The organism is Bradyrhizobium sp. WYCCWR15520 (assembly GCF_056174665.1).
The window spans coordinates 110,622-168,292 of the sequence record NZ_JBWBWM010000012.1; the positions used below are offsets into that span (position 1 = coordinate 110,622).

The following is a 57,671-nucleotide window of genomic DNA, read 5'->3' on the forward strand; positions in this document are numbered from 1 at the left end:
TGCGCCTTCTCGGTGGTGCCTGCGATGAGGTCTTGCATCAGCACTTCGCTGGTGAATGCATCGCTGGCCGCAAGATCGCGCAGCGCGCCTTCGAAATCGTCCGCGCTGTGCACGAACCAGATGCCGCGGCTCGCGGTGCCGACGGAAGTTTTCACGACGGCCGGAAAGCGGATCGCGTCACGGACAGCCTGAGCCGATGTGACGATCCGCGTCAGCGGCTGCGGCACCTCCAGCCGATCGAGCACGCGGCTGAATCCGGCCTTGCTATGCGCTTGCCGATAGTTCTCAAAATCCGGCAGCGCGATCCCGGCGCGGCCCGCGATGCGGTGCGCGACCCGCGCAAATAAAAATCCCTGCTCATGCGTCGGCAGCAGAACATCGAATTTTCCATCGGCCAGAAGCTGTTCGATAAGGGCCAGATAACCGGCCGGGTCATTCCGCAGCCCGGGACAGCGGTGAAATTTCCGAACGAAGCGAGAAAACCGCGAAAGACACCAGGGCGAGGGATCGCAGACCTCGACGTGATGGCCCGACAGCCCCAGAATAGTCACCGCCTCCCGGGACGAGGTACTGGAACCTTCGGAGACGAGCACCCGGAGCGGCTTAGCGGGATCAGGCATATCGGATCATTGCCGCGCCAAGCCGCCTTTGTCTTCCGATTTCCTGAGCCATTCGCACGCCCCTGCCCTCCGCCGGGGCAGCCATGCAGCTGCATTCATGGACAAATAACGGCCTGCCTATATTTTCAGCCCGCCCAGCCGGGCCGCAAGTCACACAGGATTTTGAGCTGACATGGTCGATATTCTGGCCGCACCGCAACAGGCCAAGGCGGACACATCGCTGCGCACGCTCGCGGCGATCTCGGTCGCCCATTGGGTCAGCCATTTCCATCTGTTCGTGCTGCCGATGCTGTTTCCGTTCCTGAAAGAACAGCTTGGCGTCGGCTATATCGAGCTGGGTTTTGCGCTGACCGTCTTCGGCGTCGTCTCCGGCCTGACGCAGGCTCCGATCGGCTATCTCGCCGACCATATCGGCGCGCGAAAGGTTTTGCTGATCGGTCTCACCGTCGGCGGCCTGGCGCTGATCATGCTCGGCCTGCATCTGAGCTACGCCTCGCTGATCGCCTGCGCCGTCCTGCTCGGCCTCGCCAACAGCGTCTATCACCCCTGTGACTATGCGATCCTGTCGACACATATGGATACACGGCGGATGGGCCGCGCGTTTTCGGTCCATACCTTTGCCGGCTTCCTTGGCGGCGCGGTGGCGCCCGCGATCATGGCTGCGCTGGTGGCCGCCGTCGGCGGACTCGGCGCGCTGATCGTGGCCGGTGCGGTTGGGCCAGTGGTGGCGCTGCTGTTGATTGCCGTGAAAATTCCCGATGCGAGTTCTGCCGATCGCAAGGTCGACGGCGCAGCGGCGCCGCAGCAGCAGAGCATCGTGACGCCGGCGCTCATCGTGCTGACGATCTTCTTCATGCTGCTCGGCCTTTCCAACGCCGGCATCAGCAATTTCGGCGTGGTCGCGCTGATGAGCGGCTATGGCGTGACATTCCACGCCGCCAATATCGCGCTTACCGCCTTTCTCGGCGCCAGCGCAGCCGGCGTGCTGGCCGGCGGCTATCTCGCCGACCGCACCAAGCGTCACGGCAATGTCGCTGCCGCCTGCTTTGCGATCAACGCCATCATCATCACGATTATTGCGGCGACCAACCTGCCGCCGGTCGTGCTGACCGCCGCGATGGGGCTGGCCGGATTCCTCGGCGGCGTCATCGCACCCTCGCGCGACATGCTGGTTCGTAACGCTGCTCCCGCGGGGGCCGCAGGCCGCGCCTTCGGCATTGTCTCTACCGGCTTCAATTTCAGTGGTATTCTTTCGCCGCTTTTGTTCGGCTGGATCATGGACCAGCACCTGCCGCATTGGGTTTTCGGCGCGTCCGTCGCCTTCATGGTGCTGACGGTCCTGCTGGCGCTGGTGACCGACCGCAAGCCGGCGGAACCCGTCAAGGCATAACGCGGTCTCTATTTTACGCGTTTTCTTCACGCGAACCGGTACCCATCCCCGGATCAATTCCGAGGGCATGCTTCGCGCGAAAACGCTTCCGATGCATTCCTGAACCCCATCCCCGGCGGTTGACTGTGCCTTGTGACGCCGGATGATGCAGCAACAAGAACAGCACCGGGATGGAAGCCATGACCTCGACCCCCGACCTCGTGATCCGCGGCGGCACCATTGCCGATGGCAAGGGTGGTGAATTGTTCGAAGCGGACGTTGCGATTGCAGGTGGCCGCATCGCCGAAGTCGGCAAGGTTGCCGCGAAGGGCAAGGAAGAGATCGACGCCAGGGGCAGACTGGTCACGCCGGGCTTTGTCGACGTCCACACCCATTATGACGGACAGGTCACCTGGAGCCAGGACATCACGCCCTCGTCACAGAACGGCGTCACCACGGCGATCATGGGCAATTGCGGCGTCGGTTTTGCGCCGTGTCGTCCGGCTGACCATGTCAGGCTGATCCAACTGATGGAAGGCGTCGAGGATATCCCCGAGCCGGTACTGAGCGCCGGCATTCCCTGGGCGTGGGAGAGCTTCCCGGACTACATGGACTGGCTGTCCAAACGAAACTTCGACATGGACATCGGCGCGCAACTGCCGCACGCGGCGCTGCGCGTCTATGTGATGGGCGAGCGCGGCGCGCGCCGCGATCCCGCAACGCCGGAGGACAACAGGGCGATGGCGGCGCTCGCCGGGGACGCCGTGCGATCAGGCGCATTGGGATTCTCGACATCGCGCACTCTCAACCACCGCACCTCGACGGGCGACTACACGCCGACGCTGAAAGCGGGCGAAGATGAATTGACCGCGATCGCCGGCGCGATGCATGGCGTCGGCCGCAGCGTGCTGCAATTCGTGCTCGACCAGAGCACCGTACACGAAGACCTGCCGATGATGCTGCGGGTCGCTGAAAAGACCAGGTGCCCGATCTCATTTTCCGTCGCCCAGGCCGACAAGGCGCCGCGGCGCTGGCGGCAGACGATGGACACCATCAACGAAGCCGCCGCCCGCGGCCTCTCGATCACGACCCAGATTGCCGCGCGGCCCGTCGGGTTGCTGCTTGGCCTGGAATTGTCGCGCAATCCGTTCCAGACCCATCCGAGCTACCGCGCCATCGCCAACCTTCCGCTGGCGGAGCGGCTCACGCATTTGCGCCGGCCCGAGGTGCGCGCGGCCATCCTGAACGAGACGGCGACGGCAACCGACGACCCGCTGTTCTTCCGGCCGAACTACGACAAGATGTACCTGCTGGGTGATCCCCCTGATTACGAGCAGCCGCCGGAAAATGCGCTCGGCCCGCAGGCCCGCCGTCAGGGCCGACAGCCGGAAGAACTCGCCTATGAAGCGATGCTGACGGACGAGGGCCGCGGCATGCTCTATGTGCCGTTCCTCAATTATGCCGACGGCAATCTCGATGCCGTGCATGAGATGCTTCGCGAACCCAGCGCCGTGCCCGGCCTTTCCGACGGTGGTGCGCATTGCGGCATCATCTGCGACGCCAGTTTCCCGACCTATCTTTTGACACACTGGACACGCGACCGCAGCCGCGGCGAAAAGCTGTCGATTCCGTTCGTAGTCGCCGCGCAGTCGCGCAAGACCGCGCTCTCGGTCGGCCTCTACGATCGTGGCGTGATCGCGCCCGGCTTCAAGGCCGACGTCAACGTGATCGACTACGACCGCCTGCATCTGCATCCGCCGAAGGTGCATTACGACCTCCCCGTCGGCGGCCGCCGCCTGATGCAGCAGGTCGACGGTTATGATGCCACCATCGTCTCCGGCGTGGTGACACAGCGCGGCGGCAAGGCCACCGGCGCCCGCCCGGGCAAACTGGTGCGCGGTGCGCAGGGTTCAAAACCGCAGTTCGACGCGGCGGCGAGTTAGCTGGGGCATCGCCTCATACGCGGTGTCGTCCCTGCCGGCAGTAAGCCGTAGCCCGGGTGAAGCGAAGCGCAACCCGGGATTCTCACAGGCGGATGGGCTTGCCCCGGATTTCGCTTCGCTCCATCCGGGCTACGAACCTCACGCGAATTTCGGCTGCGCGGCGGCCTGCGCCATCAGCCTTGCGCGTTCCGTGTTCGGCCAGAGCAACAGCAGGCCAAGCAGGCCCGATGCCGCCATGATCACGGCATTGATGGTGAAGCCGGTCATGTAGCCGTCGAGCGGCACCGCCGCGTTCTGGATCACCGCGCCCATCACGAAAGGAGCGATCATCCCGGCCAGCGTATAGATCGCGCCATAGATCGCGATGACGGCGCCGCGCTGCTGCACCGGCGTGAATTCGCCGAGCATCGGCGGGCAGACCACATAAATCGAGCCACAGAGCCCGGAACCGATCACGAGAAAGGCGATCTGCCATCCGGCACCGTTGACGTATGGCAGCACCGCAAGGATCAGCCCGCCAATGATCAAGGGTACCGAACCGAGCACGCCACGGGCGCCGCGCGTGGTGTAACCGCGCGTCAGCATCACCTGCGAGATCCACCCCGTCAGCAGCACGATGACCGCGCCGAATACCCAGGGCAAAACCGAAATCCAGCCCGCATCCTTTTGCGAGAAGCCGAGCCCCTTGACGATGAATGGCGTGAACCAGGTCAAGCCGAGCGACAGCGCCCAATAGGCGCCGAAGGTGGCAGCGACGCAGCCGATGAAGGTCCGCGACGTCAGAAGCTGCACATAGGGAACGCGCGGATCGGCTGATGCCGTCGTAACGGTCTGAACCAGCGGTCCTTCCTTGCCCATCACCAGCCACGCCGCCACCCACAGCAAGCCGACCACGCCAAGCGCGCCGAACGCATAGTGCCAGCTATGATTGACGATGATCCAGTTCAGCGCGGGCACCGCGAGAATCACACCGAACGCCGAGCCCTGCGAGAGGATGGCGGTTGGTAGCGTCCGCTTCTCGTCGGGAAACCATTTGTAGATCGCATGCGCAGCCACAGCGAATGCCGGACCCTCGCCGGCGCCGAGGATGATGCGGCAGATGACGAGCGTCGTGAACCCGACGGTGCCGACCATGGGGAATTGCGATATCGACCAGATGATGGCCATCACAAGCAGCACCCAGCGGGTGTCGACGCGGTTGACGATGAAACCGACGACGATGGCCGAGATTGAAAACAGGAAGAAGAACGAGGAGCCAAGGAAACCGAATTGCTCCGGCGACAGTTTCAACTCGTCCATGATCGGCGCGCCAGCCAGGCCAACCACGATCTTGTCGGCGAAGTTCACCAGCATGAACAGAAACAGCAGGAAGGTGATCTTCCAGGCGCCCTTGGGCGTCGCTTGCGCGGTCATGGCAGGTTTCCCCGTTTTGTCTTTGCTGGCTCTGTGGGATTGGCCGGTTCCAATGCTACAAGGGGGTTCCCGCGCAAGGCAACCCGGATTTTCACACAAGGCGCCCGCGCCGCAAACTGCTAGCTGAAAGGGCAGGCGCAGGCCACAACTGGATCACGATCACGCGGTAGCGCGATTGAGGCCGTGATCCGGTGCAACAGCGCTGATATGTTGCAATGCCATCACGTCAGGGGGAGCTTACATGGTCAAATCGGTCCATCTTCGCGCATGACCAACGGCAGTCCCATCGTGCCCAACGTGACCGGTCATGTTCTTCACGTGACCGGCCTGACCAAGAGCTACCGCGCCGCCGGCGAAGAGGTCGCGGTGTTGCGCGGGGTGAACCTTATGGTCGCTGCCGGCGAGAGCGTAGCGCTGACAGGGGAATCCGGCAGCGGCAAGAGCACGCTCCTGCACTTGATCGCCGGCCTCGATGCCGCCGATGGCGGCGAGATCAGGCTGGCCGATGCGTCGGTTTCCGAGCTCAGCGATGCCGGCCGGGCGGAATTGCGCCGCGACCGGCTCGGCCTGGTGTTTCAGCAATACAACCTGATTCCGAGTCTCACGGTGGAAGACAACCTGGTTTTCCAGTCGCGCATCGCCGGCCGTCATGATGCGGCCTGGCACCACGAACTGGTCGAGCGGCTCGGGCTCGGCCGTTTCCTGAAACGCTATCCCGAACAATTGTCCGGCGGCCAGCAGCAGCGTGTCGCGATCGGCCGCGCGCTGGCAACAAAGCCGCTGCTACTGCTCGCGGACGAGCCGACCGGCAATCTCGACGAGGACACCGCGGACGAAGTGCTGGCACTGGCGCGCGATCTGGTGACGCGCAGCGGCTGCGGGTTTCTGATGGTGACGCACAGCGCACGGCTCGCCGCAACGCTCGACCGGCAGGTCAATCTCCATGCCGGAGTGATCGCGTGAAACGCGCGCTGTGGACGCTGGCCGTGCTGCTGAGCCATTGGCGGCGGCATCCGATGCAACTCGCGACCCTGCTGATCGGGTTGATCTCGGCGACCGCGCTGTGGAGCGGCGTGCAGGCGCTCAACCAGCAGGCACGCACCTCCTATGACCGTGCCGCCGCCATGTTCGGCGGCACGCGCACCGCCATGCTGGTCGCCCGCAGCGGCGCAACCCTTCCGCAACAACTCTTCGTCGATCTGCGCCGCGCCGGCTGGCCGGTTTCGCCGGTGCTGGAGGGCCGCATCCAGATCGAGGGACGGTCGTTCCGTCTGTTGGGCATCGAGCCGGTGACGCTACCCGCCGAAGTCGGGAACGCGCCGACAATCGGCAAGGCCGGCCTGCAATCCTTCATGACACCGCCGGGCGAAATGCTGGTCGCGCCGGAAACGCTTGCCGATCTCAAGCTCGCCGAGGGCGCGCGCCCACAAGCCAATGGCGGCGCATCACTGCCGCCGCTTCGCGTGCAGCCGAACCTGGTGCCCGGCGTGCTGGTCGTCGACATCGGCATCGCGCAGAGCATCCTGAAAATGCCGGACCAACTTTCGCGCCTTCTGATCGGCAAGACGACAAGCAGGCACGCGCCGCTCGAAAGCGTTGCCGGCGACAAGCTTCGCCTGATTAAGCCCGATGCCGAGACCGACCTCGAGCGCCTCACCGACAGTTTCCACCTGAACCTGACTGCTTTCGGATTGCTGTCGTTCTTTGTCGGCCTGTTCATCGTCAATTCGGCGATCGGTCTCGCCTTCGAGCAGCGCCTTCCGACCTTGCGCACCCTGCGCGCCTGCGGCGTCTCCGCGCGGATGATGAACGTCGTGCTGGTGATCGAACTGGTGTCGCTGGCGCTGGCTGCGGGGCTGATCGGCCTCGTTTGCGGCTACTTCATCGCCGGGGCGCTGCTGCCCGATGTCGCCGCATCGCTGCGCGGGCTCTACGGCGCGCAGATTCCTGGACATCTGACGCTCAAGCCGCAATGGTGGATCGCGGGCGTCGCCATCAGTATTCTCGGCGCGCTCGCTGCGGCCGCCGCCAGCCTGACCAAGGCGCTGCGACTGCCGCTACTCGCCACCGCCCAGCCTTTCGCCTGGCAACAGGCGCAGCGGCGCTGGCTGACCTACCAGAGCGCGCTGGCGCTCGCGGCGTTCGCTGCAGCCGGTTGCTTTCTCTGGTTTGGCGATTCCCTGATTGCGGGCTTTGCCGTGCTCGCCGCACTGATGCTCGGCGCCGCGCTGATCCTGCCGATGCTTCTGGAGATCGTGCTGTCGCTTGGCCAGCGCTACGCGCGGGCCCCGCTCGGCATCTGGTTCTGGGCCGACAGCCGCCAGCAGCTGTCCGGTTTGTCGCTCGCCCTGATGGCGCTATTGCTGGCGCTGTCAGTCAATGTCGGCGTCTCCACCATGGTCGAGAGCTTTTCCCGCACCTTCCTGGTCTGGCTCGACGGGCGGCTGGCGGCGGATGTCTATGTCAACGCCGCCAACGACGAGCAGGCACACGAGATCAGGGCGTGGCTGCGCGAGCGTCGCGAGGTCGAGGCGGTGCTGCCCGGCGGCCGCGCCGATACGCAATTGGCCGGCGCGCCGCTCGAAGTGCTGGGTCTGCCCGATCACGCCACCTATCGCGACCACTGGCCGCTCTTACAATCGGCAGACGATGCCTGGATCAAGCTTCGCCCCGGCGACGCCGCGCTCGTCAGCGAACAACTGGCGCGGCGGCTTCATCTTTCCGTCGGCGACCGCATCGAGGTGCCCGCGTCAGGCGGCAACTGGACGCTCAACGTGGTCGGCATCTATGCCGACTACGGCAATCCCAAGGGCCAGATCGCGGTAAACTTCGCTGCGCTGACGCGGCGCTTTCCGGAAATCCCGCTGACGCGGATGGGATTGCGGGTTGCGCCGGCGAAAATCCCGGCGCTGATCTCGGCGCTGCAGGAAAAATTCGCCCTCGACAACCGCAACGTTGCCGATCAGGCAACGATGAAGGCGGAATCGACACGAATCTTCAACCGCACCTTTGCGGTGACGGCCGCATTGAACGCCTTCACGCTCGGCGTTGCCGGCGTTGCGCTATTGACGAGCCTGCTGACGCTGGCCAATTCCCGCCTGCCGCAACTGGCGCCATTATGGGCCATCGGCGTCACGCGTCGGCGGCTCGCGGCGATCGAGCTCCTGAAGACGATGTCGATGGCGCTGATCACCACACTCTTCGCGCTTCCTTTGGGTCTGCTGGTCGCGTGGTGCCTGCTCGCGATCGTCAACGTCAAGGCGTTCGGCTGGCGGTTGCCATTCCATGTCTTTCCGATGCAACTGTTGTGGCTCACCGGCGTTGCGATGGTGGCGGCGCTTGCGGCTTCCGCGCTTCCCGTCATCAGGCTGGCGCGCATGCAGCCGGCCAGCCTGATCAGGATTTTTGCCAATGAACGGTAGCGGCCCGATCACCCGCCGCGGCTTCCTCGGCGGCGCGCTCCTTGCCGGGCTGGGCGGCAGCGCGTTCGCACAGGGCTTTGCGGGTTTGAGCGAAAGCGCGGATGGATTTGCGCCTGTTGTCCCCGACAGGACATTCGCATTTCCCGCCGACCACGGACCGCATCCACAATTCCGCATCGAGTGGTGGTATGTGACGGCCAATCTCACGGATGCGCGCGGAACGGCTTACGGCGCACAGTGGACGCTATTTCGCCAGGCGATCGCAGCGGGCGGCCCGCAGGAAGGCTGGGCCAACCAGCAGATCTGGATGGGTCATGCCGCCGTCACGCGCGACGATACCCATCGCTTCAGCCAGACGTTTGCGCGCGGCGGCGTCGGCCAGGCTGGCGTCGAGGCGGCGCCGTTTCACGCCTGGATCGACGCCTGGGAGATGCGCGCCCTCGATTCCGTCAACGACGACAATATCGCACCGTGTGCCCTGAAAGCATCGGGCGCCGATTTCAGCTACGCGCTGCGCCTCGATGCGGAGCGGCCGCTGACGCTGCAGGGCGACGGCGGCTACAGCCGCAAATCACTGCGCGAACAGGCGTCTTACTATTACAGCCAGCCGCATTATGCGGCGGCGGGCATTCTCACCATTGACGACAAGCCCATCGACGTCACCGGCATGGCCTGGCTCGATCGCGAATGGAGCAGTCAGCCGCTGGCCGCGGACCAGAGCGGATGGGACTGGCTCTCGCTGCATTTCAATTCGGGCGACAAATTGATGCTGTACCGGATGCGCCAGAACGACGGCCAGCATTACGGCTCCGGCAAGTGGATCGCGCCCGACAACACGGTCGAGACCCTGGGCTCCGACGACATCGTCATGACGCCGCTGACCGTCACCAAGATCGAAGGACGAAAGATCCCGACTGCCTGGCGCATTGCGGTCGCAAAAATGGCACTGGCGATCGAATGCCGGCCGCTCAATCCCAGGAGCTGGATGGGCACAAGCTTTCCCTATTGGGAAGGCCCGATCCGCTTTGAAGGCAGCCACACGGGAGTGGGCTATCTGGAAATGACGGGCTATTAAGCCCGCGCACGAAACAGGAGGAAACTTGGCGATGTATCATCTCACCGCGCTCGTCACCTTGCTGGCGATCCTGGTCTATTTCTACTCGTCAGTTCTGGTGTCGCGGGCGCGCGGCACGTTCGGCGTCAAGCTGCCGGCAATTTCGGGCAATCCGGATTTCGAGCGCGTGTTTCGCGCGCAGATGAATACGCTGGAATGGCTGCCGATCTTCCTGCCGTCGCTGTGGCTGTTCGCGATCTATGTCAGCGACGGCATTGCCGCCGCGATCGGGCTGGTGTGGGTGATCGGCCGCATTCTCTACGTGCTCGGCTACGCCAGGGCGGTCAAGGACCGCAGCCTGGGTTTTGCAATCCAGGCGCTGGCGACGATTGCGCTGTGGGTGGGCGCGCTCGGCGCCATCGTGTGGCGGATTGTTCAGCAAGCCTTGTAGGGTGGGCAGAGGAGCGAAGCGACGTGCCCACCATCCATCAGCGAACGAGCTGCGAGATGGTGGGCACGCTTCGCTTTGCCCACCCTACGGCTTTTACTTCACCAGCGGGCAGCCCGAATCCTTGGCCGCGGGAAACGCCTTGTCGCCGGGCACGACGGCGAGCTGCTTGTAGTAATCCCACGGCTTCTTCGACTCCGACGGCTTCTTGACCTCGAACAGATAGAGGTCGTGCACCATGCGGCCGTTTTCCAGCACCTTGCCGCCTTGCGCGAAGTCGTCGTCCACCGGAAGCTCCTTCAGCTTCTTGGCGACCGCCTCGGTGTCCTTGGTGCCGGCGGCCTTCACCGCCTTCAGATATTGCAGCGTCGCCGAATAGGTGCCGGCCTGGATCATGTTCGGCATCCGGCCGGTGCGCTTGAAGAAGCGTTCGGCGAGGTTGCGGCTCTTGGGATCGCGGTCCCAGTAATAGCCTTCCGTCAGCACCAGACCTTGCGCGGCGTTGAGTCCGAGGCCGTGCACTTCGGCCAGGGTGAGCAACAGGCCGGCCAGCTTCTGGCCGCTCTTGACGATGCCGAATTCGGCGGCCTGCTTGATCGAATTTGTCGTGTCGAGGCCGGCATTAGCGAGGCCGATGATCTTGGCCTTCGAGCTCTGCGCCTGCAGCAGGAACGAGGAGAAATCCGACGAGTTCAGGGGAATGCGGACCGCGCCGAGCACCTTGCCGCCCTTCGCCTTGACGAAATCGCCGGTGTCCTTTTCCAGCGCATGGCCGAAGGCGTAGTCGGCGGTCATGAAGAACCAGCTATCGCCGCCGGATTCCACAAGCGCGCCGCCGGTGCCATAGGCGAGCGCGTGGGTATCGTAGGCCCAGTGAAAGCCGTAGGGCTGGCAGGCATCGCCGGTGAGGCGCGAGGTCGCTGCGCCCACGACGATGTCGATCTTCTTCATCTGCTTGGAAAGCTCGTGAATCGCGAGCGCGACCGAGGAGGTCGTCAGCTCCGTGATCATGTCGACGCCTTCGACCTCATACCAGCGCCGCGCGATCGCGGTGGCGAGATCCGCTTTGTTCTGGTGATCGGCGGAGATGATTTCGATCTTGTGCCCGAGAACCTCGCCACCAAAATCCTCGACCGCCATCTTGGCGGCCTCGAACGACCACTTGCCGCCATAATCGGCGTAGACGCCGGATTGGTCATTAAGAATACCGATCTTGACGCCCTGCGCCGATGCCGGCGCGGCGAGCAAGAGACCACCCAGCGCAACGGCGGCCAACAATCCCGACTTCATTTTTTTCTCCCGGAATTTTTGGTCAGAGGAACCTGGCGACATTATTCAATAACCCCGCAAGTGCCCATCCATTTCGGATAGGCCAAAAGTATTGGGGAACTCGGGAATGCGAGGCGCGCCAACGCCTCATCCGTCATTCCGGGGCGCGCGAAGCGCGAACGCGGAATCCATGTCGCGACGAGTTATGCGGCCCGATGGATTCCGGGTTCGCGACTTCGTCGCGCCCCGGAATGACAGCGCTGAAAGAACCTGCACCTAGGCCGCAACCGGCTTCTTGCCCTTCCCGTCCGCGAGATTGCGCACGATGACGTAGAAGATCGGCGTGAAGATCAGGCCGAACAGCGTCACGCCGAGCATGCCGAAGAAAACCGCGACGCCCACCGCCTGACGCATCTCGGAGCCGGAGCCCGACGAGATCACCAGCGGCAGCACGCCGAGAATGAAGGCGAACGACGTCATCAGGATCGGCCGCAAGCGCAGCCGGCAGGCTTCGATGACTGCCTCCAACCGCGCCTTGCCCTCGAGCTCGATATCGCGCGCGAACTCGACGATCAGAATAGCATTCTTGGCCGCCAACCCCACCAACACCACGAATCCGATCTGGGTCAGGATGTTGACGTCCTGTCCCATGATCCGCACGCCAATGGTAGCGGCAAGCAGGCACATCGGCACGATCAGGATGACCGCGAACGGCAGGCTCCAGCTGCCATATTGCGCCGCCAGCACCAGATAGACGAACAGCACGCAGATCGGAAACACGAGGAGGCCAGCTTGACCGCCGGTCACCTGCTGATAGGACAAATCCGTCCATTCAAAGCCGAAGCCGGTCGGCAGCGTCTCCTCGGCAAGCTTCTTCATGGTGGCGATGGCAGTCGCCGAGCTGGTGCCCGGCAGCGTGTCGCCCTGCAGCTCGGAAGCTGGATAGAGATTGTAGCGTGCGACGCGGTCGGGGCCGGAGATATCCTTGAAGTCCACGAGGCTGCCGAGCATCACCATGTCGCCGGCAGCGTTGCGGGTGCGCAGGCGCGAGAGATCAGCGCTCTCCTTCCGGAACGGCAGATCGGCCTGTGCCGTGACGCGATAGGTGCGCCCGAACAGGTTGAAGTCGTTGACATAAGTCGATCCGAAATAGGTCTGGATCGCCTCATTGATGTTCGCGATTGGCACGCCGAGCTTCTGCGCCTTCACGCGGTCGATATCGACGAACAATTGCGGCGTGTTGGCGGTAAACGGCGAGAACACCTGGGTCAGCCCCTGTGCCTTGCGGGCAGCGCCGACCAGTTCGTCGGTCGCAGCCGCCAGCAGTTCAGGGCCGCGCACCTGGCGATCCTGGATACGCATGGCGAAGCCGCCGCCGGTACCGATGCCGGGCACCGCCGGCGGCGGAATGACGACGATGAACGCGCCCTGGATGCTCGCAAGCCGCTTGCGCAGCTCACCGGCAATTGCGTCGGCGGACAGTCCCTTCTTGTGGCGAACCTCCGGATCTTCGAACACGGGGAATAGCGCCGCGGCGTTGCTCGCTTGCGTGCGGGTTGCGCCCGAGAAGCCCGCAAACGCCGCGACCCGGATGATGCCGGGCGTATCGAGCGCTCTTTTCTCGATCTCCCTGACGACCTCGGTCGTCCGCGCCAAAGAGGCCGCGCCCGGAAGCTGCACGGAGACGATGACGTAGCCGCGATCCTGCGGCGGAATGAAACCCTGCGGTGTGGTGACGAGCAACCATCCGGCGCCGCCGATCAGCGCCACATAGACCAATAGCATCACCACCGAATGCCGGATCACGAAATCGGCGGCGCGGGCGTAGCCATGCGAGAGCCGGTCGAAGCCGCGATTGAACGCGCCGGCAAACGCGTTCCAGCCGCGGGCGATGAAATTCCAGCGCGCCGGCGGCCGCTTGTCCGCATGCGGCTTCAGGATCTGCGAGGCCAACGCGGGCGACAGCGTCAACGAACAGAAACATGAAATCGCGGTCGCCACCGCAATGGTGACGGCGAATTGCTGGAAGAATTGCCCTGATATGCCGCCGAGAAACGCCGTCGGCACGAACACCGCGCACAGCACCAGCGCGATCGAAACCAGCGCGCTGCCGACCTCTTCCATGGTACGGAGCGCCGCATCGCGGCGGCTCATGCCGTGCTCGAGATGGCGCTCGACGTTTTCGACTACCACGATCGCGTCATCGACCACGATGCCGACCGCAAGCACCAAACCGAACAGGGTCAAATTGTTGATCGAGAAGCCCAGCGCAGCCATCACCGCAAAGGTGCCGACCAGCGATACCGGAATCGCGATGATAGGAATGATGGCCGGTCGCCAGCCCTGTAGGAACACGAGCACCACGAGCACGACCAGCGCCATCGCTTCGTAGATCGTCTTGATCAGCTCGCTGACGGACTGCGCAATGAATTCGGTCGGGTTGTAACCGATATTGTAGTCGAGCCCCTGTGGAAAGCTGGCTTTCAGCTTTTCCATCGTGTCCGAAATGCCCTTGGCGGTTGCCAGCGCGTTGGAGCCCGGCCGCTGGGTCACCAGCATGGCGACGGCGGATTTCCGCAGCATGAAGCTGTTGGTCGCATAGGCGAGCGCACCGAGCTCGATCCGCGCGACATCGCGCAGCCGCACGATACGCCCGTCGGCACCGGCCTTGACCACGATCTCCTCGAACTGTTTGGGATCCTTCAATCGGCCGGTGAAGGTAAGATTCGGCGAAAAGGCGCGGTCGGCAATCGGCGGTTCGGCGATCTGGCCGCCCGCGATCTGCACGTTCTGCGACCGGATCGCCGCAACTATTTCGCCCGCTGTCAGGCCCAGCGTGGAGACCTTGTCGGGATCGAGCCACAGCCGCATCGAATAGTCGCGCGCGCCGAAGATCTGGATGTCGCCGACGCCGTCGAGCCGGTCCAGCTGGTCGCGGACCCGCAGCAGCGCGTAGTTACTGATGTAGAGCTGGTCGAACGTGTCGTCCGGCGACAGCATGAACACGACCATCAGGATGTCGGGGCTGTTCTTGCGGGTGACCACGCCGCCGCGCTGCACTTCTTCGGGCAGCCGCGGCTGCGCAATCGCGACGCGGTTCTGCACCAGCACCTGCGCCTTGTCGAGATCGGTCCCGAGCTTGAACGTAACTGTTATCGTCAACTGTCCGTTCGAGGTCGCCTGGCTGTAGAGATACAGCATGTCCTCGACGCCGTTGATCTCCTGCTCGATCGGGGCGGCGACGGTGTCAGACACGGTTTGCGCCGAGGCGCCGGGATATTGCGTGGTAACCGTCACCGTCGGCGGAACCACTTGCGGATATTCCGCGACCGGCAGCGTGGTGTAGGCGATCGCGCCAACGATCATCAGCACGATCGACAGCACCATCGCAAGAATGGGCTGGTTGATGGAAAGCCGGCCAAGATTCATGTCTTGCCACCGGCCGGCTTGACCTCGGCGGTCTGCGGGGTGACTTTCGCACCCACGCGCGCCCGCTGCAGGCCGTCGACGATGACGCGGTCTTCAGCTTTTATCCCTTCGCGGATCACGCGCAGGCCTTCATCCAGCGGCCCAAGCGTCACCGGCTTCGCCTCGACCGTATTGTCGTCCTTGACGACAAAAACGATCTTGCGCGACTGGTCGGTCGCAATCGCGGTATCAGGCAGCAACAACGCCTCATAAGGCGCACTGCCGATGATCCGAACGCGGCCGAACTGGCCGGGGAGGATCGAAAGATCCTTGTTGGGGATGACCGCGCGGCTGCGCAGCGTCCCGGTCGAGACGTCCAGGCGGTTGTCCAGGAAATCCATCTTGCCGTCGTGCGATGGTTTGGTCTCGCCCGTGAGCGTTACCTGGACCGGGTTCGGCGTATCACGCGAGCTCGGCCGTTTGCCTTCAAACCAGAGCCGGCTGTTCCTCTGGTAAGTCGCTTCATCGACGTCGAAATAGATGTAGATCGGATCGAGCGAGACGATCGAGGTCAGCAGCGTGGATCCGCCATCGCTGCCCTGCACGAGGTTGCCGGGCGTGACGAGATGCCGGCTGACGCGGCCGGTGATCGGCGCCATCACATGGGTGAATTCGATGTTGAGCTTGGCGGCCTTGAGCAATCCTTCGGCCTGCATTTCCGCGGCGCGCGCCGCCTGCAGGGTCTGGCGCCGCTGGTCGACGATGGAATCCGACACGGCCTGGGTCTGGTTCAACGTCAATGCGCGATCGAGTTCGCGCCTGGCAAGCTCGGCCCTCGCCCGCGCGTCGGACAATTGGCCGTCGGCCTGCTCGGCGACCGCCTCGAACGGACGGGCGTCGATCACATAAAGCAGATCGCCCGCACGCACGATGCTACCGTCGCGGAATTCGACACTGGTCACGAAACCGCCGACGCGGGCGCGAACCTGGACTTCCTGAACCGCCTCGAACCGTCCGGTGAATTCATCCCAATCCGTAACCGTGCGTTTCACCGGTTGCGACACGGTGACCGTTGGCGGCGCCGCCGCCGGCTGTTGCGCCGCCTTGTCGCCGCAGGCGGACAGCGCCAGCGCGAGCAGCGGGGCCAGCCAACCGAGGCGACGAAGTGCGGGGTTATCGATGTTTGCCGGTGCAGCCGGACTTTCCAATTGCTCGGTCGTGCTCAATCCCATCTCTCCTGCACTCACAATCCTGATCGATGGAAGCGGCTGCCATGGAACCTTGAAGGGCGGAGGCCACAGATGTGATCAGTTCCCAGTCTCGTCAAGAACCCGGCCGGATCAAGCACAATCGTTATGCATCCACATAGCCACCCCTGCGCCATACGGATTTCAGGCTTTCCGCACTGCGATGAGAGCGGGATCCGCCGCGACGAGGGCCCAGCTAATCGCCGCCTGATGACGAAAACGTGACGCCGCACGAAGGTGTCTTCCGCGCTGCCGCCCTCTCCTCATTCCGAGGGCGCGGGCTTCGGAATGGCGGGGGATGCTCAATCGTAGGATGGTGGAGCGAAGCGATATCCATCGCCATGGGTACCGGTGTTGATGGGTATCGCTGCGCTCCACCCATCCTGCGCGACCTTCCCCAGCATCATCTTCGGGCATGACGCCGCGAATTTCCTCCGCTAACCTTGTGGCAAGGCCCGCGACAAGGGCCAGAAAATGTCCGGGGAGGACAAGAGTGCACAGAGGGCGTGTCGTGTTCGGCGCCATGGACGAGGTCGTGTTCGGGCGGCCGGCGTCCGAGGCGCTCGTCGAGCAGTTGAACCGGCTCGGCGCTACACGCACCTTTCTGATGGTCAGCGGCACCCTCAACCGCCAAACCGATGTGGTCGAGAACATCCGCCGCGCGCTGGGACCGCGCTGCACCGGCACCTTCGACGCGATGCCGCCGCATACGCCCCGCTCGGCCGTCATTGCCGCCACCGAACAGGCCCGCGCCGCGAATGCCGATCTCATCGTCACCATCGGCGGCGGCTCCATCACCGACGGCGCCAAGGCGGTGCAGCTTTGCCTCGCCAACGATGTCCGCAAGCCTGAAGACATCGACCGGATCAAGGCGGGGCGCGGCGGTTCGCCGCAACTGGCAGCGCCGACCGTGCGCCAGATCAGCGTGCCGACGACGATTGCCGGCGGCGAGTTCTCCGCTACCGCCGGCGTCACCAATGAGAAGACCAGGGTCAAGGAAGGGCTGCGTCATCCGCTGATCATGCCGCGCGCGGTGATCCTCGATCCCCGGCTCGGCCTGCACACGCCGGAATGGCTGTGGCTCTCGACCGGTATCCGCGCCGTCGACCATTGCGTCGAAGGCATCTGTTCGCGCGAGGCGCATCCTTACGGCGACGCGCAGGCGCTGAAGGGTCTGTCGATGCTGGCGCAGGCGCTGCCGCGGGTAAAGGCCGATGCCAAAGACCTCGATGCACGAATGGATTGCCAGATCGGCACCTGGCTTTCGACCGGACCGCTGGCCTCCGGCGTGCCGATGGGCGCCAGCCACGGCATCGGCTACGTCCTCGGCGCCGAGTTCGGCGTACCGCACGGCTACACTTCCTGCGTGATGCTGCCGGCGGTGATGCGCTGGAACAAGACGGTCAATGCCGAGCGCCAGGCGCTGGTCGCTGGCGCCATGGGGCACCCGAACGAGGACGCCGGCGGTGTGCTCGACCGCTTCATTCGCAGCCTCAGCATGCCGCGCAGCCTGCGCGAGGTCAAAGTCGGCTCCGAGCATTTCGACCGGATCGCGCAGGCCGCGATGGCGACGCCCTGGGTGCCGCGCAACCCGCGCAAGATCGAGGGACCGGCGCAGGTGCGCGAGATCCTGGACATGGCCGCGTAAGGAGACCAAAGCCCAACATGTACACCGGCAAGCACGTTCATCTTCGTCCGCTTCAGCCCGCCTTCATCATGGCGTCTTCGGGCGAAACCGTCACTTATCGCGAACTGGAGGCCCGCTCCAACCGGCTGGCGCATCTGTTTCGCAAGTATGGTCTGAAGCGGCTCGATCACTATTCGATCTTCATGGAGAACAACAGCCGCTATCTCGAAGCCTGCGGCGCCGGCGAGCGCTCGGGCCTCTATTATACCTGCGTAAATTCCTACCTGACAGCGAGCGAGCTCGCCTACATCCTGACCAACAGCCAATCGCGCATTCTCATCACGTCGAAGGAAAAACTCGATGTGGCGCGCGAGGCGTTGAAGGAATGCTCCCAGGTCGACCTCTGCATCGTCGCCGATGGCGCGGGCGAAAGCGATCGCATCGTCGGCCTGCAAGAAGTAACGGCTGACATGCCGCACACACCGATCGCCGACGAGTGTATCGGCACCGCGATGCTTTATTCCTCCGGCACCACCGGCCGCCCGAAGGGGATTCTACGTCCGCTGCCGGAACTGCCGGCCGATCAGCAATTGCCGCTGTTCGATTTCCTGGTGAAGATCTGGCAGTACCGCGAGGGCATGATCTATCTGTCGCCCGCGCCGCTCTACCACTCAGCGCCGCAGGCCGCCGTCAACCTCACGATCAAGATGGGCGGCACCGCCATCATCATGGAACGGTTCGATCCCGAACATTATCTCGAACTGGTTCCGAAATGGGGCGTCACGCATACCCAGCTTGTGCCGACGATGTTCTCGCGCATGCTGAAACTGCCGGAGGAGGTGCGGACGCGCTACGACCTCTCATCCCTTGAAATCGCGATCCATGCCGCGGCGCCTTGCCCTGCGGCGGTGAAGGACGACATCATCAAATGGTGGGGACCGATCATCCATGAATATTACGGCGCCACCGAGGGTCTCGGCTTCACCTCCTGCGACAGCGAGCAATGGCTGGCCCATCGCGGTACCGTCGGCAAGGTGCTGCTCGGCGAGCTGCATATTCTGGACGAGAACATGCAGCCCTGCCCGGTCGGCACACCAGGCACGGTGTGGTTCAAGACCGCCACGCCCTTCGAATATTTCAACGATCCTGCCAGGACCCAGGAGGCCCGCTCGGCCGACGGCAGCATGAGCACAGTCGGCGACGTCGGTTATGTCGATGATGACGGCTATCTCTATCTGACCGACCGCGCGACCTTCATGATCATCTCCGGCGGCGTGAATATCTATCCGCAGGAATGCGAGAACCTCCTGATCACCCATCCCAAGATCGCCGATGCCGCGGTGTTCGGCGTGCCCAATCCGGATCTCGGCGAGGAGGTGAAGGCCGTGGTGCAGCCGATGCCGGGCGTTTCGCCGGGGCAGGAACTGGCCGACGAGTTGATCGCCTTCTGCAGGCAGTCGCTGTCGCGCCAGAAGGTGCCGCGCTCGATCGACTTCGAGGCGGAATTGCCCCGGCTTCCGACCGGCAAGCTCTACAAGAGGCTGTTGCGCGACCGCTATTGGGGCAACAAGACCTCTCGGATCGTCTGAAGTTGCGACGATGTGAGATGGTGAAGCCGAACACGACGTCGCAATGCCCGGTGGGTGCGGTGCATCATCGGGTGAGGCATTTTGGCGCGAGCCGCGAGCGGCTGCACCGCAACGAACTTGCCGGTTTCGCAGAAAATGGGCCGGGCGGCGCACGCGTTCCGCCACACGGATTTCGATTACGTCGAATTACCAACTTCAGCACGGACTTGCCCGGTTGCCCGGACGGATCGTCATGCTATCGTCCCATGCAATCGGCCAGTCGAGACCGAATGATGTGGAGGGGAATCATGCGGAGCGTTCATGCGCTTGCCGCCGCGGCGTTGTTATTGCTGCCGGCTTACGACCTTGCCTCGGCGGAGCCGAAACAGGGCGGCATCCTCCGGGTCTATCACCGCGACAGCCCGGGCAGCGCCTCGATCCATGAAGGCGCGACCTACTCGATCAACGTTCCCTTCATGCCGGTCTTCAACAACCTCGTCATGTTCAAGCAGGACGTGGCGCAGAACAGCGTGGAGTCGATCGTTCCCGATCTCGCCGAGAGCTGGGCCTGGAGCAGCGACAACAAGAAACTGACCTTCAAGCTGAAACAGGGCGTCAAATGGCACGACGGAAAGCCGTTCACGTCGGCCGACGTCAAATGCACCTTCGATATGCTGATGGGCAAATCGCAGCAGAAGTTCCGCCAGAACCCGCGAAAGTCCTGGTACGACCAGGTCAACGAGGTGACCGTCAACGGTGATTTCGAGGCGTCGTTCGAACTGAAGCGGCCGCAGCCGGCACTGATCTCGCTGCTCGCGTCCGGCTACACGCCGGTCTATCCCTGCCACGTCTCGCCCGCCGATATGCGCACCAAGCCGGTTGGCACCGGCCCGTTCAAGTTCGTCGAGTTCAAGGCCAACGAGTCGATCAAGCTCACCAAGAATCCGGACTATTTCAAGAAGGGCCTGCCGCATCTCGACGGCATGGAATTCACCATCATCCCGAACCGCTCGACGGCGATTCTCGGATTCGTTTCCGGCAAATTCGACATGACCTTCCCGACCGAAGTGTCGATACCGCTGCTCAAGGAGGTCAAGGCGCAGGCGCCGAACGCGGTCTGCGTGGTCGAGCCGATCAACGTCTCCACCAACATCATCGTCAACTCCTCCTCCCCGCCATTCGACAATCTCGACATCAGGCGCGCGCTGGCGCTGGCGCTGGATCGCAAGGCGTTCATCCAGATCATGTTCGAGGGGCAGGCCGATATCGGCGGCACCATGTTGCCGGCGCCGGGCGGCCTGTGGGCGATGCCGAAGGACATGATGGAATCGATTCCCGGCTACGGCCCCGACATCAACGCCAACCGCGAAGAGGCGCGCAAGCTGATGCAGAAGGCCGGCTACGGCCCGGACAAGCGCCTCGCCGTCAAGGTCGCCACCCGCAACATTCCGATCTACCGCGACCCTGCCGTCATCCTGATCGACCAGATGAAGAACATCTATATCGATGGCGAGCTTGACGTCGTCGACACCGCGCAATGGTTCCCGAAAGTCGCACGCAAGGATTACTCGCTCGGCCTCAACCTCACCGGCAACGCGGTCGACGATCCCGACCAGTCGTTCTACGAGAACTATTCTTGCGGCTCCGAGCGCAACTACACCAACTACTGCAACAAGGAGATCGAGAAGCTGTTCGACCAGCAGTCGGCCGAGACCGACAAGGAGAAGCGGAAGAAGCTGGTCTGGGAGATCGACAAGAAGTTGCAGGAGGACGTGGCGCGGCCGATCATCTTCCACGGCCGTACCGGGACGTGCTGGAATCCCTACGTCAAGGGCATCACCGTGATGGTGAACAGCTCCTATAACGGCTATCGTTACGAAGACGTCTGGATGGACAAGTAATGTCCAGCCGCGATAGCGTTTTCGAGCGAAAGCCTGCCCCGGACGTGATCCGGGGCGCATCCCAGTTCACGTGAAAAAAAACATCAAAGCAAGAAGCGAGAGCCCGGTTCTGATTCTTCAGAACCGAAGGGGCTCCAGCCGATGGGTCAGGGAGAGTAGCCGGGTGTTTGCTTACATCGTGCGACGCCTCGCCTTGATGCTCGTGACCCTGGTCGGGATCTCGATCATCATCTTCGTCCTGCTGCGCGTCGTTCCCGGCAACATCGTCGACATCCTGTTCGATGCCGCCGGCTTCGTCGATCCGACCGACAAGGCCAACCTGGAAAAGGAACTCGGCCTCAACCTGCCGATCTACCAGCAATATCTGAACTGGATCGGCGGGTTGCTGCACGGCGATCTCGGCTATTCCTATGTGTCGGAAAAACCGGCGCTGCAGGAAATCCTGCCGCGCATTCCGATCACCGCACGGCTGGCGGCGCTGGCGCTGTTGTTCTCGGCTTCAATCGGCATTCCGTTGGGCGTGTTGAGCGCCGTCCATCAGGGTTCAAAACTTGATTATACGCTCCGCGTCGTCAGCCTGAGCGGCCTGTCGTTGCCCTCGTTCTGGCTTGGCCTGTTGATCCTGATGGCGTCGGTCTCGCTGTTCGGCAGCATGCCGATCTACAATCCGAATCCGAAAACCTGGACGGAAGCATTCGCGATCTACGCCGTCCCGGCGATGGCGGTCGGCTTTCGCAGCGCCGCACTGACCATGCGCATCACGCGCTCTTCGATGCTGGAAATCTTGCGGCAGGATTACATCCGCACCGCGCGCGCCAAGGGCGCTTCCGAGACATCCGTCAATTATCGCCACGCGCTGAAGAACGCCATTTTGCCCGTCATCACCGTGATCGGAATCGAGGCCGCGTTCCTGATCGGCGGGCTGATCGTCACCGAAACCGTGTTCAATATCCCCGGCGTCGCCCGCTTCCTGGTCGAGGCGCTGCGCTGGCGCGATTATCCGATCGTCCAGAACCTCGTGATGCTGATCGCCGTGGTCGTGGTGGTCGCAAACTTCACCGTCGACATGCTTTACGCCGCGATCGACCCGCGCATCCGGTATGGGGACTAGCCGCGTGACCACGATCAATTTCGACAACGAACTGAGGCGAGCCGGCGCGCATTCCACGCATGGCTGGCGCCGGCTATTGTTCCTGGCGCAGCGCTATATGCTCGGCACAATCGGCCTCGTCATCATGGTGCTGTTCGTCTGGATGGCGATATCGGCCGACCTGATCTGCCGCTTCAGCCCGCTCAGCGTCGATTCCGCGCACCGGCTGGCGCCGCCCGACGCCGTGCATTGGATGGGCACCGATTCATTCGGCCGCGACGTCTGGAGCCGGATCGTGCACGGCGCGCGCATCTCGCTCGCCGTCGGCATCGGCGCTACCGCGCTGGGATCCTCGATCGGCGTCATCGTCGGCCTCGCATCGGGCTACCTGTCGGGCTGGGTCGATCTGCTGTTCCAGCGCGTCACCGACATTTTGCAGGCTCTGCCGCTTCTGGTGCTGGCGCTGGTGATGACGGCGGCGCTCGGGCCGTCGCTGCCGAACGTGATTATCGCCATTGCAATCCCGCTGATCCCGACGGTCGCCCGCGTGATCCGCGCCAATACACTGGCGCTTCGCGAACTGCCGTTCGTCGAAGCCGCCAAGTCGATCGGCATGAGCGAGACGCGCATCGCGCTGCGCCACGTGCTGCCAAACACGCTGGCCCCCTTGATCGTGCTGGCGACCGCGCAGCTCGGCTCCACCATTCTCACCGAAGCCTCGCTGTCGTTCCTCGGCCTCGGCATTCCCGAGCCCTATCCGTCCTGGGGGCGCATGCTGTCGGAATCGGCCGCCGAATATGTTCGCACCGCGCCGTGGCTGGTGATCTTTCCGGGGGTAGCCATCTCCCTTGCCGTGTTCGGCACCAATCTGTTCGGCGATGCGCTGCGCGACATCCTCGACCCGAGGCAACGCGGCTGATGAACGAGGCGCGTAAGGACGACACCATTCTCGATGTGAAGAACCTGCAGACGGTGTTCTTCACCAATTCCGGCCTGTTCCGGGCGGTCGACGACGTCTCGTTCAACGTCCGCCGCGGCGAGACGCTGGCGATCGTCGGCGAATCCGGCTGCGGCAAGAGCGTGACCGCGCTCTCGGTGATGCGGCTGGTGCCGGATCCGCCCGGCCGCGTGGTCGGCGGCAAGGTCACGTTGGAGGGCACCGATCTCCTCAGCCTTGATGAAGCCGAGATGCGCAAGATCCGCGGTAACCGGATCTCGATGATCTTTCAGGAGCCGATGACCTCGCTCAATCCGGTGATGCGGATCGGCGACCAGATCACCGAAGTGCTGCGCCTGCACCAGGAGATGACGTCGAAGGCTGCCTGGGCCAAGGCGGTTGAGATGCTTCGTCTCGTCCGCATTCCCGAGCCGGAGCGGCGCGCGCAGGAATACCCGCATCAGCTCTCCGGCGGCATGCGCCAGCGCGCGATGATCGCGATGGCGCTGGCATGCCGACCGGCGCTGCTGATCGCGGACGAGCCGACCACCGCGCTCGACGTGACGATCCAGGCGCAGATCCTGGCACTGATCGTTGATCTGCAGAAGACGCTCGGCACCGGGCTGATCCTGATCACGCACGACCTCGGCGTGGTGGCGCAGACCGCGCAGCGCGTCATCGTGATGTATGCCGGCAAGAAGGTCGAGGAAGCGACGGTAGAGGATCTGTTCGAGAATCCCAAACACCCTTACACGCGCGGCCTGATGGCCTCGATGCCGGCGGTGATTTCCTTCGGCGCCAAGACCGACGCGCGGCTGAACGAGATTCCCGGCATGGTGCCGTCGTTGACCAATCTGCCGCCGGGTTGCGCTTTTGCCCCGCGCTGCAGCCTCGCCATGGACCGCTGCCGCGCTGAATATCCGCCGCTGCAGGAAGTCGATGGCGACCACTTCGCCGCTTGTTGGCGCGCGGCCGAATTGGTGGGTGCGCCATGACCGACCAACGTCCCCTCCTCGAGGTGACCGACCTCGTCAAGCACTACGCGGTGCGCGGCGGTGTGCTGCGTCGGCGCGTAGGCACCGTGCATGCGGTTGACGGCGTCAGTTTTTCCGTCGGCAGGGGCGAGACGCTCGGCCTCGTCGGCGAATCCGGCTGCGGCAAATCGACGGTCGCGCGCAGCGTGTTGCGGCTGGTGGAGCCGTCGAGCGGCGCCATCAAACTGAACGGCACCGATATCACCGGCCTCAGCAAGACCGAGATGCGGCCGCATCGCCGCTCGATGCAGATCGTGTTCCAGGACCCGTTCGCCTCGCTCAACCCACGCATGACCGCGGGCGATATCGTCGGCGAACCGCTCGGCGTGCACGGACTGGCCACCGGCCGCGCGCAACAGGAACGCGTCGCAGAATTATTCGGGCAGGTCGGCCTGCGGGCGGACCAGATGAAGAACTATCCGCACCAGTTCTCCGGCGGACAACGGCAGCGCATCTGCATCGCGCGGGCACTGTCGCTCGGGCCCAGCCTGATCGTGTGCGACGAGCCGGTGTCCGCACTCGACGTCTCGATCCAGGCGCAGGTGATCAATCTGTTGATCGACCTGCAGCGCAAGAACGATTTTTCCTACCTGTTCATCGCTCACGACCTCGCCGTCGTCGCCCATATCAGCCACCGCGTCGCCGTGATGTATCTCGGGCGCATTGTCGAAATCGCCGACAAGGCCGAATTGTTCGCCAATCCGCGCCATCCCTACACGCAGGCGCTGCTCGCGTCGGTCCCGATCGCCGATCCCAAGGCAAAGCGCCTTGCGCCGATGGTCGACGGCGACGTCCCGAGCCCGATCAATCCACCCTCCGGCTGCGCCTTCCACACCCGCTGTCGCTACGCGATGGACCGCTGCAAGGTGGAACGCCCGGCGCTGGTGGAAGCCGGCGAAGGGCATCAGGTGGCGTGCTGGTTGAATGATGGGACGGGACGGCCGGAGTGAGATTCGTAGGGTGGGCAAAGCGTAGCGTGCCCACCATTTCGCGCACGGCAAGAATGGTGGGCACGTCGCTACGCTCCTTTGCCCACCCTACGCACCTACGCCGCCGAAATCTCGACCACGATCCTGCCCGTCGTCACTTGCTCGCCCTCGGCGACATCGATGGCTGACACCGTGCCGGCAACACCCGCCGTATGCACGTGCTCCATCTTCATCGCCTCCAGCGTCATCACAGGCTGGCCGGCGGCGACCTGCTCGCCTGGCTTGACCAGCACTGCCGCCACCCGCCCGTTCATCGCCGCGCGCACCTTGCCGTCGCCACCGGCGGCGGAGGCAGATTCCGGCGCTGCAAGCGTCAGGTCGCGCACGGCGATCGTGACACCGCGATGCAGGATGTACAGACGATCGCCATCGCGCAGAAACCTTGCCGATTCCATCACACCGTCGGTACGGAAGCGGATCGTATCGCGGCCGAGTTCGTCGATCTCGAAACGAAACTCGCTGCCGTCAACGGCTGCGATATACCCACCATCGCGGCCACGCGCGATGTCTACCTCCAGCACGCCACGGCCGGGATCGATCCGCATCGTCAGCGGAAACGTCGCCGCCAGACTGCGCCCGCTTCGCCAGGGCGGCGCATGCGGATTGGTGACGTAGAGCAACAGCGCCGCCAGTGCGGCCTCCGCTTTATCATTCGCGCGCGGCGCAAGCAGTTCATCACGGTGATTGCCGATGAAGGAAGTGGTCGCCTCGCCCTTGGCGAAGCTGGGATGGCGGAGGCAGGAAATCAGGAATCCCTGATTGGTGGTGACGCCGAAGGCGGCGGTCTGCTCCAGGCCGCAGATCAGCCGGCCCCGCGCCTCGCTGCGATCGGCGCCGTGGCTGATGACCTTGGCGATCATCGAATCGTAGAATGGCGGGATTTCGGAACCGGATTGCAGCGCGTGCTCGGCGCGGACGCCGTCCGGCATCTGCCACAGCGCCATCCGTCCCGACTGCGGCATGAAGTCATGGTCCGCATCTTCCGAGCACAGCCGCACCTCGATAGCATGGCCGAAGAATTTGACGTCTTCCTGCCTGAGCCCGAGCCGTTCGCCGGCGGCAATCCGCAACTGCAGTTCGACCAGATCGAGCCCGGTGATCGCCTCGGTGACGGGATGCTCGACCTGCAACCGCGTGTTCATTTCCATGAAATAGAACTCGCCGCCCTCGTCGAGCAGGAATTCCAGCGTGCCCGCGCCCTCATAGCCGATCGACTTGACGGCCTCCACCGCGACCGCGCCCATCCGCGCCCGCAATTCCGGCGTCACCTTCGGAGACGGCGCTTCCTCGATCAGCTTCTGATGCCGGCGCTGCACCGAGCAGTCGCGTTCGCCGAGATGGATGGCGTTGCCGTAGCGATCACCGAACACCTGGATCTCGATGTGGCGGGGATCGACGATGGCGCGCTCCAGAATGACGGCGGGATCACCGAACGCGCCTTGCGCCTCGGACCGTGCGCTGCGCAGCGCATCCGGAAACGCCGCGGCGTCCTCGACCAGCCGCATGCCGCGCCCACCGCCGCCGGCGACCGCCTTGATCATGACGGGGAAGCCGATCTTCCCAGCTTCCGCCAGCATCACGGCGTCGCTCTGGTCCGCACCCTGATAGCCGGGAACGATGGGCACGCCGGCCTCTCGCATGATGTCCTTGGCGCCGGCCTTGTTGCCCATCGCCCGGATCGCCTCCGGCGACGGACCGATGAACACCAGCCCGGCATCGCGGCAGGCTTGGGCAAAATCCTCATTCTCAGCGAGGAAGCCGTAGCCCGGATGCACCGCGCCGGCGCCGCTGGCTTTGGCGGCAGCGATGATCGCATCGACCCGCAAATACGACTGCGCCGGCAGCGCCTCACCAATGCGCACCGCCTGATCGGCCTCGCGGACATGCAGCGCGTCACGATCGGCGTCGGAATAGACGGCGACCACGCCATAACCTAGCCGGCGCGCCGTGCGCATGATCCGCAGCGCGATCTCGCCGCGGTTGGCGACGAGAACCTTGAAGAACGGCGTCCGCTTCATTGGCATCCCGCTCATGGCCGGGCGACCGAGAATTGCATGCGCTGCGGCGTGCGGGACTCGGCTTCGCGGCAGATCGCCAGCACTTCGGCAAGCACGCTGCGGGTATCGCGCGGGTCGATCACGCCGTCATCGAGCACGCGCGCGCTGGTCGAGAACACGTCCATCTGGCCGTCGAACACGCCGGTGATCTGCGCCTTCATCGCCTCCAGCTTTTCCTTCTCAATCGGCTTGCCGCGCCTGACAGCCGCAGCCTCGGTCACGATCGCCATGGTCTCGGCCGCCTGCTCGCCGCCCATCACGGCGGTCTTGGCGTTCGGCCAGGAGAAGCAGAAACGCGGATGGAAGCCGCGCCCGCACATGCCGTAATTGCCGGCGCCGAACGATGCCCCGCAATAGATCGTGATCTGCGGTACGGTCGCCGAGGTTACCGCCTGGATCATCTTGGAGCCGTGCTTGATCATGCCGGCTTCCTCATAGGCTCGGCCCACCATGTAGCCGGTGGTGTTGTTCATATAGAGGATCGGCGTGCGTGACTGGCAGCAGGCCTGGATGAAATGCGTCGCCTTGTTGGCGCCGGGCACGTCGAGCGGGCCGTTATTGGTGATGATCCCGATCGCCTGCCCTTCGATGCGGGCATGGCCGCACACGGTCGCCGGGCCGTAATTGGCGCCGAACTCGGTAAAATCGGAATCGTCGACGAAACGCGCGATAGCCTGGCGCATGTCGACCGGGCGTTTGTGATCCATCGGCATGATGCCGAGCAACTCCTCCGCATCGTAGCGCGGCGGCTTGAAGGAAGCTTCCGCCGGCTTCGGCCGATCCCATTCCAGATTGGCCATGATATCGCGCGCGATCCGCAGTGCATCGCGGTCGTCCTCGGCCAGATAATCGCCAAGGCCGGAAATGGAGGTATGCATCTCGGCGCCGCCGAGTTCCTCCTCCGTCGCGATCTCTCCCGTCGCCGCCTTCAGCAGCGGTGGGCCAGCGAGGAATGCGCGGGTGCGGCCGCGGACCATCACGATGTAGTCGGATAATCCCGTTTGATAGGCGCCGCCGGCGGTCGACGATCCATGCGTCACAGTGACGACGGGCAGTCCGGCCGCCGACAGCCGCGCCAGGTTGCGAAAAATGTTGCCGCCGCGGATAAAGTCCTCGACGCGGTAGCGCAGCAGATTGGCGCCGGCGCTTTCAACGAGTTGCACATAAGGCAGCTCGTTCTCCAGCGCCAGTTCCTGCACCCGCAGCGTCTTGTCGAGACCGAACGGCTGCAATGCGCCGGCATCGATGCCGGAATCATTGGCGCTGACCATGCAGCGGATGCCGGAGACAAAGCCGATGCCTGCGATCACGCCACCGCCGGGTACGCTCTTTTCGGCGTCCGGCACGTCGAACATGTATCCGGCAAGCGTCGATAGTTCGATGAAGGGCGAGCCGGGATCGAGCACCAGCGCCACGCGCTCGCGCGGCAGCAATTGCCCGCGCTTGTGGAAGCGATCCTTGGCCGCGGCCGATGCGGCGCGCGTGCGATCCTCCAGCGAGCGCATCCGCGCGATCAGCGCCAGCATGCCGTCGCGATTGGCCTTGAAGGCGGCGCTCGAAGGCGAGATGGTGGTTTCGAGAATGGCCATAAACTATTTTACTCCGTCATTCCGGGATGGTCCGAAGGACCAGACCCGGAATCTCGAGATTCCGGGTTCGCTTCGCGCCCCGGAATGACGACCTCAATGCCTTGTCCCGAAAATCTGCCGCGCTTCTGCGGGGCTCGCGATCTCGCGGCCCGCGCGTCGCGCACAGGCGGCGATGGCTTCAATCAACTGCCCGTTAGAGGTCACCTTGGTGCCATCACCAAGATAAAAAGTATCCTCCAGTCCGGTACGCAGATGGCCGCCGAGATTGGCGCAGCGCTGGTGCAGCGGCCAGATTTCGGCGCGGCCGATCGCGGTGACCTGCCAATGCGCTTCCGGCAATTTCAGCTTCAACAGGATCGGAAGTAGTTCCGGATCGGCCGGCATGCCCGACGCGACGCCCATCACGAAGTTATATTCGAGCGGTCCGGAATACATGCCGGTCTGCCGGTACATGCCGACGCAGCGCACGATGCCGACGTCGAAACATTCGAACTCCGGGATCGTGCCGGCTTCCTTCATGACGTCGAGATAGTCCTGCACCTTCTCGACCGCGTTATCGAACATCATCGGCGGCCAGGCCCAGGTGTTGTCGGCCTTCACCTTGAGATAATTCAGCGAGCCGGCGTTGCAGGCAGCGATCTCGGGCCGGGTCTCGCGCACGCAATCAAGCGCGCCCTGATATTTCGGGCCGGAGGTACCCGTGGTGTGGTTGATGATGACGCCGGGACAAGCCTCGCGAATCGCCTGCTGGATTTCCCTGCTGACGCTCACGTCCCAGGACGGCAGATGCCCCTTGTTCGGCTCCTGCTGGCGCAGATGAACATGCATGATGCTGGCGCCGGCGTTGAAGGCAGCCCTGGCCTCGCGGGCCATCTGCTCCGGCGTGACCGGTACGTTATGCTGCTTTGGATCGGTCAGCACGCCATTCAGCGCGCAGGTAATGACGGCCTTGTCACCCATGGATCAACCTTCAAATGCGAGACGCGAAGGATCGCGAGAAAATCCAGCGCGATCATGCGTTCCGCATCAGTCGGCTTCTTGCGTCCACCCGCTATCCGGCGCTCGCATGGCGGTGGCTATAAATCGCCAGATCGCGCGAGCCGGAAAAGATCGCGCGCGGCTTCAGGCCATAGAAGCGGCGGATCGAATGGCTGAAATGCGTGGAATCGGGATAGCCGATATCCTGCGCCAGATGCGCAAGGTTGATGTCCTGGTTGGCGAAATGCAGCAGATGCCGCGCGCGCTTCCAGGCGCGGAACGAGCGGAAGGAGATGCCGGTCTCCTCCTTGAACAGATGCAGGAAGCGCGACGGTGATAATCCCGCCTCCGCGGCGCAGCTCGCCGCCGTCACCGGTTCGCCGGAGAATTTTCCGATCTGCAGAATCGCGCGCGCCACGCGAGGATCGAGTTCGCGCTGCGGCAGGACTTCGCCGAGGCAGAGGGAATCGAATTCGGCGCTGGAGAAGTCGTTGCCCGCGTGATGCTCGCGCAGCTCGCGATAGGCGGCGCGAATGCGGTTGGCGAACGTTGCGCCCTCCGGCCCCGCGAGACGCTGCGCCAGCTCTTCGAGCGCACCGGGACGAACGCTCTCCGGTTCGATCACGACGCTGAGCACCGAGCGATGATCGCTGGCGATGGTGTGCCTGACGTTCGGCAACAGCGCGACCATTTCACCATGGGTTTCACGGCCGTCAGCGGTGGTGAGCCAGAGACTTCCTTCAATCGCGACATAGATGTTGAACCCGCCCGAGCAGCGTTGCCGGGGCCGGCCGAGCAGGCCGGCATAGAACACGCGCTCCGGGGTGATCAGCATCAGATGGCCGGATTTGTGGCCGGTATCGTCCATGGCTCGTCCTCCTCGCGCGGCTCTCTGGCCGCTGCGATGGGGTCAACCATAGCGGAAATTCGTCGCCTGTCACCGACATAAGGGGACTGTCATTCCGGGGCGCGAAGCGAACCCGGAATCTCGAGATTCCGGGTTCGATGCTTCGCATCGCCCCGGAATGACGACGTTAATCAAGCCCGTATTCGTGGCGCGACGTTTTGCTCGACACCCGCCTTGCGTTCGGCCGCAACTGCGCGCTGGTAGCCCTCACGTTCCTGCAACCGGGCCCAATACGCCCTGACGTTCGGCCCGAAATCCTTCGCGAGCCCGATATTACCGGCCAGCCGCAGCGCATAGCCGTTGACGATATCGGCAGCGGTGAAGCGGCCAGCGCACAGGTTTTCGGCATTGGCGGTCGCTGCCTCAACCGCGCGCAGCCGGCCGAGGAACCATTTGGCATAGTCGCCGGCTACCTGCGGGTTCCGCCGTTCTTCCGGTTCGAGCTGGCTGTATCTCAGCACCAGCGTTTGCGGAAAGGTCAGCGTGGCGTCGCTGAAATACATCCAGTTCAGGAAGGCGCCATAGGCCGGATCATCCATCCCCACCACCAGCGGGGTCGGGCCGTATCTGGTGCCGAGATAATAACAGATGCCTGACGACTCCGTCATCTTGGTCTCGCCGTCGATCATGAATGGAATGGTGCCGAGCGGATTGATCGCGAGATATTCCTTGGCAAGCACCCGCGGCGGGAATGGCAGCATCTTCAGCTCGTACGGCAGCCCCATCTCTTCCAGCATCCAGAGCGGGCGGAACGAGCGCGCGCCGTCGCAGTGATAGAGCGTGATCATCAGGCGTTCCTTTTTATTTCTCTGGTCCGTTCTTATTGGCTTTTCGGCAGCGTGCCCATCATCTTGCTCAGCACCGTCAGCATCACCTCGTCGGCGCCGCCGCCGATCGAGGTCAAACGGCTGTCGCGATAGGCCCGGCTGACCGGTGTCTCGTTCATGAATCCCATGCCGCCCCAGAATTGCAGGCAGGCATCGGTGAGTTCGCGGCCCAGCCGGCCGGCCTTCAGTTTGGCCATGGTCGCAAGCCGCGTCACGTCCTCGCCCGCGATCAGCGCCTCGGCGGCGCGGTAGACCAGCGCGCGCAACAGCTCGACCTCGGTCTGCATTTCCGCGAGCTTGAAATGAACGGTCTGGTTATCGAGGATCGACTTTCCAAACGCTTTTCGGTTGCGGGTATATTCGATCGTCTCTGCTATGATGAATTCATGGGCCTTGAGGCAGGCCGCCGCGCCCCACAGCCGCTCCTCCTGGAACTGCACCATCTGGTAGGTAAAACCCTTGCCTTCCTCGCCGATCCGGTTGCGCTTTGGGACGCGGACATTGTCGAAGAAGATCTGCGCGGTGTCGGACGAGCGCATGCCCATCTTGTCGAGCTTGCGCGCGACCTGCACACCCCTGGTCTTCATCGGCACGCAGATCAGCGACTTGTTGCGATGAACCTGGCCATCGCTGGTATTGGCGAGCAGGCAGATCCAGTCGGCCTGCACGCCGTTGGTGATCCACATCTTGCCGCCGTTGATGACGTAATCGTCGCCATCGGAACGCGCCTGGGTCTTGATCGACGCGACATCCGAGCCGGCACCTGGTTCGGAAACGCCGACGCAGGCGACCGCATCGCCCGCGATCGCGGGCTCGAGAAATTCGCGGCGCACTTCATCGGAGCCGAACCGCGCCAGCGCGGGTGTCGCCATATCGGTCTGCACCCCGATCGCCATCGGCACGCCGCCGCATGTGATGGCGCCGAGCTCTTCGGCCATCATGAGAGCGTAGGAATAATCCAGTCCCTGCCCGCCGAACTCGACCGGCTTGTTGAGGCCGAGGAAACCGAGATCGCCGAGCTTCTTGAACAGTTCATGCGCCGGGAAGATGTCGTTCTTCTCCCATTCATCAACGAAGGGATTGATCTCGGCAGCGATGAATTTTTGCAGGATGCGGCGGGGTTCGTCGTGGTCGGCGGTGAAGAGCATACGTTCCTTCCTGTCATTCCGGGGCGCGCAAAGCGCGAACCCGGAATCTCGACATTGTGTAACTCATCTCCAGATTCTCCGATGTACAATTGCACATCGTAGTTCGATGCTTCGCGTCGCCCCGGAATGACGGCAACTCACAGCCCCATCTGCCGCGAGGCGAGATCCTTCATGATCTCCTCGGTTCCGCCGCCGATGGCATTGACCTTGACCTCGCGGTAGATGCGCTCGACTTTGACGCCGCGCATGAAGCCGGCGCCGCCGAAGATCTGCACGGCCTCGGAGGCGCAGAATGCCATGGTCTGGGTCGCCTGATTCTTCATCATGCAGATTTCGGCAACCGGGCTCTCGCCCTGCCCGAGCCGCCACGCCAGCATTTCCAGCATCGCCTGCGACGCGGCGACCTTCTGCGCCATGTCGACCAGCTTGTGGCGGATCACCTGGTGCTGCGAGATCGGCTTGCCAAAGGTCTTGCGCTCCTTGGCATAGGCAATTGCCTCCTCGACGCAGACGCGGGCATAAGCCGTGCAGCTAGCCGCCATGCCCATGCGCTCGCTGTTGAAATTATGCATGATGATCTTGAAACCCTGGCCCTCCTCGCCGATCAGGTTTTCGGCCGGCACGCGGCACTCGTCGAAATGCAGCGTTGCGGTATCCGATGCCCACCAGCCCATCTTCTTCAGCTTCGTGCGTGACAGGCCCGGCGTGTCGCCCTCAATCAGAAGCAGGCTGACGCCGCCCGGCCCATCGCCGCCGGTACGCACCGCCACCGTCAGATAGTCGGCTCGCATACCGGAGGTAATAAACGTCTTCTCGCCGCTGACGACATAATGGTCGCCGTCACGCCGCGCCTTGGTGCGGAGGTTGGCGACGTCGGAGCCGCCGCTCGGCTCGGTGATCGCAAGCGCGGAAATCTTCTCACCCGACAGAACCTGCGGCAGCACGCGCGCCTTGACCTCGGGCCGCGCGGCACGGGCGATCGGCGGCGAGCCGATGGTATGACTCATCAGGCTGGAGCTGACCCCGCCAGCGCCGGCGCGTGCCAGTTCCTGCGAGGCCACGATCTTCATGAACTGGTCGGCAGGCACACCGCCATACTCTTCCGGAAAGCCCAAACCCAACAGCCCGATTTCGGATGCTTTCCGATAAAGCTCGCGCGGAAACTCGCCGACCTCGTCCCATTCGTGGGCATAGGGCTCGATCTCGCGCGCCACGAAGCGGCGCATCACGTCGCGAAACGCTTCATGGTCCGCCGTATAGAACGGGCTTTGCACCTTCGTTCGCTCCAGCATGCTTTCCTCCCGCGCAATGACGATGCCCCGATTTGGCCTGCTCAAACTTGCGTTGAGCGGCTGGCATCATCGTGCTGACGCGGCCTGTCGCACCGGCAAACCCGACGCGTGCTGTGTCCAGCAACTGAACGCAAGACCGGTTGCCCGAGCATGCCCTAGCCTTGATGCAAAACCAATAACAACATTGTCGGCCATTCGCCGGGAGGATGAAGCATGATCCGATCGAACAAGTTCGTCCCGGCCGCCATCTTTTCAGCTTTGCTCTCCCTCACTGCTGCGACCACAGTCTCGACTCAGCAACCCGGCATCACTGACACCGAGATCAAGTTCGGCAACATCATGCCGTATAGCGGCCCGGCGTCGGCGCTCAGCGTCACCGGCAAGGCCTTTGCGGCCTATTTCGACCTGATCAACGAGAAAGGCGGCGTCAACGGACGCAAGCTCAACATGATCTCGCTCGACGACGGCTTCTCGCCGCCAAAGACGGTCGAGGCGACGCGCCGATTGGTCGAGAATGACGGCGTCGCCTTCATGTTCGGAACCATGGGCACCGCACCGAGTTCGGCGACCGCAAAGTATCTGAACGGCGCCAAGGTGCCGCATCTGTTCCTGATCAGCTCGGCATCCAAATGGAACGACCCGGTCAACCAGCGCTGGCTGATGGCGCTACCCTGGGCGCCCAACTATGTCGAGGAAGCCGGCATCGAGGTGCGCTTTGCCCGCGCCAAGAATCCCAATGCGCGCTTTGCGATCCTTTATCAGAACGACGACGCCGGAAAGGATTATCTGCGCGGCGTCAGGCAAGCGCTCGGCGCGGACGCCGACAAGGTGATCGCGCTGGCAACCAGCTTCGAGGTTGCCGATCCCACCGTGGATTCGCAGATCCTCACGCTCGCCAACACCAAGGCCGATGTCTTCCTGATCTACAGCGTAACGCCGCGCGCCTGCGCCCAGGCGATCCGAAAGGCGCACGAGACCGGCTGGCGGCCGATGCGTTTCATCTCCTCAGGCTGCGCCAACAAGGAATTGGTGATGGTGCCGGCAGGGCTTGAAGCGGCAACCGGTATCATGTCGGTCGGGGCGCTCAAACCCTATTCGGCTGACTCGACCGATCCCGACCTCGTCACCTATCGCGATTTCATGAAAGCGCGGCTGCCCAACATCGATCCGGCCAATCTGGCGGCGGGATATGGTTACATGGTGGCACAGGCGCTGGTCGTGGTGCTGACGCAGTGCAAGAACGACCTCAGCCGCGAAAACATCATGGCGCAAGCGGCCAACCTCAAGGACGTATCGCTGCCGATGCTGATGCCGGGCGTCAAGCTCAACACCTCGCCGACAGACTACCGTCCGATCAAGGACGGCTATATGGTCGAGTTTCGCGACAACCAGTTCAACGTGATCAGTGAGCTGCTGCGGGGTTCGTGAGCGTTGACGCGACAAGACAAGCAATGAGTCCAACGTAGCCGGCAGGTGATCGGGCAGTTTTCGGGAGGAAGCATGTCGTCGGTTCGCTATTACGACTGGATCGCGCATTTCGGCCGCCGCACGCCGGACAAGATCGCGGCCATCGACCTCGCCAGCGACCGCCGGTTGTCCTACGCGCAGTTCGATGCGCGCATCTCGCGGCTTGCCACTCATCTGCGCGACAAACTCGGTGTCACGCGCGGCGACCGGGTCGCCGTGCTCGCGCTCAACACCACCGATACGCTGGAGGTGCAGTTCGCCTGTTTCCGGATCGGCGCGGTGTTCCTGCCACTCAACACCCGCCTCACCGTTCCTGAATTGCAATTCATTGTCGGCGACGCCTCGCCAAAAGTGATGATCCACGACACCGATCTCGCCGAGGTCGCACTCGCGGTCGCAAAGCTCTGCAACGTTTCATCCGCGTTGCTGCTCGGCCCCGGCGGTTCCTACGAGGCGGCAATCGCGGCTTCGGCGCCGCTCGATCGCGCGGAGATGGTCACGCTCGATGACATCTCGACCATCATGTACACCTCGGGCACGACAGGTCAACCCAAGGGCGCGATCATCACCCATGGCATGACGTTCTGGAACTGCGTCAATCTCGGCGGCCCCGCCTACGTCTCGCCATCGACGGTGCTGCTCACCGTGCTGCCGCTGTTTCATACCGGCGGGCTCAATTGCTACACCAACCCGGTGCTGCATGCGGGCGGCACCGTGTTGATCATGCGCACATTCGACCCCGGCGTGGCGCTGCAACTGATCAGCGACCCCTCCTACGGCATTACCCAATTTTTCGGCGTGCCGTCGATCTACCAGTTCATGGCGCAGCATCCTTCGTTCGCGACGTCCGATTTCAGCCGCCTCGTGATCGGAGGCGTCGGCGGCGCGCCGATGCCCGTACCGCTCCTGAAAGTGTGGGAAGAACGCGGCGTGGCTCTGCAGCAGGGCTATGGCATGACCGAGACGTCACCGGCCGTGCTGGCGCTCGACCGCGAGGACGCCGCGCGCAAGGCCGGCTCCTCCGGCAAGCCGGTGCTGCACACGGAAGTGCGGATCGTGCGCCCCGACGGGACCGATGCGGATGTCGGCGAGCTCGGCGAACTCTGGGTCAGGGGACCGAACGTCACGCCGGGTTACTGGAACCGGCCAGATGCCAACCAGTCATCCTTCACCGACGGCTGGCTGCACACCGGCGATGCCACCCGCGTCGACGAAGAGGGCTTCTACTACATCGTCGATCGCTGGAAGGACATGTACATTTCCGGCGGCGAGAACGTCTATCCGGCCGAGGTGGAGAGCGTGCTGCATCAGCTCACGGCAATCGCCGAAGCTGCCGTGATCGGTATCCCGAACGAGCAATGGGGCGAGGTCGGCATGGCGATCGTGGCCGTCAAGCCCGGCCATACGCTGACACCAGCGGAGATTCACGCGCATTGCGCGGCCAATCTGGCGCGGTTCAAATGCCCGCGGCTGATCGAATTCGTCGATGCGTTGCCGCGCAACGCAACGGGGAAAATCCACAAGCCGACATTGCGAAAGAATTTCAGCGCGCCGAGGCCGACCGACAAAGCGGCCATTGCTTCATGATCGTGCGCCGGCATTCGACAAACGAAAAGCCCGCCGGTTCATCACCGGCGGGCTCTCGTATAGGAGGCCAATTAGAGGATCCCAGTACATCCGTGGAAATCCCGAATCGGCAACCTTTAACCGACGCGAAGGTTCTCGGCGCTGGTCTTGCCGCGCATCGGGTCCTTCTTCGCTTCGAACGAGATCTTCTGACCTTCGTTGAGCGAGCTCAGACCCGCACGTTCGACGGCGCTGATGTGGACGAAAACGTCGGTGCTGCCATCATCGGGCTGAATGAAGCCAAAACCCTTGGTCGCGTTGAACCACTTAACTGTTCCGGTAGCCATGTAACCATCTCCAAGATGCGCGAAAGCGCTTTGCCCGCACGACCTCCGCGCAGGCTTGATCCGATTTCAACGATGTCTTGGGGATTGGAGCCGGTTCGGCGTGGTCAACAAGGCAGAGCGATAATTCGAATAGGGCTCATATAGTGTGTCTCGCCGGGAATGCAAGGCTTGAGAGCGCTATCACGACAGGAACAGCGCGAACGATTCATCTGTCGTCCGCCGCAAATGCTGGCGGTACAGCGCATAATTGGGATCGTCGGACGAAACCCTGCCAAAGGTCGGGTGAGCTACCATCTTGATCGGAAGATAGGCGATTGGCGCTGCGATCGGCGTCAGCAACGAGCCGCGACCCGCAAGCAGCGTCGTAATGATCCCGTACATCTCGCCTGAAATCGCCAGGTGCGCCACTGTGATCAGGCGATGCTGGCCATGCCGGTTGGTGACGAGATAGATATGTCTCGACTGGTTCGGCACCGCGACTTCGCCGAACTGGGTGAAGGCTGCGTCCTGCCGCTCGCTCTCGTGAAACACCAGCGATGAGGCCGCGGTATCCCAGGTGATCTCGGTGCGGTAGGCAAAGATCGCGTCCTTGTCGCCGAACGACGGCCGCACCGTGACATAGGTTCCTTCGATCCACGCCACCGCGCGGCGCGAATAGGCGCCCAGGCCATCCGGCGCAACCTCGCCGTTGACGGCAGCGACAGACGCCGGTGCCTCCGGCGTCTTGCGCAAGGAAACGCCGAGCGCCTGTTCGAGGCGAACGGTGGTGGCCAGCGTAAACGGGCGGCGGCCGCCCAGCACCTTTTCCAGCGTCGAAAGGCTGAGTTTTGCGAGTTCGGCCAGAGACTGCCGGGAGATGCGGCGACGGGCGAGCTCTTCGCGAATGGTGTCGGCAATCTGCCGGCTCTGCTCGGCGGAAAGCTGCTTGTCCGGCGTCGGCATCGTCATCCCTGCTTCAACTCCCGTCATTGTACCAGACGCACAATCCATCACAAACCCGTACAAAACCGCCCCAGCCGTGGCGGGGCACGGTGGCGGATGACCGAACAAGGCCGATCATTCCGCTCGCGCCAAATCGCTGAATTCCACACCCTTCTCGCACGGCGAAATCGCCGTTCGGGAGTTAAGCGACATTACGACATCAGACGAAATTGAGGCAGACAAATGCAGCGAACAGCCCAGCCTGATCAGGCTGGTGCTGTTCTTCGTGATGCAGGGCGTTGCCGTAATCCTGGTCGGGTTTGCGGCATTATTTTTGAGTTTTGAGCCGGTCTGGTCAGCGGAGCGCCTGCAGTCGACGTTCCTCAAGCCCGGCGACGTCCGCGCCGGTTCGCTGCTGCTGAAGATTGACGAGGGCTATGCCGTTGCGTCGCGGCTCGGCGTCGATGTTGATCTCACCGTGTCGGGGCCGACGGTCCGCGCCCGCGTCACCCAGATTTTTCGCAACCTCGAAGCCGTCTACGTCTATCCGCTGCCGTCGGGCGGCGCGGTCGATACGCTGAAGATGGTGATCGGCGATCGCGTCGTGGTTGGTGACATCAAGGAGCGGCAGCAAGCAAAGATCATCTACGAACAGGCGAAGCAGAGTGGACACAAGGCGGCGCTGACCGAACAGGAGCGGCCGAACATCTTCACCAATTCGGTCGCCAATATCGGCCCCGGCGAAACCGTGCTGGTGCAGATCGAATATCAGGAGCCTGTCGCACAATCCGGCAACGAGTTCTCGCTGCGGGTGCCGATGGTGATCGCCCCACGTTACAATCCCGCGCCCGTCGTGCAGAGCGTCGATTTCAAGCCTGATAGCGGCGGCTGGGGTTCGGCCAAATCCGATCCCGTGCCGGATCGCGACCGCATCTCGCCCGAAGTGCTCGATCCCGCCACCAACGCGCCTGTTAATCCGATCCGCATCACCGTGCGGCTGCAAGCAGGCTTTCCGCTCGGCGAGGTCAGGAGTCACCACCATACGATCAAGACCGAGAAGCCAGACGCCAGCACCAGCATCATCCGCCTTGCTGAAGGCCCGGTGCCGGCGGACCGCGATTTCGAACTGACCTGGAAACCCGCGGCCGAGAAGGCGCCGTCGGTCGGGCTGTTCCGCGAGCATGTCGGCAATTCCGATTATCTGCTGGCGTTCGTGACACCGCCCGCGGTCGAGCAGGCGCAGCAGAAACCGATGCCGCGCGAAGTGATCTTCGTGATCGATAATTCCGGCTCGATGGGCGGCGTCTCGATCATTCAGGCCAAGGCGAGCCTCACCTACGCCCTCGGCCGTCTGCAGCCGAACGATCGTTTCAACGTGATCCGCTTCGATCACACCATGGATGTGCTGTTCCCGTCAGCGGTGCCCGCCGACAGGGAGCATATCGGCCGGGCCACCTCCTTCGTCGGCGCGCTGCAGGCCAATGGCGGCACGGAAATGGTGCCCGCGATGCGGGCGGCGCTGTCCGACAACAGCGGCGACACCGGTTACGTCCGCCAGGTCGTATTCCTGACCGACGGCGCCATCGGCAACGAACAGCAATTGTTCGAAACCATCAGCGCGTTGCGCGGCCGCTCGCGCGTCTTCATGGTGGGCATCGGCTCGGCGCCAAACACCTACCTGATGACGCGCGCCGCCGAACTCGGCCGCGGCACCTTCACCCATATCGGCGCGGTCGAGCAGGTCGAGGAGCGCATGCGCGGACTGTTCGCCAAGCTGGAGAATCCCGCGGTGACTAATCTGACCGCGAAATTCTCCGATGCCACGGCCGACATCACGCCGGTTGCGATCCCCGACGTCTACCGCGACGAGCCGCTGGTGCTGGCCGCAAAACTCGACAAGCTCGCGGGCTCGGTCGAGATCAAGGGCCGCATCGGCGATCGCCCGTGGGTCGTCACCCTTCCGCTAGCGAATGCGGCCGAAGGCAAGGGCCTGTCCAAGCTCTGGGCCCGCCGCAAGATCGCGGATGCGGAGGTTGGGCGCACCACGCGTCAGACGACGCCGGACGAAGCCGACAAGGCCATCCTCTCGCTGGCGCTCGAGCATCAGCTCGTCACGCGGCTGACGAGTCTGGTAGCCGTCGACAAGACGCCGAGCCGTCCGCAAGGAGAGCCGCTCAAGGTTTCGGAACTGCCGATCAACCTGCCTGCGGGATGGGACTTTGAAAAGGTGTTCGGCGAGCGCCCGCGCGTGCCGGCAACGCCGACGGAGCGGCGCGCCGATACGGAAGAGGCGCGCGTTCAGGTCGCGGCGCTGAAGCGGGTGCAGCCTGTCGTCACCCAGCCGCCCAGCACGCTCGCGCTGCCGAAGACGGCAACTGACGCCGAGCTGAAGATGATTGCCGGTGTGATCCTGCTCACGTTCAGCCTGATCCTGTTCGTGCTCAATCGACGTCAGATGTCACGGTGTTGACGTCGGCTGAAAGGAGGAGGGACCCCTGACCTCCTCTTTCCAGAGCGCGCGCGGCTCCCACCCGTCCCCCCAAGGCCGCGCGCGCCGCCTTTTCCTCAACCGCCGTCATTGCGAGCGAAGCGAAGCAATCCATCTCGCCGCGGAAAGAAAGATGGATTGCTTTGTGCCTTTCGCTCCCTTGCGCAAACGCCTCGCGTTTGTCGCAGGCAATGACGGATAGAGTGTCCATGCGTTTCATCCTCCCTCTCCTCCTCGCTCTCATCGGCCTGATCTTGTTCGGCCAGGGCGCCTACATCCACGCCAAGGCGCTGGTTGCACAGGTCCTGCTGGAACGCGCCTTCGAGAAAACCATCGCCACCGGACACGAGACGAAACCGTGGTCGTGGGCCGACACATGGCCGGTTGCCCGTATCGACGTGAAGCGGCTCCATGCCCGCACCATCGTGCTCGCAGGCAGCAGCGGCCAGGCGCTCGCCTTCGGTCCGGGTCATGTCGAACGGACACCCGATGCCGGCGAGCGCGGCGTCGCCGTTTATTCGGCGCATCGCGATACGCATTTCGCCTTTCTGAAGAACGTCGTCATAGGTGACGAGATCGAGGTCACGCGAAGCGACGGCAAGCAATTCCGTTACCAGGTGGATGCCACTTCGGTCGTGCGCTTCGACGCCTCCGGCATCGATCCGCTCGCAGACGGATATCATCTGGTGCTGTCGACCTGCTGGCCATTCGAGGCGCTGACGCCGGGGCCGGAACGCTATCTTGTGCACGCCACCATGATTGTATCAGCTCCGAATCCGCTGTGAATTCTCCGCGAGCCGGGAAATCGTGCGCGACGCGAATGGCACTGCGCGCGCAACGCGTGTTGCCACCCTTGCCAAGTCTCAATAAAAAGGTCGCAATCAAAAGAACGCACAGCGAGCGTTGTCGATCGCCGCTGCCAAAACAGCAGAGTAAGGGACATCCATGGACGCTCAGGCAAGCACCGCATCGCATCAAGCCGAACAATGGTCGCCCTCGCCTGACGCCAGCGACATCGTCAAGAGCATCCATGCGATGCTGCACCCGCGCAATATCGTGCTGGTCGGCGCCACCGACAAGCCCGGCAACTATGCCGAGCGCATCTGGAACAATCTGATCAAATACAAATACGAAGGCGGCCTGTTCCCGGTCAACGCTAAGCGCGAAACGATCTGGGGCGTGCCCTGCTACAAGGATTTCGCCAGCCTCCCCGAGAAACCCGATCATGTGCTGGTGCTGGTGCCGGCGCGTTTTGCCGTGCAAGTGATCCGTGACGCGGCGGCAGCCGGTGCGCGCTCGGCCACCATCGTCACCTCGGGCTTCAGCGAGTTGCAGGACGAGGAAAGCCAGCGGCTTGCAGTCGAACTGAAGCAGGCCGTGAAAGAGACCGGCCTTGCCGTCACCGGCCCGAACTGCCTCGGCAATCTGAGCGCAGGCGAAAAGCTGTTCACCAATATCGACGACCGCATTGTCACCATGGAAGCCGGCCCGGTGGCGATTGTCGGACAATCCGGCGCGATCGTGATGGCGATCCGCCAGACGCTGGAGGATCGCGGCGTCGGCGTCGGCTACATGGTCACGACCGGCAACGAGACCGGGCTCGAGACGCCCGACCTGATGGCCTATTTCGCGGCCGATCCCTCGATCCGCGTTATCGTGGTCTATCTCGAAGGCGTGCGGAACACAAAAGTGTTCCGCGAAGCCTGCAAGGCGGCCCGCGCCGCCGGCAAGCCCGTGATCGCGCTGAAACTTGGCGCCTCCGAAGGTGGCCGTGCCGCCGCGATGGCGCATACCGGCGCGCTTGCCGGCTCGATCGAAACCTTTGACGCGATCTCGACCCGCGAAGGCGTGATCCGCGTCCGCGGCCTCGACGAGCTGATCGAGACCACCGAATGTTTCGTCCATGCCGATCCGCCGAAGGGCAACCGTCTCGCCGCGGTGTCGCTGTCCGGCGGAAAGCGTGGCCTCCTGATCGATGCATTCTATTCGGCCGGCATGAACTTCGCGCCGCTCAGCGCGAACGCGACGGCGCAACTGGCGGAAATGCTCGGCCCCGGCAGCATTGTCGGCAATCCGCTTGACGCCGGCTTTGCCGCTGTCGTCGACCCTTCCGTCTACATGAAGTCGATCAAGATCATGATCGACGATCCCGACACCGACATCGTCATCATCGACGCCGAATTGCCGAAGGCGCCGCATGAATTGCGCGAGCGCAACTTACGGATCGTCAACGAGATGGCGGGCGCCGCCAGCAAGCCCGTGGTCTACATCAGCGCGATGTCGATCGGGTTCACCGAATTCACCAAGGGTTTGCGCAAATCGCTGCCGAACATCGCGGTCATGCAGGGCCTCGATCGCGCCGTCGGCGCGATCAAGTCGCTGATCGAGTATGCGTCCCTGCGCAAGGAGGTGCCAGACATCCTATCGAGCTCGAAGGCTTCCGCGCGCGCGGTGCTGGAGAAGACGCTCAAGGCCGCCAACGGCGCCGCAGCGTTGGACGAGGTCGCGTCGAAAAAGCTGCTCAAGGCTTATGGCATCCCGGTTTCAAAGGAAGAGATCGCGCAGACGGCGGCGGAGGCCGTGAAGATTGCCAAGAAGATCGGCTTTCCCGTCGTGGCCAAAGTCGTCAGTGCCGACATCCTGCACAAATCAGACATCGGCGGCGTGGTGCTGAACCTCAACAGCGCGGCCGAGGTGAAGAAGGCGTTCAACGACATCACCGCGCGGGTAAGGAAGATCAAGAGCAAGCCGAAACTCGAAGGCATTCTAATCGCGCAGCAGGTCAAGGCCGATCTCGAACTCGTGGTCGGCGCTTCGCTCGACGCCGAGATGGGGCCGGTGGTGCTGTTCGGCACCGGTGGCGTCGATATCGAGTTGATGAAGGACGTAGCGCTCGCCGGCGCGCCGCTGGACGAGGCCGAGGCGAAGCAATTGATCGCCAAGACCAAGGCCGGCGTGAAGCTGAAGGGCTATCGCGGCAAGCCGGCGCTGCACGAGCCTTCCGCCGTGAAGGCGCTGGTCGGCCTGTCCAATCTGATGGCCGATGCCGGCAGCCGCATCGCCTCGATCGACGTCAATCCGTTCCTGATCAACAGCAAGGTCGGCGTCGCCGTCGACGGCTTGATCGTGCTGAACAACGATGCAGCGAACAAGGCTGCGGAGCATTGAGTCACGGAAGCCGTAGGGTGGGCAAAGCGTGGCGTGCCCACCATCGCGAGGAGTGCTTGATGGTGGGCACGGCGCAAGTGCGCCTTTGCCCACCGTACGGCACTGAGCAAGCTACAACGCCGCGCCCCATTTCTGCGCGGTCTGTAAAACCCAGTCGCGATACAGCGTCAGCGGCGTAACCCCGGTCATGCCGCCGCAACCCGCCGAGCCATTCGGCCCCGTTGACCAGCTCACCACGCCGACGATCGCGGGGCCGCCTTGTTTGTCCTCGAAAACAGGCGCGCCGGAATCGCCGGTGCAGGCACCGAGGCCGTCGCGCGTGCCCTGCCCCACGGGGTCGACAAGCCTAATCTGAAGTGTCCCCGGCCTGCCCGTCGCAACCAGGCCGGCGACGCGGATGGTGCCGCCGCTCCTGCCATCGCCGCGCACGGACACGCCGATTCCCGCGATGGTAAAACGGCTGCCGACATTGATCGGGATCTCAGGTAATCCGAGCACGGCCGCCGTCTTGCCCTTGGGCGGCGCGGCCAATTGCAGCAACGCGACATCCGCTGTCGCACGATGTCCCGACATCGCCTGCATGTTGAAGCCGGGGTGAATGGCGACGCTCTTCACATCCTGCAGCGTCGGCTGCCGGTCGGCGCCATATTCGACGATCTTGTAGTCCGCGCCTGATGGCACGCAATGCGCCGCGGTCAGCACCAGCCTTGGCGCAATCAACGCGCCAGTGCAGAAGTTGCCGCGCGAGCCGACGATGGTGACGACCGAGCGGGCCACGCCTTCCGTCGACGGCGCACCGCCACCGACAATGGCGTGCGCGGGAACGGACAGCAGCAGGACAAGGCTGGCAATCAAGCGAAGCAGGATCTTCATCGATGCAGCAATAGCCTTTGGTGCGCGTATCGCCAAGCGCCGGATCGGGCTGGTTCTCAAGGGCATTTCGTGTTAGCCGCTCCGCAAAGATATTTTTCAGGCGGGGCATGATGATCGAGGCAGTGATCTGGGATTTCGGCGGAGTGCTGACCACTTCGCCCTTCGAGGCCTTTGCGCGGTACGAGACCGAGCGCGGGCTGCCGGCCGACATCATCCGGCGCACCAACGCCGCCAATCACCTGGAGAATGCCTGGGCCAAATTCGAGCGCGCCGAGGTCGACATCGAAGCTTTTGACGAATTGTTCGCGGCGGAATCGCTGGCGCTGGGCGCAGCGGTTCGCGGCAAGGACGTGCTGCCGCTATTGTCAGGCGATCTGCGGCCCGAGATGGTCGAGGCGCTCAAGCGCATCAAGGCCAAATTCAAGACCGGCTGCATCACCAACAATCTGCCCGCCAACGCCATCGGCAGCCACAGCGGCCGCACGCTCTATGTCGCCGAAGTGATGGCGCTGTTCGACCATGTCATCGAGTCCGCCAAAATCGGTCTCCGAAAGCCCGATCCGCGTATCTACCGGATGATGGTCGAGACACTGAAGGTCGATCCCAGGAACTGCGTTTACCTCGACGACCTCGGCATCAACCTGAAGCCGGCGCGCGAGATGGGCATGACCACGATCAAGGTGGTCAGTGCGGCGCAGGCGATCGGGGAGCTTGAGGCAGCTACCGGGCTGGCATTGCGCTAGGCGGAAAAATACCGGAACTTGCGCCCTCGTTATGCCCAAACGGCGCTTGTCCTTTGCCGGGAACGCAGGCAGAACATTCCGAAATCCATCGAATTCGGAGTTGAAAACCCGTGGCTGATACCAGGCCTTCGGCCTCGATCGAGGCAGTGGAAAGCGGTCTTGCGGCGCAGGGCTATATTGCGAGCCGCCAGATCGCGACCGCGGTCTATCTGGCGCAGCAGATCGAAAAGCCCATCCTGGTCGAAGGGCCCGCCGGCGTCGGCAAGACCGAACTGGCGAAAGCGATCGCTGCATGGCGCGGCATGAAGATGATCCGCCTGCAATGCTATGAGGGGCTCGACGAGGCCAAGGCGCTCTACGAGTGGAAATACGCCAAGCAGCTTCTTTACACGCAGATCCTGAAGGATAAGCTCGGCGAAGTGCTCGGCGGCGCGCCGACGCTGGAAGCGGCGCTGAACCAGCTTCACGATTTCGGCGACGTGTTCTTCTCCAAGGAATTCGTCGAGCCACGGCCGCTGTTGCAGGCGCTGGAGCAGCCCGCGGGCTGCGTGCTGCTGGTCGACGAAATCGACAAGTCGGACGCCGAATTCGAATCGCTGCTGCTGGAAATTCTCAGCGACTTCCAGGTCACGATTCCGGAACTCGGAACCGTGGTCGCGGTTTCGCCGCCGACCGTGATCCTGACCTCGAACAGCGAACGCGATCTCGGCGATGCGCTGAAGCGCCGCTGCCTGCATCTGCATATCGGTTTCCCCGAGCAGAAGCTTGAGGAGCGGATCGTCGAGAGCCGAGTATCAGGCATTTCGCAGACGTTGCGCCGGCAGATGGTGGGCTTCATCAACGAGGTCCGCACGCTGGACCTGAAGAAGCTGCCGTCGGTCAGCGAGACCATCGACTGGGCGCGCGTGCTGGTGCTGCTGCAGGCGCCCGAACTCGGCCATGAGGTGGTCAAGGACACGCTGAACGTCCTGCTGAAATACGAGGCGGATATCGAGGCCACCATGCCTCAGGTTTCCACCTTCATCGCCAAGGCTTCGCGTCAGGGCGTCTTCGGGTGAGGCGCGAATGAGGGAGAACCTGCATCGCTTCTTTCGTGCGGCGCGGGGCGCAGGCGTCAGGCTCTCGCCGGCCGAAAGCATCGATGCGATGCGGGCCGTCTCCAAGGTAGGCTTTACCGACCGCACGATCCTGCGCGACACGTTCCTGCTGACGCTCGCCAAGACGCAGGACGAGAAGAAGGCACTCGGCGACTGTTTTGACCTGTTCTTCGATCAGCCGGAGCCCGAAGACAGCAAAGCAGACGAGCAGGAGACACAAGGATCCAACGCGGGCTCCGATTCACCCAGCGAGACAAGCGGCGACGAGCAGGCCGAGGGCCTCGGCCAGCTTGCGCAAATGCTGCTGGCGCAGGACCGCAACCAGATTTCGGCCGCCATCGCCAATGCGGCGAGCGCGGCCTCGCTGTCCGACATCCGCTATTTCACGCAGCGCGGTATCTTCTCGGGCCGCATCCTCGACCAGATGGGCATCCAGCGCCTGCGCGACGACCTCGACAACCTCACGGCAACCAATCCTGCACTGGCGGAACGGCTGACCAATGCACTGGATGGGCTGCGCGGCACCGTCCGCGATACGGTTTCGCAGGCGCTGATGTTGTACGGGCGCGAGGAAGCGGAAAATTTGCGCAACGAAATTTTGCGTAACGCGCCGCTGTCGCGGATCGAGCCGCGGCAGGTCGAGCAGATGCGGCATCTGATCCGCCAGATCGCCCGCCGCCTCCGCGAGCGCTACTCCAAGCCGCGCAAGCGCCAGCGCCGCGGCCATCTCGACGTGCGTCGCACCATCCGGCGCAATGCGGCGTGGGGCGGCGTGCCGTTCCTCACCGCCTGGAAACGGCGGCACCGCGACAAGCCGAAGATCGTTGCGCTGTGCGACGTCTCGGGATCGGTGGCGCGGGTTTCCGATTTCTTCCTGCTTCTGATTCACAGCCTGCATGAGGTCGTGGATGACGTCCGCTCGTTCGCCTTTTCGGGGCATCTGATCGAGGTCAGCGACATCCTGGAATCCAAATCGCCGGAAGAGGCGATGGCCGAGATCATGTACAAGGTCGGCTTCGGCTCCTCCGACTACGGCAGCTCGCTTGACGATTTCGAACACGGCTGGATGAACGCGATCACGCCACAGACGACCGTGATCGTGCTCGGCGACGCCCGCAGCAACAATCTCGATCCGCGCGCCGATATCCTTCGCCGTATCGCCGAGCGATCGAAGCGGCTGGTATGGCTCAATCCGGAGGGCCGCATGGCCTGGGGCTGGGGCGATTCCGAAATGCCGCGCTATTCGACCTTCTGCACCGTGGTCCGCCAATGCGCGACCGCGAAACAGCTCGAACGTGCGGTGTCCGATATCGTGGCGAGCTATCAGTAATGTCGTCTTCGGCAGTTCTTCCCCGTGACAATGCCCCCGACGCGCTGTCGGTGCTGAACTCCGTGTTCGGCCTGCCGACCTTCCGCGGTGCGCAGGAGGAAATCGTTCGTCACATCACCGAGGGCGGCAATTGCCTAGTGCTGATGCCGACCGGCGGCGGCAAGTCGCTGTGTTACCAGTTGCCCTCCTTGTTGCGCGAAGGCTGCGGCATCGTGGTGTCTCCCCTGATTGCGCTGATGCGCGATCAGGTCGCGGGACTGCTGGAGGCAGGCGTCAATGCGGCCGTTCTGAACTCGACGCTGTCGTTTGACGAAGCCTCGGAAGTCGAGCGGCGACTGCTGGCCGGCGACCTCGACCTGCTCTACGTCGCGCCCGAACGCTTGCTGACGCCGCGCTGTCTGTCCCTGCTCGGCCAAGCCGATATCGCGCTGTTTGCGATCGACGAGGCGCATTGCGTGTCGCAATGGGGGCACGACTTCCGTCCCGAGTATATTGGCCTGTCCGCGATTGCGGAGCGTTTTCCGGATGTGCCGCGCATCGCACTGACTGCGACCGCCGACGAGATGACGCGCAAGGAGATCGTGACCCGGCTCGGGCTATCGGGCGCGCCGAGCTTCATCTCGAGCTTCGACCGCCCGAACATCCGCTACGAAATCGTCGAGAAGCAGAACGCTCCGGCCCAGCTCAAGGCTTTCATCAGCGAGCGCCATGCCGGAGATGCCGGCATCGTCTATTGCCTGTCGCGCGCCAAGGTCGAGGACACCGCTGAAGCGCTGACCAGCGCCGGCATCCCCGCCCTGCCCTATCACGCGGGCCTCGACGCCGGCATGCGCGCCCGCAACCAGGACCGCTTCATCAACGAGGATGGCGTCGTCATCGTCGCCACCGTCGCGTTCGGCATGGGCATCGACAAGCCGGACGTGCGCTTCGTGGCGCATCTCGATCTGCCGAAGAGCATCGAGGCCTATTATCAGGAAACCGGCCGCGCCGGGCGCGACGGCAAGGCCTCCAGTGCCTGGATGGCCTACGGCCTCTCCGACATCGTGCAACAGCGCCGCATGATCGACGAATCCACCGCATCCGATGCGTTCAAGCGCGTGTCGATCGGCAAGCTCGATGCGCTGGTGGCGCTGGCGGAAACCGCCGGCTGCCGCCGCGGCCGCCTGCTCGGCTATTTCGGTGAGGACGTCACCGGCAGCAATTGCGGAAATTGCGACAACTGCCTGTCGCCGCCGCAACTCCGCGACGGCAAGGTCGCCGCGCAAAAACTATTGTCCTGCGCCTATCGCACCGGGCAGCGGTTCGGCGCCATGCACCTGATCGACGTGCTGGTCGGCCGCATGACCGAGAAGGTCACGCAGTTCAGCCACGACAAACTGTCCGTGTTCGGCATCGGCCGCGACCTCAACGAGAAGCAATGGCGTGCGGTAATCCGCCAATTGGTCGCGATGGGCCATCTGCGCGCCGATAGCGAGGCGTTCAACGCACTGAAGCTGACCGAGAGCGCGCGCGGCGTCCTGAAAGGCGAGACCGAGATCATGTTGCGCGAGGCGGCGCCCGGCACGCGTGTTCGCGCCAGCCGCGCCAAATCACGGCGCGGCGATCTGGCGCCGCGCGCCGACACCAAGCCCGCCGATGCCGGCCTGCAGGCCGCGTTGCGGGCATGGCGCTCCGACATCGCGCGCCAGCGAAGCGTGCCAGCCTATGTCGTGCTGCACGATTCCACCATCGACGGCATCGCCGCCGCGCGGCCAATGACGCTCAACGAACTCCGGAATATCCCCGGCATTGGCGACAAGAAGCTCGAGCATTACGGCGACGAATTGCTCGCGCTGGTGCGAGCGGCGGACGCGTAGAGCTTCGGTTCTGATTGAATCAAGAATCGAAGCTCTAGATTCTAGTGTTGACGCGTTTTCTTGACGCGAACCGGCATCCACTTCGCTCGAAAACGCTATGGTAGCCCTCAACCGTTGCGGAAGGTGTAGGCGTATCCGTTGATGGCGGGCGCACCGCCGAGATGGGCGTAGAGCACCTTCGATCCCTTCGGGAAATAGCCCTTGTTCACGAGGTCGATCATGCCCTGCATGGATTTTCCCTCGTAGACGGGATCGGTGATCATGCCTTCGAGCCGTGCGCAGAGTCGGATGGCTTCCTTGGTCTCTTCTGAGGGAACGCCGTAGGCCGGATAGGCGTAATCTTCGATCAGGACGACATCGTCTTCGACGAGTTCGCGGCCGAGCTCGACGAGCTTTGCGGTATTGCGTGCGATATCGAGCACCTGGGCCTTGGTTTGCGCGGGCGTGAAGGACGCATCGATGCCGATCACCTTGCGCTCGCGGCCGTCCTTGGCAAATCCCACCAGCATGCCGGCGTGGGTCGAGCCGGTGACCGTGCAGACCACGATATAGTCGAAGGCAAAGCCGAGTTCCTTCTCCTGCGCCCGCACCTCCTCGGCGAAGCCGACATAGCCGAGCCCACCATATTTGTGCACGGAGGCGCCGGCCGGAATCGCATAGGGCTTGCCGCCCTTGGCCTTCACGTCCGCAATCGCCTCTTCCCAGCTCTGTCGAATGCCGATGTCAAAGCCTTCGTCGACCAGCCGCACATCCGCGCCCATGACGCGGCTGAGCAGGATGTTGCCGACACGGTCATAGACGGCGTCCTCATGCGGCACCCAGCTTTCCTGCACGAGCCGGCACTTCATGCCGATCTTGGCCGCCACCGCAGCGACCATGCGGGTGTGGTTGGACTGCACGCCGCCGATCGAGACGAGCGTATCCGCGTTGGAGGCGATCGCATCGGGAATGATGTATTCGAGCTTGCGCAGCTTGTTGCCGCCAAAGGCAAGACCGGAATTGCAGTCCTCGCGCTTGGCGTAGAGTTCGACCTTGCCGCCGAGATGCTGCGACAGCCGCTCCAGCTTCTCGATATGGGTGGGCCCGAAGGTGAGCGGATAGCGTTCGAATTTCTCCAGCATCGTCATCCCCGTAGATGTCTGATCTCCGGAAACGCCCCTACCATTAAGGGCTGGAAAGGTGCTCTCTAAATGATCGGGTATTCTTCACGAAGATTGCAAACGAGCTCTATTTGACTACTATTTCATCCAGTATCCGGCATAATTTCGAGAGATTCTTTCATGGCCGGCAGGCTGGACCGTATCGACCTTAAGATATTGCGTTTGCTACAAAATAGCGGCCGGCTGACCAACGCCGAGCTGGCCGAAATGGCCGGCGTCAGCGCCGCCACCTGTCACCGCCGTACCCAGCGCCTGTTCGACGAGGGCTATATCGCCCAAGTCAGGGCGATGGTGGCGCCGCGCAAGGTTGGCAAGGGTGCACTGGTCATGGTCGGCGTCGTGCTCGACCGCTCCACGCCTGAAAGCTTTGCCGCCTTCGAGCGGGCGGTCGCGCAACTGAAATTCGTGCTGGACTGCCATCTGGTGGCCGGCGATTTCGACTATTTCCTCAAGATCCGCGTCGGCGACATGGAGGATTTCAACCGCATCCACGGTGACCAATTGATCGCGCTGCCAGGCGTCCGCCAGACCCGGACCTTCTTCGTCATGAAGGAAGTGGTCGACAACGCACCGCTCGATTTCTGATGGCGGACTATCCTACCTTGAAGCCAGCCGCGGAACTGGGCGAGATGCTGGTCACGTCGCACGCCATGTTCTATCAACCGGACATGATCAGAAAGCTTTGCCGGCGGGCTTTGGCGCTTGCCACCATTTTTATTGCGCCGCCGGCCTTCGCCTCGGACGAACTGCAGCGGCAAGAGCCCGATACCGTCATCTTCGCGATGATGTCCGGCAAGTGCGCTACGCTCAAGGTCGCGGGCCGGGATTTTGGCTGCCGGGCCGTGGCCTTCTTCCAGACCGAGGAAGGCAGGGCGAATTTTACCGTGGCGCTCGACGACCCCGGCGACGACAGCCACATCATCACGTTTTCCGGCGACAACGGGCGAAGGCCGGAGGCCAATCTGTACGAACTGCCGATCGACCGGATGCTGCTGAAATCCAAGGACCGGCCCAAGGCCGATGGCCTGCCGGTGCCGTCAGTCGAATCGACCGCCGGCCTCTGCAAGCAAGTCGGCAACTTCGTGACGCTGGAGCTTTCCTCCATCTCCTGCATTGCGGTCGACAGGAACGGCAAGAAGTACGAGCTGCAGTATCAGTCCGACGGCGCGCCGATGGCGGTGCGTCGCATCAAGCGGATGCGCGTCGGTAGTCCCGCGGTGTCGCCGTTCGACGACGCCAAATGAAAGGCCGCCGGCGGAAAACCGACGGCGGCCAGTGTCGATCCACGCATGGCTCGCGACTGCGCGGACAGCGTCAGGCTAGTTCGAAATTCCTCGTAAGGCGTGCAGGCTATCAGTCAAAGTCGAGCGATTGCCTTCATACCGGCTTTACCGTGAGCCACCGCGCTCGCGCCCGCTCCTCATTGGCAGAATCGAGCTCGCGATATCAAACGCGATCGCCCATCTCGGCTTTTCTTCCTCGTCGCCCGGCACGTTGATTTGAACGCCACCACCATCGCTGACAGTATCGGCCGCAGCCACTACGGCGGCTTCGAGGGCGGCGCCGCGGGAATCGTAGACGCCGCCGATCTTGACGTTATCCGCAAACACCGACCAGCCCAGCGGCGCCTTCACGACTTCGAACACCGATCGTTCCATTAGGTCTCCTGTATCGGCTTCACCGGTATCGCTTCCGCCCCTCGCCGACGCGGCGAATCCTGGCGAAGGAAGCGTGGTGCCGGGACGCCGGCTTGTCGCCGGCGGTGGCCTTGGTCCGCCACTCGAAAGCCCGCAACCCCGTCGGCAAATTCACCACCGGTGCCAGCGCGATTTCCTTCCGCACGGCATCGACAATCCGATCGAACTCAACTTCGCTCATTCGCACGCTCCATTGCGCCAGGCCGGCATTCTGCCGCCAGGACGATAAGAGGGGACCGCGCTGAGCACAGATCGCCATGCAAGTTTGTTGTTTGAAGGCTCGCCCGCGGTCGCTTCGATGGCAAAAAGAGGCCGAAATCGGGAAGGCTCGAATCGTTCCGTGCGAAACCAGTGGCTCCCGAGGAACCCGCCGGTGGCCCCCTTGGCCGAACTTGCCCCTTGCGTGCTAGATTCGGCCGCGAATCAGGAGGGTTTGCATGCCGGTAGACAGTGACAGCGCCATTGCGTGGCACCGCGCCCAGCTCAAGAAGCTTCGTGAGACCTTGAGGAACATCGAGACGACGAGGTTCATGGTGGGCGAGTCCGCCCAGGCAACCAGGACCGGCAAGACCCAGAAGACGATTGCCGAGCTCGAACAGAAAATCCGGCAGTCGCAGCACATCATCGCCGCCTATGAGCGGCAGACCCGGCGGCCGCTTGCAACGGACCAGCGCAGCCTCGCCAGCGTGAGCTGGAGTAGCTGGACTGCCCAGACGGCGCACGGCCGTGGCAATTCGCGGTAAGCCTTCGCCAGTGTGAATGCCGCCGGATTAACCGGCGGGTCTCGCACAAGGTTTCGAACCAGCGGTCACCTTGGCGCGCAGAGAATGCGCCCACTCATTCGCGGCCGGCCGACGCGGTCGACCCCAACTCCATCCAGCGATGGCGCTTAGGGATGGTGCCCTCCCTTCGGCGGCCGCGGGCCCCCGACCCGAGAGCAATGGAGGAGATACTCCCCGTCGTCGTCCCAAGCTTTGGTCTCAAAGACCGCCTTCCAGCCAAGCTTCGTTTCGTCAAGCTCCAGCACCCGTGGCTTGACCTCAATAAGCGGTGCGGTTTGCACCTCGATTTTCTCGATCTTCCAATCGTAGACCAGTGCGAGCGCGCCCGGCTGATGCGCCAGCCGCTCGAAGTAGAAGAACGGATCGATACCGATAGAGATTTTCCCACGCAACCAACTTCCCGGTCGCACAGTTGCCGGGGGCTCCCCTTCCTGAAAGACGAGCACACCTACATCAATAACCCACCAATCATTCGCAACGTGGGTAACTCGGCCGACAATCTCGTAGTCAGCATCTCGGATGCGAATTAGGGCCGGAACCGTCTGGAGGTTCGACTCGAATATCTCCAGCGGCGCCGAGGCGTAAAACTCAAGGGCGAAAGCCGCCTTCATACCCCGTGCAAAATCGCCGTAGTTGCCGTCCTGGATTATCCATGAATGGAGCCCTACAACCAGGGTATCAGCCATCTGCACTCCGGCCTTGCTTGGGTCTAAGAACTTTCCTTGAGCTCCCGAGGCAAAAACCAGCTAAGGGCTCCCAAGAGCGAAACGGCGCCACCGTGGCCTTCATCCCGCGTTCTTCGTCATCTCTTTTTCTCTCGCCTTGGCCTTGCACGAAATCAAGAATGTAAACGCCCGCGCGTTGCGCGCGATGTCGGCCGTCTTCAGCTCGGCCTTGGCGTCGGAGATCTGATATGGCACCACGCTGTTGTCGAGAAAATCCCGTAAAGCGCCCGTCTTGATGGCGAAGTTGATGTTCTCGGGAATGTTGCCGGTTGCCCGCGCGAACCTGAATGCATTCAGCTTGGCGGCGACGACGCCGCTCGAGGCCAGCAACGGTCCCCCGCTGTTGCCGGGCTGAACGGCCGCGCTGATCTGCAGAAAGCGCGTATCGTTCAGGATGCCGCTGAGCGAGCTCACGATCCCGGTCGTCACCGTGAAATCGGACGTCAGCAGTCCATGAAAGGGATAGCCGATCGCCACCACGCTGTCGCCGGACTGGATCGCCTTGTCGCGGATTTTGGTAACGTCCTTGAACGAGCCGGTCACCTGCAGCAGCGCCAGGTCGTTGGTCTCATCGCTCGACACCAGGCGCAGTTTGGCGGACGCCTCGCCGGACAGATTGCCCTGGATATCGCCGACGCATCCCTGCACGACGTGGGCGTTGGTGACGAGGTGCCCGTTCGTGCTCACCAGGAAGCCGGTGCCGGTCTGGTCAAGCAGCCTGTCGGGCTTGGCCGGCGCAGCATCCGGCGCCGCCGCTGCGGCGATCGGCTTAGCCACGGGAAGGACCGAGAGATCGCCGGCACTGGCCAATCCCGACTGCTTGATCTTGGCAACACAGTTCGCCAGCACCGGCAAGAGCTGTCCGGTCTGGTCGAGGTTGAACTGGAAGAGCTGCCCCTGCGTATAGGCGGTCATGGCCTTCGCCCGCCGGAACTGGCCGATCAGCGAGGAATTGTTCGGCATCGGCACGCGAACCAGCTTGTCGGCGATCGGGATGCCATGAACGTTGAACGGTTGCTGGCCGTCGAATGTCAGGGTCAGCGGAAAGGCCTGCCCGGTCGTGAGCCGCCATTCTTCATGCATGAAGCCGAGGCTCCAGCCGCCGGTGTGATCGATCATCACCAGAAAATAGACGCCGCTGGCGTACGAAGCGCCTGCCGCACAGTGCGAGAACGATCCGGTCTGGTCGTTGGTGTAGGCCCCGCCCTTCCAGTTGCCGACGCTGATCGAACCATAGGGTCCGCGCGCATGCGCATTCGCACTGGCAAAAATCGTACACAACAAAGCTGCAACCGCAGCAGCACGGCATTTCATATGCATATTCCCCACATTCCCAGGGTGAGCATATTTATCTTTGCAACCGGAGTCTATTTGGACCGGCACGGGGGGCCGAAAATTCTCCCGCGGGGTAGCAGGAAAACAGGCTCGCCGTTGGTCACACACGGTGCGGCAGCGGCGGCCTGAAGCTCACTTCGTTAAGTTCTTTGCCGGATATTCTGCCTATCGTCCCGATCGTCGTAAGATCGAGACCGATTCGCGTCCGCCCGTCGCAAGGCGGCTCATCGCTTGGCAGGACAACGCATGGACTTGGCACACGGCGGAGGCAACTTCGAGAGGGCCGAGCTGCGTCCGCCTGCGGTCGTGCTGATCCCCGCCCTGGCGATGTCGTTTTACATTTGGCTGATTCTCGTCACGACCATTCCCTACCCGGGCAAGATCGGGCTCGACTACAATACCCTTGGCACCGACTGGATGGTGTTCTACGGCGCGATCCGCTCGGTGCTCGACGGCAATGCGCCGCTGATCTTCGATGGCGATCGCTTCACCGACTTCATCAACACCGCGTTTGCCGGCTGGCTCTCCGCGCCGCTGGAATTCCGGCCATGGGCCTATCCGCCGAGCTTTCTCTTGATCCTGCTGCCGTTTGCGCCGTTGGGTTTCTTCGGCTCCTATGTGGCATTTCAGATCGCGACCGCCGCCGCGCTGGCGGTAGCGCTGCGCGCGTCCGCGGCAAAGAGCCTGCCATCAGGCGCCCTGCTTGCAGCCGTGCTGATTTGCCCGGCATCTGCCATCAATGCGATCAACGGTCAGGCCGCCTTTCTGGTCGCAGCCCTGATTGTCGGCGGATTTTCCCTTCTCAAGCGGCGCCCTTACCTGGGCGGATTGGTGTTGGGACTGCTGACGTTCAAACCTCAATTCTGCGTCCTGGTTCCGATCGCACTCGTCGCCGCCGGGCAGTGGCGCGCGTTTTTGGCATCGGGCCTGTCTGCGCTCGCCATGATGATCGCGAGCGGACTGGTTTTCGGATGGGACCTGTGGCTGCGCTGGCTTCCCCTCATCCTCGAAAATCTCAACAGCCCGAACCCGAAATGGATCGAGTACGGCCGCATGTGGGGCCACAGCGTCTATACCTGTGCGGTTCTGCTCGGCGCGCCGCAACGGCTGGCGTCGTGGATTCAGCTGCTCGCTACGTTGGGCGCGGCCATATCCGTCGTCATCGCTTTCCGGTCGAGGTTGGGGATGCCGGAAAAGATCGCGGTTTTTCTCGCCGCCACCGTCCTCGCCGCGCCGCATTCCGGCGCCTATGATGGAACGCTATTGGTGATCGCTGCAGCCTTCTGGTTGATGGCCCGGGCCTCTTCCCTACCGCTGTGGTGCTGGACCCTGGCTTTCATGATCTGGCTGCTGCCGATGCTGAGCCCACCGCTGGTGTTCCCCGTGGGCCGGATCGCCCCGCTTTTGCCCGTGCTGCTGATCGTGCTTCTGCTTCGTCCCGCAGGCCCCGCGGAGAGCGTAAAAGCGCCGGTTCCTGCCGGATAGCTTTGCGCAGCCCTCTCTGGAACGATGGCACGGAAATGTCCAGCGGTAGCGACCAAACGCCCCGGTGCCGCCCTCTTTCCAGCCGATCATTTTGATGGATCGCGCCTGGCATCTTGCATACGGTAGGGGTCCCATTGCCCTGTCCATTCCGGGCGAACGCCGGAACCAGGAAGGCAAAAACAATCGCGCCGCCGACAGCGGACGCCAATTTTCAATAACCGGAGGAAAATGCCGTGAAGCCAAGAGTTGTCCGGTCCGCCCTGTTTACACTTCTGGCGGTCGTATCCGCCATGGCCGGCCAGGCGCAGGCCCAATCATGGCCGGAGAAACCGATCACCTTCATCGTGCCGTTCGCGGCCGGCGGCGGCACCGATGCCTTTGCCCGCCCGCTGGCGGCCCAGCTCGATACGCAACTGGGCAAGCGCGTGCTGATCGAGAACCGCGCCGGCGCCGGCGGCACGGTCGGCGCCTCCGCTGCGGCGAAGGCTGCTCCC

At 63.3% G+C, this 57,671-nt stretch carries 48 protein-coding genes (2 of these 48 cut by a window edge); 27 read left to right on the top strand and 21 right to left on the bottom strand.

The window, feature by feature from the left end; translation table 11 throughout:
- A protein-coding gene (locus AC0QUY_RS15570) for a hypothetical protein (protein ID WP_475387474.1) crosses the window boundary here: on the bottom strand, positions 1-620 show its 5' portion. 628 nt of this gene lie to the left of the window's left edge; the window shows 620 of its 1,248 coding nt (coding positions 1-620); it begins with the start codon at positions 618-620; its stop codon lies off the left edge, out of view.
- A 172-nt stretch (positions 621-792) separates the two neighbouring features.
- Between AC0QUY_RS15570 and AC0QUY_RS15575 the strand changes: the two genes are divergently transcribed.
- Together AC0QUY_RS15575 and AC0QUY_RS15580 are read left to right on the top strand one after the other, a co-directional pair.
- The gene (locus AC0QUY_RS15575) at positions 793-2,010 is read left to right on the top strand and encodes an MFS transporter (RefSeq protein WP_475387475.1); all 1,218 of its coding nucleotides are present in this window, start codon (positions 793-795) and stop codon (positions 2,008-2,010) included.
- Positions 2,011-2,189: 179 nt separating this feature from the next.
- On the top strand, positions 2,190-3,932 hold the full coding sequence (locus tag AC0QUY_RS15580; protein ID WP_475387476.1) for an N-acyl-D-amino-acid deacylase family protein: 1,743 nt from the start codon (positions 2,190-2,192) through the stop codon (positions 3,930-3,932).
- 138 nt (positions 3,933-4,070) lie between these two features.
- Here AC0QUY_RS15580 and AC0QUY_RS15585 read toward each other — a convergent pair whose 3' ends face one another.
- Positions 4,071-5,345 (bottom strand): MFS transporter, encoded by a 1,275-nt coding sequence (locus tag AC0QUY_RS15585; RefSeq protein WP_475387477.1) that lies wholly within the window; start codon positions 5,343-5,345, stop codon positions 4,071-4,073.
- A gap of 267 nt (positions 5,346-5,612) precedes the next feature.
- Between AC0QUY_RS15585 and AC0QUY_RS15590 the strand changes: the two genes are divergently transcribed.
- The 4 genes from AC0QUY_RS15590 to AC0QUY_RS15605 are packed head-to-tail and all read left to right on the top strand — an operon-like array spanning position 5,613 to position 10,272.
- A complete protein-coding gene (locus tag AC0QUY_RS15590; protein ID WP_161850646.1) occupies positions 5,613-6,308 on the top strand; it encodes an ABC transporter ATP-binding protein in 696 nt (231 codons plus the stop codon).
- A complete protein-coding gene (locus AC0QUY_RS15595; RefSeq protein ID WP_475387478.1) occupies positions 6,305-8,767 on the top strand; it encodes an ABC transporter permease in 2,463 nt (820 codons plus the stop codon). The genes AC0QUY_RS15590 and AC0QUY_RS15595 overlap by 4 nt, the downstream gene beginning before the upstream one ends.
- The gene (locus AC0QUY_RS15600) at positions 8,757-9,842 is read left to right on the top strand and encodes a lipocalin-like domain-containing protein (protein WP_475387479.1); all 1,086 of its coding nucleotides are present in this window, start codon (positions 8,757-8,759) and stop codon (positions 9,840-9,842) included. Before AC0QUY_RS15595 ends, AC0QUY_RS15600 begins: the two co-directional genes overlap by 11 nt.
- A 31-nt stretch (positions 9,843-9,873) precedes the next feature.
- The gene (locus tag AC0QUY_RS15605) at positions 9,874-10,272 is read left to right on the top strand and encodes an MAPEG family protein (protein ID WP_475387480.1); all 399 of its coding nucleotides are present in this window, start codon (positions 9,874-9,876) and stop codon (positions 10,270-10,272) included.
- Positions 10,273-10,365: 93 nt separating this feature from the next.
- Here the strand turns inward: AC0QUY_RS15605 and AC0QUY_RS15610 are convergent, their stop codons facing one another.
- From AC0QUY_RS15610 to AC0QUY_RS15620, 3 genes are all read right to left on the bottom strand, one after another.
- Positions 10,366-11,559, bottom strand: coding sequence for an ABC transporter substrate-binding protein (locus AC0QUY_RS15610; protein ID WP_475387481.1), 1,194 nt, complete (start codon positions 11,557-11,559; stop codon positions 10,366-10,368).
- 255 nt (positions 11,560-11,814) lie between these two features.
- On the bottom strand, positions 11,815-14,967 hold the full coding sequence (locus tag AC0QUY_RS15615) for an efflux RND transporter permease subunit (protein WP_475387482.1): 3,153 nt from the start codon (positions 14,965-14,967) through the stop codon (positions 11,815-11,817).
- Positions 14,964-16,127: an efflux RND transporter periplasmic adaptor subunit gene (locus AC0QUY_RS15620; protein ID WP_475387541.1), complete on the bottom strand. Its 1,164-nt coding sequence runs from the start codon at positions 16,125-16,127 to the stop codon at positions 14,964-14,966. Before AC0QUY_RS15620 ends, AC0QUY_RS15615 begins: the two co-directional genes overlap by 4 nt.
- A 559-nt stretch (positions 16,128-16,686) precedes the next feature.
- Between AC0QUY_RS15620 and AC0QUY_RS15625 the strand changes: the two genes are divergently transcribed.
- From AC0QUY_RS15625 to AC0QUY_RS15655, 7 genes are all read left to right on the top strand, one after another.
- Positions 16,687-17,841 (top strand): iron-containing alcohol dehydrogenase, encoded by a 1,155-nt coding sequence (locus AC0QUY_RS15625; RefSeq protein ID WP_475387483.1) that lies wholly within the window; start codon positions 16,687-16,689, stop codon positions 17,839-17,841.
- Positions 17,842-17,858: 17 nt separating this feature from the next.
- Entirely contained in the window at positions 17,859-19,409 is a 1,551-nt protein-coding gene (locus tag AC0QUY_RS15630) for an AMP-binding protein (RefSeq protein WP_475387484.1), read from the top strand.
- Between the two features lie 287 nt (positions 19,410-19,696).
- Positions 19,697-21,289, top strand: coding sequence for an ABC transporter substrate-binding protein (locus AC0QUY_RS15635; RefSeq protein WP_475387485.1), 1,593 nt, complete (start codon positions 19,697-19,699; stop codon positions 21,287-21,289).
- Positions 21,290-21,452: 163 nt separating this feature from the next.
- Positions 21,453-22,400 carry an ABC transporter permease gene (locus AC0QUY_RS15640; RefSeq protein WP_161850655.1) on the top strand — a complete coding sequence of 316 codons (948 nt, stop codon included), beginning with the start codon at positions 21,453-21,455 and terminating at the stop codon, positions 22,398-22,400.
- The gene (locus AC0QUY_RS15645; RefSeq protein ID WP_371419378.1) at positions 22,390-23,298 is read left to right on the top strand and encodes an ABC transporter permease; all 909 of its coding nucleotides are present in this window, start codon (positions 22,390-22,392) and stop codon (positions 23,296-23,298) included. Before AC0QUY_RS15640 ends, AC0QUY_RS15645 begins: the two co-directional genes overlap by 11 nt.
- Complete coding sequence (locus tag AC0QUY_RS15650; protein ID WP_475387486.1) at positions 23,298-24,311, top strand: ABC transporter ATP-binding protein; 1,014 nt, start codon at positions 23,298-23,300, stop codon at positions 24,309-24,311. The genes AC0QUY_RS15645 and AC0QUY_RS15650 overlap by 1 nt, the downstream gene beginning before the upstream one ends.
- Positions 24,308-25,300, top strand: a complete 993-nt coding sequence (locus tag AC0QUY_RS15655) for an ABC transporter ATP-binding protein (protein WP_161850658.1) — start codon at positions 24,308-24,310, stop codon at positions 25,298-25,300. The genes AC0QUY_RS15650 and AC0QUY_RS15655 overlap by 4 nt, the downstream gene beginning before the upstream one ends.
- Before the next feature lie 95 nt (positions 25,301-25,395).
- Here the strand turns inward: AC0QUY_RS15655 and AC0QUY_RS15660 are convergent, their stop codons facing one another.
- From AC0QUY_RS15660 to AC0QUY_RS15690, 7 genes are all read right to left on the bottom strand, one after another.
- A complete protein-coding gene (locus AC0QUY_RS15660) occupies positions 25,396-27,372 on the bottom strand; it encodes an acetyl-CoA carboxylase biotin carboxylase subunit (RefSeq protein WP_474416853.1) in 1,977 nt (658 codons plus the stop codon).
- Positions 27,369-28,985 carry an acyl-CoA carboxylase subunit beta gene (locus tag AC0QUY_RS15665; protein WP_161850659.1) on the bottom strand — a complete coding sequence of 539 codons (1,617 nt, stop codon included), beginning with the start codon at positions 28,983-28,985 and terminating at the stop codon, positions 27,369-27,371. Before AC0QUY_RS15665 ends, AC0QUY_RS15660 begins: the two co-directional genes overlap by 4 nt.
- A gap of 93 nt (positions 28,986-29,078) precedes the next feature.
- Positions 29,079-29,945 (bottom strand): beta-keto acid cleavage family enzyme, encoded by an 867-nt coding sequence (locus tag AC0QUY_RS15670; protein WP_161850660.1) that lies wholly within the window; start codon positions 29,943-29,945, stop codon positions 29,079-29,081.
- A 91-nt stretch (positions 29,946-30,036) separates the two neighbouring features.
- A complete protein-coding gene (locus AC0QUY_RS15675) occupies positions 30,037-30,831 on the bottom strand; it encodes a helix-turn-helix domain-containing protein (protein WP_475387487.1) in 795 nt (264 codons plus the stop codon).
- 170 nt (positions 30,832-31,001) lie between these two features.
- Positions 31,002-31,658: a glutathione S-transferase family protein gene (locus AC0QUY_RS15680; RefSeq protein WP_161850662.1), complete on the bottom strand. Its 657-nt coding sequence runs from the start codon at positions 31,656-31,658 to the stop codon at positions 31,002-31,004.
- 32 nt (positions 31,659-31,690) lie between these two features.
- A complete protein-coding gene (locus AC0QUY_RS15685; protein WP_475387488.1) occupies positions 31,691-32,845 on the bottom strand; it encodes an acyl-CoA dehydrogenase family protein in 1,155 nt (384 codons plus the stop codon).
- A gap of 137 nt (positions 32,846-32,982) precedes the next feature.
- Positions 32,983-34,137 (bottom strand): acyl-CoA dehydrogenase family protein, encoded by a 1,155-nt coding sequence (locus AC0QUY_RS15690; protein ID WP_475387489.1) that lies wholly within the window; start codon positions 34,135-34,137, stop codon positions 32,983-32,985.
- A gap of 213 nt (positions 34,138-34,350) precedes the next feature.
- On the opposite strand from AC0QUY_RS15690, the gene AC0QUY_RS15695 reads away from it, so the two are divergent.
- A complete protein-coding gene (locus AC0QUY_RS15695; RefSeq protein WP_475387490.1) occupies positions 34,351-35,565 on the top strand; it encodes an ABC transporter substrate-binding protein in 1,215 nt (404 codons plus the stop codon).
- Positions 35,566-35,637: 72 nt separating this feature from the next.
- Positions 35,638-37,191, top strand: coding sequence for an acyl-CoA synthetase (locus tag AC0QUY_RS15700; protein WP_475387491.1), 1,554 nt, complete (start codon positions 35,638-35,640; stop codon positions 37,189-37,191).
- A gap of 116 nt (positions 37,192-37,307) precedes the next feature.
- Here the strand turns inward: AC0QUY_RS15700 and AC0QUY_RS15705 are convergent, their stop codons facing one another.
- Both AC0QUY_RS15705 and AC0QUY_RS15710 read right to left on the bottom strand, forming a co-directional pair.
- The gene (locus AC0QUY_RS15705) at positions 37,308-37,517 is read right to left on the bottom strand and encodes a cold-shock protein (RefSeq protein WP_161850667.1); all 210 of its coding nucleotides are present in this window, start codon (positions 37,515-37,517) and stop codon (positions 37,308-37,310) included.
- A 180-nt stretch (positions 37,518-37,697) separates the two neighbouring features.
- Positions 37,698-38,459 (bottom strand): helix-turn-helix domain-containing protein, encoded by a 762-nt coding sequence (locus tag AC0QUY_RS15710; protein ID WP_475387542.1) that lies wholly within the window; start codon positions 38,457-38,459, stop codon positions 37,698-37,700.
- Positions 38,460-38,727: 268 nt separating this feature from the next.
- Here AC0QUY_RS15710 and AC0QUY_RS15715 point away from each other — a divergent pair, with 268 nt between their 5' ends.
- On the top strand, positions 38,728-40,908 hold the full coding sequence (locus tag AC0QUY_RS15715; RefSeq protein ID WP_475387543.1) for a marine proteobacterial sortase target protein: 2,181 nt from the start codon (positions 38,728-38,730) through the stop codon (positions 40,906-40,908).
- Here AC0QUY_RS15715 and AC0QUY_RS15720 read toward each other — a convergent pair.
- Positions 40,880-41,146 (bottom strand): hypothetical protein, encoded by a 267-nt coding sequence (locus AC0QUY_RS15720; RefSeq protein ID WP_475387492.1) that lies wholly within the window; start codon positions 41,144-41,146, stop codon positions 40,880-40,882. The genes AC0QUY_RS15715 and AC0QUY_RS15720 overlap by 29 nt on opposite strands.
- Here AC0QUY_RS15720 and AC0QUY_RS15725 point away from each other — a divergent pair.
- Both AC0QUY_RS15725 and AC0QUY_RS15730 read left to right on the top strand, forming a co-directional pair.
- The gene (locus AC0QUY_RS15725) at positions 41,136-41,711 is read left to right on the top strand and encodes a class GN sortase (protein WP_475387493.1); all 576 of its coding nucleotides are present in this window, start codon (positions 41,136-41,138) and stop codon (positions 41,709-41,711) included. The genes AC0QUY_RS15720 and AC0QUY_RS15725 overlap by 11 nt on opposite strands.
- Positions 41,712-41,871: 160 nt before the next feature.
- A complete protein-coding gene (locus tag AC0QUY_RS15730) occupies positions 41,872-44,094 on the top strand; it encodes an acetate--CoA ligase family protein (protein ID WP_475387494.1) in 2,223 nt (740 codons plus the stop codon).
- Between the two features lie 111 nt (positions 44,095-44,205).
- On the opposite strand, the gene AC0QUY_RS15735 is transcribed toward AC0QUY_RS15730, so the two are convergent.
- Positions 44,206-44,967, bottom strand: a complete 762-nt coding sequence (locus tag AC0QUY_RS15735; protein WP_475387495.1) for a S1 family peptidase — start codon at positions 44,965-44,967, stop codon at positions 44,206-44,208.
- Positions 44,968-45,074: 107 nt separating this feature from the next.
- Here AC0QUY_RS15735 and AC0QUY_RS15740 point away from each other — a divergent pair, with 107 nt between their 5' ends.
- The 4 genes from AC0QUY_RS15740 (at position 45,075) to recQ (ending at position 49,993) form a co-directional block, all read left to right on the top strand.
- Positions 45,075-45,710 (top strand): HAD-IA family hydrolase, encoded by a 636-nt coding sequence (locus tag AC0QUY_RS15740; RefSeq protein ID WP_475387496.1) that lies wholly within the window; start codon positions 45,075-45,077, stop codon positions 45,708-45,710.
- Between the two features lie 110 nt (positions 45,711-45,820).
- Positions 45,821-46,768, top strand: coding sequence for an AAA family ATPase (locus AC0QUY_RS15745; protein ID WP_057860385.1), 948 nt, complete (start codon positions 45,821-45,823; stop codon positions 46,766-46,768).
- 7 nt (positions 46,769-46,775) lie between these two features.
- Positions 46,776-48,137 (top strand): vWA domain-containing protein, encoded by a 1,362-nt coding sequence (locus AC0QUY_RS15750; protein ID WP_475387497.1) that lies wholly within the window; start codon positions 46,776-46,778, stop codon positions 48,135-48,137.
- Positions 48,137-49,993: a DNA helicase RecQ gene (gene recQ / locus AC0QUY_RS15755; RefSeq protein WP_161850674.1), complete on the top strand. Its 1,857-nt coding sequence runs from the start codon at positions 48,137-48,139 to the stop codon at positions 49,991-49,993. The genes AC0QUY_RS15750 and recQ overlap by 1 nt, the downstream gene beginning before the upstream one ends.
- A gap of 107 nt (positions 49,994-50,100) precedes the next feature.
- On the opposite strand, the gene AC0QUY_RS15760 is transcribed toward recQ, so the two are convergent.
- Positions 50,101-51,114, bottom strand: coding sequence for a 1-aminocyclopropane-1-carboxylate deaminase (locus tag AC0QUY_RS15760; protein ID WP_161850675.1), 1,014 nt, complete (start codon positions 51,112-51,114; stop codon positions 50,101-50,103).
- Positions 51,115-51,273: 159 nt separating this feature from the next.
- On the opposite strand from AC0QUY_RS15760, the gene AC0QUY_RS15765 reads away from it, so the two are divergent.
- Positions 51,274-51,738, top strand: a complete 465-nt coding sequence (locus AC0QUY_RS15765; RefSeq protein WP_161850676.1) for an Lrp/AsnC family transcriptional regulator — start codon at positions 51,274-51,276, stop codon at positions 51,736-51,738.
- Positions 51,738-52,397, top strand: coding sequence for a hypothetical protein (locus AC0QUY_RS15770; RefSeq protein WP_475387498.1), 660 nt, complete (start codon positions 51,738-51,740; stop codon positions 52,395-52,397). The genes AC0QUY_RS15765 and AC0QUY_RS15770 overlap by 1 nt, the downstream gene beginning before the upstream one ends.
- A gap of 144 nt (positions 52,398-52,541) precedes the next feature.
- On the opposite strand, the gene AC0QUY_RS15775 is transcribed toward AC0QUY_RS15770, so the two are convergent.
- A complete protein-coding gene (locus tag AC0QUY_RS15775; protein WP_161850677.1) occupies positions 52,542-52,811 on the bottom strand; it encodes a hypothetical protein in 270 nt (89 codons plus the stop codon).
- Between the two features lie 19 nt (positions 52,812-52,830).
- The gene (locus AC0QUY_RS15780) at positions 52,831-53,031 is read right to left on the bottom strand and encodes a hypothetical protein (protein WP_161850678.1); all 201 of its coding nucleotides are present in this window, start codon (positions 53,029-53,031) and stop codon (positions 52,831-52,833) included.
- Between the two features lie 256 nt (positions 53,032-53,287).
- Between AC0QUY_RS15780 and AC0QUY_RS15785 the strand changes: the two genes are divergently transcribed.
- Entirely contained in the window at positions 53,288-53,593 is a 306-nt protein-coding gene (locus AC0QUY_RS15785; protein WP_475387499.1) for a hypothetical protein, read from the top strand.
- Between the two features lie 146 nt (positions 53,594-53,739).
- On the opposite strand, the gene AC0QUY_RS15790 is transcribed toward AC0QUY_RS15785, so the two are convergent.
- On the bottom strand, positions 53,740-54,318 hold the full coding sequence (locus AC0QUY_RS15790; protein WP_475387500.1) for a hypothetical protein: 579 nt from the start codon (positions 54,316-54,318) through the stop codon (positions 53,740-53,742).
- 99 nt (positions 54,319-54,417) lie between these two features.
- Positions 54,418-55,671 carry a S1C family serine protease gene (locus AC0QUY_RS15795; protein WP_475387501.1) on the bottom strand — a complete coding sequence of 418 codons (1,254 nt, stop codon included), beginning with the start codon at positions 55,669-55,671 and terminating at the stop codon, positions 54,418-54,420.
- Positions 55,672-55,938: 267 nt separating this feature from the next.
- Here AC0QUY_RS15795 and AC0QUY_RS15800 point away from each other — a divergent pair, with 267 nt between their 5' ends.
- Positions 55,939-57,177, top strand: coding sequence for a glycosyltransferase family 87 protein (locus AC0QUY_RS15800; RefSeq protein WP_161850682.1), 1,239 nt, complete (start codon positions 55,939-55,941; stop codon positions 57,175-57,177).
- Between the two features lie 233 nt (positions 57,178-57,410).
- Positions 57,411-57,671 carry the 5' end (the start) of a Bug family tripartite tricarboxylate transporter substrate binding protein gene (locus AC0QUY_RS15805; protein ID WP_246738474.1) on the top strand. 720 nt of this gene lie beyond the right edge of the window, so only the first 261 of its 981 coding nucleotides appear in the window; it begins with the start codon at positions 57,411-57,413; its stop codon lies off the right edge, out of view.

What these genes read in the sequence shown, in the direction of transcription:
- AC0QUY_RS15725 (WP_475387493.1), top strand. Translation starts at nt 41,136, where the DNA reads ATGCGTTTCATCCTCCCTCTCCTCCTCGCTCTCATCGGCCTGATCTTG.
- AC0QUY_RS15770 (WP_475387498.1), top strand. Translation starts at nt 51,738, where the DNA reads ATGGCGGACTATCCTACCTTGAAGCCAGCCGCGGAACTGGGCGAGATG.
- AC0QUY_RS15715 (WP_475387543.1), top strand. Translation starts at nt 38,728, where the DNA reads ATGCAGGGCGTTGCCGTAATCCTGGTCGGGTTTGCGGCATTATTTTTG.
- AC0QUY_RS15615 (WP_475387482.1), bottom strand. Translation starts at nt 14,967, where the DNA reads ATGAATCTTGGCCGGCTTTCCATCAACCAGCCCATTCTTGCGATGGTG.
- AC0QUY_RS15670 (WP_161850660.1), bottom strand. Translation starts at nt 29,945, where the DNA reads ATGGGTGACAAGGCCGTCATTACCTGCGCGCTGAATGGCGTGCTGACC.
- AC0QUY_RS15705 (WP_161850667.1), bottom strand. Translation starts at nt 37,517, where the DNA reads ATGGCTACCGGAACAGTTAAGTGGTTCAACGCGACCAAGGGTTTTGGC.
- AC0QUY_RS15650 (WP_475387486.1), top strand. Translation starts at nt 23,298, where the DNA reads ATGAACGAGGCGCGTAAGGACGACACCATTCTCGATGTGAAGAACCTG.
- AC0QUY_RS15600 (WP_475387479.1), top strand. Translation starts at nt 8,757, where the DNA reads ATGAACGGTAGCGGCCCGATCACCCGCCGCGGCTTCCTCGGCGGCGCG.
- AC0QUY_RS15695 (WP_475387490.1), top strand. Translation starts at nt 34,351, where the DNA reads ATGATCCGATCGAACAAGTTCGTCCCGGCCGCCATCTTTTCAGCTTTG.
- AC0QUY_RS15800 (WP_161850682.1), top strand. Translation starts at nt 55,939, where the DNA reads ATGGACTTGGCACACGGCGGAGGCAACTTCGAGAGGGCCGAGCTGCGT.
- AC0QUY_RS15795 (WP_475387501.1), bottom strand. Translation starts at nt 55,671, where the DNA reads ATGAAATGCCGTGCTGCTGCGGTTGCAGCTTTGTTGTGTACGATTTTT.
- AC0QUY_RS15785 (WP_475387499.1), top strand. Translation starts at nt 53,288, where the DNA reads ATGCCGGTAGACAGTGACAGCGCCATTGCGTGGCACCGCGCCCAGCTC.
- AC0QUY_RS15675 (WP_475387487.1), bottom strand. Translation starts at nt 30,831, where the DNA reads ATGGACGATACCGGCCACAAATCCGGCCATCTGATGCTGATCACCCCG.
- AC0QUY_RS15585 (WP_475387477.1), bottom strand. Translation starts at nt 5,345, where the DNA reads ATGACCGCGCAAGCGACGCCCAAGGGCGCCTGGAAGATCACCTTCCTG.
- AC0QUY_RS15630 (WP_475387484.1), top strand. Translation starts at nt 17,859, where the DNA reads ATGTACACCGGCAAGCACGTTCATCTTCGTCCGCTTCAGCCCGCCTTC.
- AC0QUY_RS15735 (WP_475387495.1), bottom strand. Translation starts at nt 44,967, where the DNA reads ATGAAGATCCTGCTTCGCTTGATTGCCAGCCTTGTCCTGCTGCTGTCC.
- AC0QUY_RS15580 (WP_475387476.1), top strand. Translation starts at nt 2,190, where the DNA reads ATGACCTCGACCCCCGACCTCGTGATCCGCGGCGGCACCATTGCCGAT.
- AC0QUY_RS15710 (WP_475387542.1), bottom strand. Translation starts at nt 38,459, where the DNA reads ATGCCGACGCCGGACAAGCAGCTTTCCGCCGAGCAGAGCCGGCAGATT.
- AC0QUY_RS15775 (WP_161850677.1), bottom strand. Translation starts at nt 52,811, where the DNA reads ATGGAACGATCGGTGTTCGAAGTCGTGAAGGCGCCGCTGGGCTGGTCG.
- AC0QUY_RS15750 (WP_475387497.1), top strand. Translation starts at nt 46,776, where the DNA reads ATGAGGGAGAACCTGCATCGCTTCTTTCGTGCGGCGCGGGGCGCAGGC.
- AC0QUY_RS15645 (WP_371419378.1), top strand. Translation starts at nt 22,390, where the DNA reads ATGGGGACTAGCCGCGTGACCACGATCAATTTCGACAACGAACTGAGG.
- AC0QUY_RS15605 (WP_475387480.1), top strand. Translation starts at nt 9,874, where the DNA reads ATGTATCATCTCACCGCGCTCGTCACCTTGCTGGCGATCCTGGTCTAT.
- AC0QUY_RS15685 (WP_475387488.1), bottom strand. Translation starts at nt 32,845, where the DNA reads ATGCTCTTCACCGCCGACCACGACGAACCCCGCCGCATCCTGCAAAAA.
- AC0QUY_RS15700 (WP_475387491.1), top strand. Translation starts at nt 35,638, where the DNA reads ATGTCGTCGGTTCGCTATTACGACTGGATCGCGCATTTCGGCCGCCGC.
- AC0QUY_RS15680 (WP_161850662.1), bottom strand. Translation starts at nt 31,658, where the DNA reads ATGATCACGCTCTATCACTGCGACGGCGCGCGCTCGTTCCGCCCGCTC.
- AC0QUY_RS15665 (WP_161850659.1), bottom strand. Translation starts at nt 28,985, where the DNA reads ATGGCCATTCTCGAAACCACCATCTCGCCTTCGAGCGCCGCCTTCAAG.
- AC0QUY_RS15790 (WP_475387500.1), bottom strand. Translation starts at nt 54,318, where the DNA reads ATGGCTGATACCCTGGTTGTAGGGCTCCATTCATGGATAATCCAGGAC.
- AC0QUY_RS15765 (WP_161850676.1), top strand. Translation starts at nt 51,274, where the DNA reads ATGGCCGGCAGGCTGGACCGTATCGACCTTAAGATATTGCGTTTGCTA.
- AC0QUY_RS15575 (WP_475387475.1), top strand. Translation starts at nt 793, where the DNA reads ATGGTCGATATTCTGGCCGCACCGCAACAGGCCAAGGCGGACACATCG.
- AC0QUY_RS15660 (WP_474416853.1), bottom strand. Translation starts at nt 27,372, where the DNA reads ATGAGCGGGATGCCAATGAAGCGGACGCCGTTCTTCAAGGTTCTCGTC.
- AC0QUY_RS15635 (WP_475387485.1), top strand. Translation starts at nt 19,697, where the DNA reads ATGCGGAGCGTTCATGCGCTTGCCGCCGCGGCGTTGTTATTGCTGCCG.
- AC0QUY_RS15655 (WP_161850658.1), top strand. Translation starts at nt 24,308, where the DNA reads ATGACCGACCAACGTCCCCTCCTCGAGGTGACCGACCTCGTCAAGCAC.
- AC0QUY_RS15740 (WP_475387496.1), top strand. Translation starts at nt 45,075, where the DNA reads ATGATGATCGAGGCAGTGATCTGGGATTTCGGCGGAGTGCTGACCACT.
- AC0QUY_RS15780 (WP_161850678.1), bottom strand. Translation starts at nt 53,031, where the DNA reads ATGAGCGAAGTTGAGTTCGATCGGATTGTCGATGCCGTGCGGAAGGAA.
- AC0QUY_RS15610 (WP_475387481.1), bottom strand. Translation starts at nt 11,559, where the DNA reads ATGAAGTCGGGATTGTTGGCCGCCGTTGCGCTGGGTGGTCTCTTGCTC.
- AC0QUY_RS15730 (WP_475387494.1), top strand. Translation starts at nt 41,872, where the DNA reads ATGGACGCTCAGGCAAGCACCGCATCGCATCAAGCCGAACAATGGTCG.
- AC0QUY_RS15590 (WP_161850646.1), top strand. Translation starts at nt 5,613, where the DNA reads ATGACCAACGGCAGTCCCATCGTGCCCAACGTGACCGGTCATGTTCTT.
- AC0QUY_RS15760 (WP_161850675.1), bottom strand. Translation starts at nt 51,114, where the DNA reads ATGCTGGAGAAATTCGAACGCTATCCGCTCACCTTCGGGCCCACCCAT.
- AC0QUY_RS15720 (WP_475387492.1), bottom strand. Translation starts at nt 41,146, where the DNA reads ATGAAACGCATGGACACTCTATCCGTCATTGCCTGCGACAAACGCGAG.
- AC0QUY_RS15690 (WP_475387489.1), bottom strand. Translation starts at nt 34,137, where the DNA reads ATGCTGGAGCGAACGAAGGTGCAAAGCCCGTTCTATACGGCGGACCAT.
- recQ (WP_161850674.1), top strand. Translation starts at nt 48,137, where the DNA reads ATGTCGTCTTCGGCAGTTCTTCCCCGTGACAATGCCCCCGACGCGCTG.